Source organism: Ruegeria sp. HKCCSA071 (assembly GCF_017872555.1).
GTDB lineage: Bacteria > Pseudomonadota > Alphaproteobacteria > Rhodobacterales > Rhodobacteraceae > Ruegeria.
In genome coordinates this window covers 1,528,412-1,584,619 of record NZ_JAEDOX010000001.1, presented here as the reverse complement: position 1 = coordinate 1,584,619, position 56,208 = coordinate 1,528,412, and the positions used below count along the sequence as shown (strand labels likewise).

Genomic DNA, 56,208 nt, shown 5'->3' with positions numbered 1-56,208 from the left:
GGTCAGCCCTTGCAAGCTCAAAAGTGGAATGGTCACGCGCTCAGGTCCTTCTTCAATTCGTTTTGCAGGGCCGGGCGCAGCAATTGTGCAGCGACGCCCACGGCGATCATATGAGGATGCTTCCCCATCGAGGGGTCACCGATCGGGCAGGTGATCCGGCTTATCCGTTCAGGCGGATGTCCAAGGGCGGCCAACCGCGACCGGAATCGCGCCCATTTCGTAGCCGAGCCGATCAGCCCCGCAAAGTCAAAATCGTGCAAAAGCAGTCTGTTGCACAGTTCAAAGTCAAGACTATGCGAGTATGTCAGCACAAGATGTTCGGCAGCACATGGGGCGTGGCGGACCAGTTCGGCCGGTTTTGCCGCCGGAACAATTGTCACGCCCGCTGGCACAGCGGCCGGAAAGCGCTGACGGCTGGTGTCCACCCAGGTGATCGCAAGATCGGGAAGCGGGGACAGCACATCCACCAGTGCCCGGCCGACATGGCCCGCGCCCCAGATCCACAGATTGCGCGTGGGCTTGTGAACGGGTTCAACCATCCAGCCGTCGATCAGCTGCGGTTCAGGCGCAATCCCCTGTCCGCGCGCCGTCGCCAGCATTCGCTTGACCGACAGGGGCATCGCGCCATCCTTGGTCGGGCGCGCGATGACCGCATCGTCCAGATCATTGACGGTTTTTGCGTGGTAGACTTCGCTCAGCAGCGACACGGCACCGCCGCAGCATTGCCCCAACTCGGGTCCAAGCGCATGATGCGTCAGGCGGGTTGGCGTGGTTTGCAACCGCGCGGCATGTGCCGCCTGGTATTCCAGTGTTCCGCCGCCAATTGTGCCGCTTTGCCCGCCGTCCCAGACCAGCATGGCGGCACCAACTTCACGTGGAGACGACCCTTTGATCCCGGCGATGACCACCCGGACCACTTTGCCGTGGGTTTTGACCGCCTCCCTCAAAGCCTCAAGGTCAAATCCCATCAGATGCCTCCCTTCATCCTCTGGACGCCGCGCCATACCTCTTCGGCGGTGGCGGGCGCGTTGAGTGCCGGATAAGTATCCCCGCAGGCCGCCACAGCATTCGAAAGCGCCAGCCAGGCTGATATTCCCAGCATGAACGGGGGTTCCCCCACGGCTTTCGAGCGATAGATGGTGTCCTCTCGGTTCTCGCCATCCCAAAGTGCGACGTTGAATATGTCGGGCCGGTCGGAACAGGCCGGGATCTTGTAGGTTGAGGGCGCATGCGTGCGCAGGTTGCCTTTCCCGTCCCAGACCAGTTCCTCGGTCGTCAGCCAGCCCGCACCTTGCACGTAACCGCCTTCGACCTGTCCGACATCCAGCGCCGGGTTCAGCGAAGCGCCCGCGTCATGCAGGATATCTGTGCGCAGAATGCGGTTCTCACCCGTCAACGTGTCCACAGCCACCTCGGTGACCGAAGCACCATAGGCGAAATAGTAAAACGGGCGACCGCGCCCCGCGATCCGGTCCCATTCGATCTTGGGCGTTTTATAAAAGCCGGTGGCCGACAGGCTTATGCGACCCTGATAGGCCAGTGCGGCAGCTTCGGCGAACGTGTACCGTTCTTCACCAACCGAAACGTGGCCATCCGTGAAAGTGACCGCAGAGGGGTCGGCCTGATGCCGTTCAGCCAGATAATCGGCCATCCGGTCGCGGATCGTATCGCAAGCCGCTTTCACGGCCATGCCGTTCAGATCGCTGCCCGAAGACGCCGCCGTGGCTGACGTATTCGGCACTTTGGCTGTATCCGTGGCGGTGATCTTGACCATCTCAAGCGGGATGCCAAAACGCGACGCGGCCACTTGTGCGACCTTCTGGAACAGGCCCTGACCCATCTCGGTGCCACCATGATTCAGGTGCACCGAACCATCCTGATACACATGCACCAGCGCACCGGCCTGGTTCAGATGGGTCAGCGTGAAGGAAATTCCGAACTTGACCGGAGAAAAGGCGATGCCCTTCTTGATCACGCTGTTTTCGGCGTTCCATTTCGCGATGGCTGCCTTGCGCGCGGCATAGTCGCTGGACTTCATCAGCGCTTCGGTCATGCCATGCAGTTCGAAGTCGCTGACCTCCATGCCGTAGGGTGTCGTGTTGCCGCCAGCGGGCAGGGGGCGGACCGGGGCCGTCCCTGTTTCCACTGCGCCACGGCTGGTCAGGTCTTCGTGCGGGTCGGGATGACCCAGCGGTTTCTCGTGGGGTTGGACTTCGGCAACCTTATGCGCGGGCTCGTAATAGTTGCGGCGGCGCAATTCCACCGGGTCCAGCCTAAGTTCATGCGCGGCGTGGTCCATCACACGTTCGATGGCAACCATCCCCTGCGGGCCACCAAAACCGCGATAGGCGGTGGCTGACTGCGTGTTGGTCTTCAGCCGGTGGCTTTCAATCCGGGCATTGGGCAGCAGGTAGGCATTGTCAGAATGCAGCATCGCACGGTCGGCGACGGGCAGGGACAGGTCCTGTGCCCAGCCGCAAATCGCGTATTGCAGAAAGGACACGCCCTGAATGTGACCCTGTTCGTCAAACCCCGCGCGATAGGAAATCCGGAAGGCGTGGCGTTTGCCGGTGATGATCATGTCATCATCGCGGTCATAGCGCATCTTGCAGGCTTTGCCGGTTGCCCGCGCAGCCACCGCGCAGGCAACGGCCAGCGCGTTCCCCTGGCTTTCCTTGCCACCGAATCCGCCACCCATGCGCCGGGTTTCGACGCGGATCGCATGCATGGGCACGCCCAGAGCGTCCGCCACCTTGTGCTGTATCTCGGTCGGGTGCTGGGTCGAGCTGTGGACCAGCATGTCGCCGCCTTCATTCGGCACGGCAAGCGCAGCCTGACCTTCCAGATAGAAATGCTCCTGACCGCCGATCTCGAACGTTCCGTCGATGACGTGGGCGGCGCTTTCAATCGCGGCGTCCGCATCGCCCTTGGCATAGATGCGGGGCCCGTCTTCAAAGCGGCTGTCTGCGGCCAAAGCCTCTTCCACCGTCAGGATCGGTGTTTCCTCGGCATAGTCGATCTTGCCCAGCCGAACCGCCTTGCGGGCGGCCAGATGGCTGGTGGCAACCACAAGGAAAACAGGTTGGCCGATATAGTGAACCGTCCCGTCGGACAGCAAAGGCTCGTCATGGATCGAGGGCGAAACATCGTTGGCAAAGGGCAGGTCTTGTACCGTCATGACCCTGACGACCCCGGGTGCCGCTTTCACGGCAGACAGGTCCATCGCGGTAATCGTGCCCTTGGCGATCGGGCTCAGGCCAAAGGCCAGATGCAATGTGCCCTTTGGCGTCGGGATGTCGTCCACATACCGGGCGGAACCGGATACGTGCAGCGGTGCCGCGTCATGGGGAAGGGGTTTGGTTACGCTCATGCCGATACCTCCAGCACGTTGGTCACTTGGCCCTGATCCTCAAGGAAGTACCGTTCCAGCATCGCTTTGGCGGTCTCAAGCCTGTACGTGGCCGAGGCGCGCATATCCGTAAGCGGTGAATAATCGTTGGCAAAAGCGGGCAGCGCAGCGTCAATCGTCTCGCGCACCCACGGCTGGCCGATCAACGCGGCCTCGACATGGGTTGCCCGTTTCGGAATGCCGGCCATACCGCCAAACGCGATGCGCGCATCCGCCACCTGTCCGTCCGAAATGGTAACGTTGAAACATCCGCACACGGCCGAGATATCCTGATCGAACCGTTTGCTCAGCTTGTAGCATTTCAGCCGGTCCGCCTGACGCGGGAAGCTGACGGCTTCGACAAACTCACCCGGTGCGCGGTCCTGTTTTCCGTAATCGATGAAGAAGTCTTCCAGCAGCACCGACCGGCGCTCATCACCTTTGCGCAGGTGCAGCGTCGCACCCAATGCGATCAGCGCGGGCGGGTTGTCTCCGATTGGCGAGCCATTGGCGATGTTGCCGCCCACAGTGGCCGCGTGACGGACCTGAACACTGGCATAGCGCCGGATCATTTCGGCATAGGATGGGTGAATGTCCGCCAAGGCGTCGCCCATACGGTTCATATCGACCATGGCACCGAAACGAATTTCTTCGTCGGTGATCGTGATCTCTTTAAGATCGTCACAGCGGTTCAGGAAGATCACCGGATCAAGATCGCGCAGTTGCTTGGTCACCCAAAGCCCAACATCTGTTGCGCCCGCAACCAAAGTGGCATTCGGGTTCTTGGCATACACAGCAGCCAGCGCGTCGGACGAACCCGGCAGCATGGGTGAGGTGGTGGGCGTCGCGACAGGCTTGTCCTTGACCCAAACAGGCACGGGCTGTTTCTCGGCCGCTTCGGCTGCGCGAATAATGGGAGCGTAACCCGTGCAGCGGCACAGATTACCGGCAAGCTGTGTGTCGTGATCCGTCGCGCCGTTGGTGTGACCGGCCACTATCGACATGACAAAACCGGGCGTGCAAAAGCCGCATTGCGAACCGTGCAGGTCAACCATAGCCTGCTGAACCGGATGGACCTCACCATCGGGGCCGCTGGCGCCTTCGACGGTTCGAATCGCCTTGCCATGCAACTGCGGCAGGAACAGGATGCACGAGTTCAGGGCCTTTGCACCACCCGCATCCGTCACCATGACAGTGCAGGCACCGCAATCGCCTTCGTTGCAGCCTTCCTTGGTGCCGGTCAGGCCACGATCTTCACGTAGCCAATCCAGCAGAGTGGCTGTCGGATCGATGTCCGTCAGCTCCACTGTCTCTCCGTTCAGAAGAAACGTGATGTCCATTCGAGAAACCCGTCGCCTTACCCGGTTGCGCCCTGGTGGTGCCCTCCTTCGATGCGACGTAGAAAGAGTGGCGGGCGGATAGCTTGCCAATGGATGTTAGAAACAGCATGCGTGATCTGGCAAGAAAAACTGCCTGTATGATGCATCATTACAGCCAATCGGCGTGGAATTGTGCACCCTGTGTAAATATCAGTTACTTGAAACTAAAGCGTTTTTTTGTCAGTGAAGATGCCGCTTTCCGAAGCACCTTCTGGAAAATCCGAATAATCGAAAGTGATTATTTTGCCAAACAACGGCGCAGGTTCCGGCTTTTGCATGCCTCGCGGCTAGGGTAGCCTGCCATTCATGAGCAGTACCCCCCGATTCATTCACCTACGTGTTCACACCGAATATTCCCTTCTGGAAGGCGCTGTGCGGCTGAAAAAACTGCCCGCCCTGTGCGAGAAGATGGGGATGCCTGCCGTTGCAGTGACTGACACGAATTCCATGTTTTCGGCGCTGGAATTTTCGGTGACAGCCAGTCAGGCCGGTGTCCAGCCGATCATGGGATGTCAGGTTGATCTGACTTATGTGCATTCGCAACCGGGGGAAAAGCCGAAAACGCCCGCGCCGCTTGTTCTGCTGGCACAGTCCGAGGCGGGGTACGAGAACCTGATGAAGCTGAGCACGTGCCTTTACGTGGACAAGGGCGGGCAGTTGCCGCAGGTCACGCTGGACGAGCTTGCGGATCGCTCCGACGGGCTGATCTGCCTGTCCGGAGGGCCCGATGGGCCGGTGGGCCGCCTGTTGCAACAGGGGCAACGTCCGGCGGCCGAGACGCTGGTGGATCGGCTGGCCGCGATCTTTCCGGATCGTCTGTATATCGAACTCCAGCGTCATCCGGGCGAAGACGGCCAACCCGAGGCCGAACGCCAGACCGAGCGCGGCCATATCGAAATGGCCTATGCCAAGAACCTGCCACTGGTTGCCACCAATGACGTCTATTTTCCAACCTCGGATATGTACGAGGCCCATGATGCGCTGATCTGTATTGCCGAAGGGGCCTATGTCGACCAGCAGGAAGGCCGCCGCCGCCTGACCGCGCAGCACTATTTCAAGTCGCAGCAAGAGATGGCGACGCTGTTCGCCGATTTGCCCGAGGCCATCGAGAACACCGTCGAGATTGCCAGACGCTGCGCTTTCATGGCCTATCGACGTGATCCGATCCTGCCGAAATTCGCCGATGACGAGGTCGCTGAACTGCGCCGCATCGCCAACGAAGGTTTACAGAAACGTCTGGCTGTGATCCCTCATGCGGTGAAGGCCGAGGAATATCAGGAACGTTTGGATTTTGAGCTTGGTATCATCGAAGGCATGGGGTTCCCCGGCTACTTTCTGATCGTTGCCGACTTTATCCAATGGGCTAAGGATCACGATATTCCGGTTGGGCCGGGGCGGGGGTCGGGTGCGGGCTCGCTGGTGGCTTATGCGCTGACAATCACCGACCTCGACCCGCTGCGTTACAGCCTGCTGTTTGAACGGTTCCTGAATCCCGAACGGGTTTCGATGCCCGACTTCGATATCGACTTCTGCATGGATCGCCGAGAAGAGGTGATCCGTTACGTGCAGCAGAAATACGGGCGCGACAAGGTGGGGCAGATCATCACTTTTGGTGCCTTGCTGTCAAAGGCCGCCGTGCGCGACATCGGGCGGGTGCTGCAAATGCCGTACGGGCAGGTGGACCGTCTGTCCAAGATGATCCCCGTGGAAGGCGTCAAACCGGTTTCCATCGAAAAAGCCCTGAAGGACGAGCCGCGCCTGCGGGAAGAAGCGCGCAACGAAGAGGTGGTGGATCGTCTGCTGACATACGGCCAGCAGGTCGAAGGGCTGCTGCGCAACGCCTCGACCCACGCGGCTGGGGTTGTGATTGGCGACCGGCCTCTGGACGCGCTGGTGCCGATCTATCAGGACCCGCGATCCGACATGCCTGCGACCCAGTTCAACATGAAATGGGTGGAACAGGCCGGGCTGGTAAAGTTCGACTTTCTGGGTCTGAAAACCCTGACCGTGATCCAGAACGCGATGGACTTGATCTTCAAGTCCGGACGGAAGCTGCATATCGCCGCCGATGGCACTGAGCTTTACGAACCTGCCGAGGGGGCCGAGAACCAGATCAACGCCATCCCGCTGGATGACGAGGCGACTTATAAGCTCTATTCAGCGGCCAAGACGGTCGCGGTGTTCCAGGTGGAAAGCTCGGGCATGATGGACGCGCTCAAGCGCATGAAACCCACCTGCATCGAGGATATCGTGGCCCTTGTGGCGCTCTACCGCCCCGGCCCGATGGAAAACATCCCGACCTATTGCGAGGTCAAGAACGGGCTGCGCGAGATCACATCTGTTCATCCGCTGATCGACCACATTCTTGAGGAAACTCAAGGCATTATCGTCTATCAGGAACAGGTGATGCAGATTGCGCAGGTCATGGCCGGGTATTCCCTTGGCGGCGCGGACCTGCTGCGCCGCGCGATGGGTAAAAAGATCAAAGAGGCGATGGATGCCGAACGCCCCAAGTTCGAAAAAGGCGCGGCAGAAAACGGGGTGGATGCCAAGAAAGCCAGCGAAGTCTTCGACCTTCTCGAGAAATTCGCCAATTACGGCTTCAACAAATCCCACGCCGCCGCCTATGCGGTGGTCAGCTATCAAACCGGTTGGTTGAAGGCGAACCATCCGGTCGAGTTCATGGCGGGTGTCATGAATTGCGATATTCATCTGACCGACAAGCTGGCGATCTATTTCGAAGAGGTCCGAAAAGGGCTGGAACTGCCGTATATCCCACCGTGTGTGAACCGCTCTCAGTCCACGTTCGATGTTGATAACGGGCATCTGGTCTATGCGCTGGGCGCACTCAAGAATGTGGGTGTCGAGGCAATGAACCTGATCGTTGCGGGACGCGCGGACAAGCCGTTTGTCAACCTGTTCGATTTCGCCCGCCGCGTTGATCTGAAGAAAGTGGGCAAACGCCCGCTTGAGATGCTGGCCCGCGCCGGGGCCTTTGATGAGCTGGACCGGAACCGCCGCCGCGTGTTTGAAAGCCTAGATGCGCTGGTGCAGTATTCGGCCGCTATCCAAGAACAGAAGAATTCGAACCAGGTGTCGCTGTTTGGCGAGGCCGGGGATGACCTGCCAGAACCGCGCCTGTCACCGACCCCAGACTGGTTGCCGGCTGAACGTCTGAGCGAAGAGTTCAAGGCCATTGGCTTCTACCTCTCTGGTCATCCGCTGGATGACTACATGCCGGCACTTAAACGCGGTGGCGTATTGACATTGGAGGAAGTGACAGAACGCTTGCAGCAAGAGCGTTTGAAAATTGTGAAGATGGCCGGTGTTGTTGCAGGGCGGCAAGAGCGTAAGTCGGCTAAAGGTAACCGTTTTGCGTTCGTTCAACTTTCCGATCCAACCGGGGCATATGAAGTCACTTTATTCTCGGAGACACTTGAGAACTCTCGTCAGTTTCTAGAGAGCGGATCGCAAGTAGTGTTGAATGCAAAGGCAGAGATGGAAGCCGACCAGCTTAAACTGCTAGTTAATTCCGTGGGTCCGGTGGATTCTGTAGTGGCCGAAGCAGGGGCGACGGGACTGCGCATCTTTGTCGACGAAGCGCGGGCGGTGCCAACGATTGCAACGGTTCTTGAAGAAGCCGCAACCGCCGCCAAGGGTGCGGCCCGCGGCCCGATCCAACTGCTGTTGCTGGACCCCGGCCTGCCCGGCGACGTCGAAATCGACTTGGGGCGTGTGTTCCCGATCAATCCCCAGATCAAGGGCGCGATCAAATCGCTGGAAGGCGTGATGACCGTCGAAGAGATCTGACACCGCTTTGTTGCCAGACAGTTAGCGCACCGCTAGGCTGACCTTGCAAATATGTCTTCTGATCATGCCACGGGAGGGCGTTGATATGACGATTGCAGGTCTCAATTTCAGAACGATTGCATTGGGGGCGGCGGCATCGCTGGCTTTGGTTTCGGCGACAGCCACGCTTGCGGACGACAAGAAGAAAGAGAACACGATCAAAGGTGCTGTGATCGGGGCCGGGGTGGGGGCCTTGATCGGCGACGGCAAAGGCGCCGCCGCTGGGGCAATTGTTGGGGCGCTGATTGGCGCGAACTCGAAATAAGCGGGGGCGGGATGATGCGTTTGAACGCGATAAAAGTGATCACAACCGCCGCGCTGCTTACAGGGCCCGGTTTTGCCCTTGCGGACGAGGAAGCCGAACAGATGGTGCAAGCGGCGCTGCCGCTCATGTATCACACATGCGCGTCGGTCATCGAAGAGGCTGACGGGAATGAAGAATACATTGTGGACGTGGTCGGCAAGATGACGGCGTTGTCCCTTTATAACCGTCAGATCGACCTCGAAGCTCATGCCGGTTCGGACGAGGAAAAGGCCGCGCTGCGCGAAACATTTGTGGCGGCTCTTAAAGACGGCTGCGCCGGGGATGAAAACGCCCTGCTGGGTGGCGTCGTCGATAACGCGGTGAAATCAACGCTGGGGCTGTAAGCCGTCAGTAATGTGGTGGACGTTCGTCACCGAGGACAACGCCGCCTGACCCTTCCTGTGCGCGCTCGGCCTCACGGTGCAGCAGCATCTCGACACGGCGGGTCAGCCGGTCAATCTCGGCCTGTTGCCGGGTGACAACCGCGTTCAGATCGTCAACCGTGCGGGTCAGATGGGCAATCTGTTCTTCCAGTTGCTGCATGGGATGCTCCTGTCTTTCAGGCTGCACATAGCGACCCTGTGACGCCTTGGCCAGAGAAAGCGCGCCTTGCCCAGATGCGGGCCATGGGATAGACCGCGCGCGGAACAGGTACACTCCCAAGGACGCCCCACATGGCCAAGCCCAAGAAACAGCCCCGCCCCAAGGCCGAAACGCCGAAAGGGTTCCGTGACTATTTCGGCGAGGAAGTCACGCAGCGCACCGAGATGCTGCGGACGATTGCGGGCGTCTATCATCGGTACGGGTTTGACGCGCTTGAGAGCAGTGCGGTCGAAACCGTCGAGGCGCTGGGCAAGTTCCTGCCCGACGTGGACCGCCCGAACGAAGGCGTCTTTGCGTGGCAGGAGTTTGACGAGGGCGGAAATGGCGACTGGATGGCCCTGCGCTATGACCTGACCGCGCCTCTGGCCCGGGTTTACGCCCAGCACCGCAACGACCTGCCGACGCCTTATCGCCGCTATGCGATGGGTCCGGTCTGGCGCAACGAAAAGCCGGGGCCGGGGCGGTATCGGCAGTTCTATCAATGCGATGCAGATACGGTCGGAACCGCCTCAATGGCCGCTGATGCCGAGATCTGTGCAATGCTGGCCGACACTCTGGAAGAGGTTGGCATCCCGCGCGGTGACTACATCATCCGGGTGAACAACCGCAAGGTTTTGAACGGTGTGTTGGAAGTCGCCGGGCTTGCGGGGGATGATCAAGAGGCCGAACGTGGTATCGTTTTACGCGCCATAGACAAACTCGATCGGCTGGGAGCCAACGGAGTGCGAGCTCTCTTGGGAACTGGGCGCAAAGACGAAAGCGGCGATTTCACGAAAGGCGCAGGGCTCAACGAGGTCCAAGTTGAAACCGTCATGAAGTTTGTCTCGGCAAACCAACTGATCGACGAGCGTTTGAAACAGCAAAGTCAAATAGCGAAAGACGTATCCGAAGACTACTCGAGGCAGTTGGACTATGCGTGGATGAGTGGTGACCGAGATTACCGTTACCTTCTCTCTCTAGAGGAAACTGACGGACCAAGAATCAGGAACAGCAATACGCTAGTTTACTTGGCCGAGCTCATAAAAGGGTCCAAAGTTGGCCGTGAAGGTGTCTACGAGTTGAGGCAGATAGCGGATCTGCTTGCCGCTGCTGGATATGGCCCTGACCGTATCGTGATTGACCCCTCCGTCGTGCGCGGCCTCGGCTATTACACCGGTCCGGTCTACGAGGCCGAACTGACGTTCGAAATCTTCGACGAGAAAGGCCGCAAGCGGCAATTCGGCTCGGTTGCGGGTGGCGGGCGCTATGACGATCTGGTCAAGCGTTTCACCGGGCAGGAAGTGCCCGCGACCGGGGTGTCCATCGGCGTCGATCGGCTGCTGGCGGCGCTGCGCGAAAAGGGCCGGATCAGCGCCCAGGCCAAAGGCCCCGTGGTCGTCACCGTCATGGATCGCGACAGGATGGCCGATTATCAGGCGATGGTGGCCGAACTGCGCAATGCGGGCATCCGGGCCGAGGTGTATCTGGGCAATCCCAAGAACTTTGGCAATCAGTTGAAATACGCGGACAAGCGCAACTCTCCGGTTGCGGTGATCGAAGGCGGGGACGAAAAGGCAAAAGGCATCGTGCAGATCAAGGACCTGATCCTTGGAGCCAAGATCGCCGAAAGCGCCACGCTGGAGGAATGGAAAGAACGCCCCAGCCAGTTCGAAGTATCGCGCGCTGATCTGGTCGCGAAAGTGCGTGAAATTCTGAACAGTCAGGACTGACCAATGCCCAACCGTTCCCAGATACAGGCCCGTGCCGCGATGATGCGTGTCCGGTTCGAGGCTGCGGGCGCGCAGGTGGTGGATACGCCCCTGTTGCAACCCGCTGAAATGTTGCTGGACCTCTATGGCGAGGATATCCGCGCCCGTGCCTACGTCACCTCGGACGCGCTGCGGGGCGAGCAGATGCTGCGCCCGGATTTCACCCTGCCTGTTGTTCAGATGCACATGCGGGACGGGGCCGAGCCCGCGCGTTATACCTATTCAGGTGAGGTGTTCCGCCGTCAGGAACACGACCCGGACCGTTCGAACGAATATATTCAGGTGGGGTACGAGGTTTTTGACCGCGATGATCCCGCTGGTGCCGATGCCGAAGTGTTTTCGCTGATGGCACTGCAACTGCGAGGGCTGCCTCTGCGCGCAGCGACCGGGGATATCGGTATCCTAACCGCGGCTGTCGAAGGGCTTCGGACCACAGACCGCCGCAAGGCCGCGCTGATGCGGCACCTGTGGCGGCCGCGCCGGTTTCGTGCGCTGCTGGACCGGTTTGCAGGGCGTAAACCGGGCCCCGAAGGCCGTGACGCGCTTTTGGACGCGGACGACCCGATGGCGATTGATGTTCCGATGATCGGCAAGCGTCGCGCGCCCGAGATTGCCGACCGGATCAAAGCCCTGCGCGAAGATCGCGCTGCGCCGCCGATCTCTGACAATGAGCTGGCCGGGTTGGAAACGCTGCTGAATGTGCGTGAAACCATGCCTTTCGCGTTGGAACAGCTGAGGGATGTGGCAGTGGATCTGCCGCAGATCACCCCGGCGCTGGACCGATTGGAGGCGCGGATCGCGGCCCTGCAGGCGCGTGGTGTCGATGTCGCACGGCTGGATTTCGAAGCGTCTTATGGCCGGACATCAATGGAATATTATGACGGGTTTGTCTTTGGGTTCTACGCCGAAGGCCGTCCCGACCTGCCGCCCGTCGCCACCGGTGGGCGCTATGATGCGCTGACGCGCCGCTTGGGGGATGGGGCCGAAATCCCCGCAATCGGTGGCGTGATCCGCCCGGACCTGATGCTTGAAATCGAGGAGGCCGCGCTATGAGTGTGAAACTGGGCGTGCCCTCGAAGGGCCGGTTGATGGAAAAGACCGTCTCATGGTTCGAAAAACATGGCATCATGCTGTCCCGCAACGGCTCGGACCGGGAATATGCGGGTCGGGTCGACGGGATCGAAGGCGTCTCACTGATCCTTTTGTCGGCGGGTGAAATTCCGCGCGAACTTGCGTCGGGCCGTATTCATCTGGGCGTCACCGGCATCGATCTGGTGCAAGAAAAACTTCCGCGCTGGGAACAGCAGGTCGAGGAGATCGCGCAGCTGGGCTTTGGCAAAGCCGATCTGATCATCGCCACACCCGCCTGCTGGGTCGATGTGGACACGCTGGACGATCTCGACGCGGCGGCAGCAGCATTTCGCAACACTCACGGCCACCGGCTGCGGATCGCCACCAAATATCACCGACTGGTGCGTGAGTTCCTGACCGACGCAGGCGTGGCCGATTACACTCTGGTCGACAGCCAGGGGGCGACCGAAGGTACGGTCATGAACGAAACAGCCGAGGCAATTGCCGATATCACTTCGTCCGGTGAAACCCTGCGGGCGAACCACCTCAAGGTCCTGTCGGACGGCTTGATCCTGCAATCGCAAGCCACGTTGTGGCGCAGCCGGGTTGCAGAGGTCGACGCGGCGGACAAGGCGGTTCTGACGGAATTGCTGGATCGGTTGCAGTAATTACAACACACCGATATCCGCAAGGGCACGGTTCAGATCATCGGGCAGGGCGTCGTCCTGCGCGCGCCCTTTCGGCAGGTCGGCTGGTGTATCTTCGGGTTTCAGATACCGCCAACCCTGAAACGGGCGTTTCAAGGCGTTCTGTGTCCGATGTACCTTTGGGTCGAGCACGATGGCGCAGCGGCGGATACCGTCCTCGCCGATCACCTCATCCAGGCGCAGAATGCGCTGACGGCACTGTACGACACCCTTGATGACCCAATAGATTGATCCGCCATTCAGAATCTCGGCATAACGTTTGGGCCACATGCGGGTTACGTGGCGCGGATATCCGTCCTCATAAAGCGACATTCGGCTGTCCTGCCAAGCGATCAGAGAGTCCACGCTTTCCGAACCAACTGAAAGTTTGATGAGGTTCACGTACTTATCCACAGCTTTCCCACAGAGTCGTCCCTTGGCTATCTATCCATTGTAGCTCAGGATTGGCTTTCATCAAGGTGTAGTGGGTGTTAGTCTGGATACCTCTTTTCTGAACAGGGAATCACCAATGAGCCGCTTTGCCGCCCCCATCGCCGAGCAGATCTGGGACATGAAATACCGCTTTAAACAGGCGGATGGCACGCCCATCGATCAGACGGTTGAAGACAGCTGGCGACGCATCGCCCGTGACCTCGCGCGGGTCGAGGACAACCCGGATCATTGGGAAGAAAGGTTCTACGAGGCACTGGAAGATTTCAAATATCTGCCCGCCGGGCGCATCACAGCTGGCGCAGGTACCGCGCGGCAGGTGACGCTGTTCAACTGCTTCGTCATGGGCACCATCCCCGACAGCATGGGCGGTATCTTTGACATGCTGAAAGAGGCCGCGCTGACCATGCAGCAGGGGGGCGGGATCGGCTATGATTTTTCGACCATCCGGCCGCGCGGCGCGGATGTAAAAGGCGTGGCGGCGGATGCCTCGGGCCCGCTCAGCTTTATGGATGTGTGGGACGCAATGTGCCGCACGATCATGTCCGCGGGTTCGCGCCGGGGGGCGATGATGGCCACCATGCGCTGCGATCACCCCGATATCGAACAGTTCATCACCGCCAAGTCCGACCCGGCCCGCCTGCGCATGTTCAACATGTCGGTGCTGGTGACCGATCCCTTCATGGAGGCGGTCAAGGCCGACGGCCCGTGGGAGTTGCAATTCGACGGCAAGATCTATCACACCGTGCAGGCGCGTGATCTGTGGAACAAGATCATGCAGGCCACGTATGATTATGCCGAACCGGGCGTGATCTTCATCGACCGCATCAATCAGGCCAACAACCTGAGCTATGTTGAAACCATCGCCGCGACGAACCCCTGTGGCGAGCAACCTCTGCCACCTTACGGGGCGTGCCTGCTGGGCTCGATCAATCTGGCGCGGCTGGTGGCCGAACCGTTTGGGGATGCCGCGCACCTGGATGAACCGGCGTTGCAGGAACTGGTCGCGACAGCCGTGCGCATGATGGATAACGTCGTGGACGCCTCGAAATTCCCGTTGGCCGAGCAAGAGGCGGAAGCGCAGGACAAGCGCCGCATCGGGCTGGGCGTGACGGGTCTTGCGGATGCGCTGCTGATGCTGGGCCTGCGCTATGGGTCCGACGAGGCGGCGCGTCAGACGGAACGCTGGTTGCACGCAATCGCCCGCGCCGCATATCTGGCCTCGGTCGATCTGGCTAAGGAGAAAGGCGCGTTCCCCCTGTTCGACGCCGAGAAATACCTGGCCAGCGGCACAATGCAGCAAATGGATGACGACGTCCGCGATGCGATCCGCGAACATGGTATCCGCAACGCTCTGCTGACCTCGATCGCACCCACGGGCACGATTTCGCTTTATGCCGGGAACGTGTCGTCGGGGATTGAACCGGTCTTTGCCTATGCCTACACCCGCAAGGTTCTGCAAAAAGACGGCTCGCGCACCGAAGAAGAGGTCGTGGATTACGCCGTTCAGATGTGGCGAGACAAGTTCGGTGACGCAGCGCTGCCGGACTACTTCGTCAATGCCCAGACTCTGACACCGTCGGATCACGTCAAGATGCAGGCGGCAGCGCAGAAATGGATCGACAGCTCGATCTCCAAGACCATCAACTGCCCCGAGGATATCAGCTTTGACGCCTTCAAGGACGTCTACATGCAGGCCTGGGATCAGGGCTGCAAAGGGTGCACGACCTATCGCCCCAACGATGTGACCGGCTCGGTTCTGACCGTTTCGGAAAGCGACGATAAGGCGCCGGGGGAAAGCGCGAATGCGCCTCATGAAATTGAAGGCGGCGACGTCATTTACATGTCCGAACCGCTGGATCGCCCGCAATCGCTGGAGGGGTCGACTTACAAGTTGAAATGGCCCGATAGCGAGCACGCGATTTATCTGACCATCAACGACATCATCATCTCGGGCCGCCGCCGCCCGTTCGAAGTGTTCATCAACTCCAAGAACATGGAGCATTACGCCTGGACACTGGCGCTGACGCGGATGATCTCGGCCGTGTTCCGCCGGGGCGGAGACGTGTCCTTTGTGGTCGAAGAGCTGAAAGCCGTTTTCGACCCGCGCGGCGGGGCGTGGGTGAAAGGCAAGTATATCCCATCGATCCTGGCCGCGATCGGGGGCGTGATCGAACAGCACATGGTCGCCATCGGCTTTCTGGAAGGCGAGGGGATGGGGCTGAAATCCGACCCCCAGGCGCAGGTGGTGAACCTGGACGCGCCACGCGGCAAAGCCTGCCCGTCCTGCGGTCAGTATGACATGGTCATGATCGAAGGCTGCATGACCTGCCGCAGCTGCGGTCATTCCAAATGCGGGTAGATATGAGGCTCTGCACGAAAGTCAGCACTCATCAATTTGACCCGACAGATTGAGAGCCTGGCCACGCAAGTGTGGCTATCGCCCTTCTGGGTGGTGGTTTCAAATTCGAATCATGATCAATCGCAGCCGGTTGTTGTTCGGACGACCAACAACGAACACGGCACCGGGATTGCTCGTAGGCGGGTATTGATTTCAGCTCGAACACGTATTTTTGATTCACTTCTGCAACATTCTTGTGAATGCTGCATTCCCGTCTCTTTTCCGCCGGATTTTGTGTTGATAAGCAATGATTGAATATCGGGATGTTAAATAGTGCGAGTGGGCAGATGAGAGCCGGAGTTAACGGTCAGGTAGCCATTTCATGGGATCAAACTGAAATTGACGGACTCGAGGACGCGCCTCTGGCGTGTCTGGCAGTCGGTGCGGCTTGGTCATGGCGCGGACAGGCAATAGTGCTGAGCGCAGAGGCCGAGAGCAGCGTCGAACAGATTGGATATGCGCGGGGTGCTGCAACCCGTTTGCAGAACCGCTTTCCGATTGTCCGGGAAATTTCCGGCTACGTGACCGGAGCTTTGACACTTACCAATGGGTCGCAGCGGTTTTCAGCCAACCTTGTTGCCGACACCAATGATGCAGCGCCGACCATCGTTTTCGATGGCGCTTGCCCGCCACGGGATGAAGAATTCTGGATCGTCGACGTGACCGAGGTTGTGATGGTGCACAAGGCGGGTGCTGAAGGCGGCGGGAACGTCGTTGCATTTCCAGCCTGAACGCGACCTGCATTTTTCTTGATGAAAGCGGTGTGACGGCAACCGTCGCAATGCGCGCAGGGGCCTGTGCTGCCTGCGGCGAACATATCTTTGCAGATATTCGAAACTGTGTTGAATGCCGTGTTGACTCTGCCGGCTTTGCGGATATAAGCGCGGCTTCATTGGTGTTGGTGGCCCCCGCAAGGGGAAGCCTGTCATGAGGGAAACCTCAAGAGGACAACGCCCTTCATAGTTGCCCGTTTGGGCATCGACCTAACGAAGGAGATCAGCCGTGACCAAACGCACGTCTGCCAAGTACAAAATCGACCGCCGGATGGGCGAAAACATCTGGGGTCGTCCGAAATCCCCGGTCAACCGTCGTGAATACGGCCCCGGCCAGCACGGCCAGCGCCGCAAAGGCAAACTGTCAGACTTCGGTCTGCAGCTGCGTGCCAAGCAGAAGCTGAAAGGCTACTACGGCGACCTGACCGAAAAGCAGTTCCGCCGCATCTATGCCGAAGCCGAGCGTGTAAAAGGCGACACCGGTGAAAACCTGATCGGCCTGCTGGAGCGCCGTCTGGACGCCGTCGTCTATCGCGCCAAGTTCGTACCGACCGTCTTCGCTGCGCGTCAGTTCGTGAACCACGGCCACGTCAAAGTGAACGGCAAGCGGGTGAACATCCCCAGCTACCGCGTCAAAGAAGGCGACGTCATCGAAGTGCGTGACAAGTCCAAGCAACTGGCTGTTGTTCTGGAAGCTGTTGCCCTGGCCGAGCGTGATGTTCCTGACTACATCGATGCCGACCACTCGAAAATGACTGCAACGTTCGTTCGCGCACCGGGCCTGAGCGATGTGCCGTACCCGGTCATGATGGAGCCGAACCTAGTCGTCGAATTCTACGCGAAGAACTGATCTTCGCATTCCGACCTGGAATTCAGAGCCGCACCTTTGGGTGCGGCTCTTTTCATTTTCAGCCCAGCAGAACGATATCTGACGCGCCTGCGCTGCGACGCAGCTCGTGAATGTCTTTTAGTTCCGGGTCGTAGATCCATCCCAGTGCAGCGTCCCGGTTGGGAAAGGAAAGCAGGGCTGCAACGTCAGGCAAGTCCGGTGTGCCGTCCAGCGCGGTTGTTACAGCAGTCGCGTGTTCGACCTTTCCGCCATGGCGGGCCAGTGCAGGCCCGGCCTGCTCGCGATAAGCGGCCAGAGCGTCGGGATTCTTTACGGTGAGTTTTGCGTAGGCATAGATCATGGCTTTGCTCCTTGATGTGTGGGCAAAAGCTAGGGTGTGATCTGCTTTGCGAAAACGCGTGTATTTGCATCACTGGTGTGCGAATTTGCATGTATGGATATTCATTGGGATGATTACCGGGCCGTACTCGCCGTGGTCCGCAGGCGTACCCTGTCCGCCGCGGCACAAGAGCTTGGCGTCAACTACACAACTGTCGCGCGCCGTATAGCGCGCGCCGAAGCGGCGACAGGCGAAGTGCTGTTCGAAAGGCTAACCGACGGGTATCGGCCGACAGAAGCAGCGCATCTTGTCGCTGCATATGCTGCCCGGATGGAAAGCGCAGAACATGCGATGCTGCGTGGTTTGTCAGGGCGGGATGCCCGGTTGGAAGGGCAACTGACCTTAACTGCGCCGCAACTCTTAATTGCCCATGTGCTGGCTCCGGCGCTAGGTGATTTTGCTCAAAGGCACCCTGCTGTGTCTTTGCAGGTGCGTGCAGCAAACGAGATTCTGGATCTTAATCGGCGCGAAGCCGACATAGCGATCCGGATCAGCCGCAACCCCGGCGATACGTTGAAAGGTCTGCGCCTGACGCAACAGCACAGCGCTTGTTTTGCCACGCCTGAATGGGCCACGCGAATGCAGCAAGATCCGAACGCGCCCGTGGATTGGTTGCTTTATGAAAAGCAGCCGAACCTGCCGGACGGTGTCGACAATATCTATCCGAACTCGCGCATACATATGCGTTTTGATGACATGGTTGCGATGGCGGGTGCCGCACAATCAGGGTTGGGCGTTGTGCGCATGCCGGTGTTTCTGGGCCGCTCACTTCGGGGCTTGGTGCAGGTTCCGGTTCTTTCACCGCAACCCTACGCAGATATCTGGATCGTGGCGCACTCGGATGTTTGGCCTTCGGCAAGACTGGTCGCGTTCCGCGATATCATGGTGCCCTTTTTCAAACAAAAACGCCCGCTGTTTACGGCGTAATCAAATCGGCAAGGGCCGACCTTCGGCGATTGCTTCCATCGCGAAATAAGACGTGACGCTGTCCAGCTCGACCTTTTCGATCAGCCGTTGATACACCTTGTCGTAAGACGCCATATCCTGTGTGACGACTTTCAGCTGATAATCGTAGTCACCGCCGATACGATGAAAATCCACGACCTCGGGGATCGTCAGAACGTGGCTGCGAAAGGCCTGTAGCCACTCGGCCGAATGATGCCGCGTGCGCAGCATGACAAAGACCACAAGGCTCAGCCCCAATTTCTCGCGTGCGATGCGGGCGGTTGAGCCGATCAGGACGCCATCTTCGTTCAAAGCCTTCAGGCGGCGCCAGCAGGCGTTCTGCGAAAGCCCCACACGATCCGCCAATTCTCGTTGCGACAGGGTGGCGTCCTTTTGCAGCTCTTTCAAAAGGCGTGTGTCAATTTGATCTAATTTTTGTGCCATGTTTGATCATATGACACAAAGTTTTTAAAATCTACGCAATAATAGGTGAAGTTTTCACGCGATTAATAAATCACATTAGTTGGACAGTTAGGAGCCAATGCAATGTCCCTGTCCAAGTTTCGTGCGGAACTCTGTTCCACCGCTCACAATTCAAACCTGCGCGATGGGCTGATCGGAGAGAATGTTCTGATCCCGGGTCTGCATGGAGACGTGCCGCTTGTCTATGCGGATTACGTCGCTTCGGGTCGCGCCTTGCGGCAGGTCGAAGACTTTGTGGCGCAACATGTGTTGCCGTTTTACGCGAACAGCCACACCGAGGCCTCTTACTGCGGATCTTACATGACACATCTGCGCCGCGAGGCGCGGGCGGAAATAGCCCGCATTGTTGGTGCCCAGGAAGAGGATGCGGTGATCTTCACCGGGTCTGGCGCCACTGCGGGGCTCAACCGGTTGGTCAGCCTGCTCGGGGTGGCAGAGGCCGACCAACCGGTTGTCTTGATTGGTCCGTACGAGCATCACTCGAACATCCTGCCTTGGCGGGAAAGCAAGGCACTTGTGGTTGAAATCCCCGAGGCCGAAGGTGGCGGGATTGACCTGGGGGCGCTGGAAAGCGCGCTGTTGACCCATTCAGGCGCAGATCTTCTGATCGGTTCCTTTTCGGCGGCGTCCAATGTAACCGGAATTGTCACAGACCCTGATCCGGTGACACGGTTGCTCAAGGCGCACGGCGCTGTGGCGATTTGGGATTACGCCGGGGGCGGGCCTTACCTGCCGATGGATATGGGGCCGGTGGACGCGCGCAAGGATGCGATCGTCGTTTCCCCGCACAAGTTCCCGGGCGGTCCGGGGGCGTCGGGTGTTCTGATCGTAAACCGGGCCGCGGCCAAACGGAACTGCCCCAGCTGGCCGGGTGGCGGCACCGTCAGTTTCGTATCACCGTGGCGGCATGACTACAGCGCGGACCTGTCTGCGCGGGAAGAGGCGGGAACGCCCAACGTGATTGGCGACATCCGCGCGGCGCTGGCCTTTATCGTCAAAGATGTCGTCGGCACGGAAGAAATTGCAAGGCGCGAGGCGCAGTACAACCAGATGGCGCTGGACGGGTGGAAGGATAATCCGAAACTGACCTTGCTTGGGGTCAATCACCCGCATCGCCTGCCGATCTTCTCTTTCCTCGTGCGCGACAACGCGGGACAGCCTGTGCATCAGCAGCTGTTTACCCGGATGCTCAGCGACGTCTACGGCATTCAGGCACGAGGCGGCTGTGCCTGCGCAGGGCCTTATGCCCACCGCCTTCTGGGGATTGATCGCGCCGCGTCCGAGGCATTGCACGCGGCCTTGTCTGCGGGGGAAGAGATGAAAAAACCCGGCTGGGTACGCCTGAATTTCTCGTACCTGATGAGCGAGGAAACGGTCCAGTTCATCATCGACAGTGTCAATGACCTGTCGCGCCGCACCGAGGAATTCGTGCCTTATTACAACGCCGACCCGGTGACTGCGCGCTTCAAGGCCGCATGATGGAATTGCCGCTTTTCTCAATCCGTTGAGACAGGTATGAGGGGCCCATTCAACGGAGCCTCTCATGACCAAGATCACCCCGCAACCCGGCATTATGGACATCGCGCTTTATCAGGGCGGCCAGTCGCATGTGGCGGGTGTTGAGCATGTGATCAAGCTGAGCTCGAACGAGAATCCGTTCGGCCCCAGCCCCAAGGCGATTGAGGCGGTGCGCGACAGCGCGGCCACTTTGCATCGGTACCCCAACACCGACCACGCCAGTTTGCGCGCGGCCATCGGCGCACGTCACGGGCTGGACCCTGCGCAGATCATCTGCGGTGTCGGCAGCGACGAGGTGCTGCAATTCATCGCTCAGGCCTATGCGGGGCCGGGGGATGAGGTGATCTATACCGAGCACGGGTTCTCCATGTACCCGATCATCGCCCGCATGGCAGGTGCCGCACCGGTCATGGTGGCCGAGCGCGACCGCAAAGTCGATGTGGATGCCATTCTGGCCGCCGTAACCAGCCAGACGCGGATCGTGTTTGTCACCAACCCCGGTAACCCGACCTCGACCATGATCTCGAACGACGAACTGGACCGTCTGGCGCAGGGTCTGCCTGATACCTGCCTGATGGTTCTGGACGGTGCCTATGCCGAGTTCGTTGACGATTTCGATGGTGGCGCGTCTTTGGTGGATGCGTATGAGAACGTGATCATGACCCGCACATTCTCGAAAGTGTACGGGCTGGGCGGGATGCGGGTCGGCTGGGGATATGCGCACCAATCGATTATCGATGTACTGAACCGGGTGCGTCAGCCCTTTAACCTGTCTTTGACAGCCCTGGCCGCGGCCGAAGCTGCGATCAGCGACATCGAATTCCTGACGTTCTGCCAATCCGAAAATGCGCGCCTTCGGGTGTGGCTGGCCGAGGAGCTGGACAAGATCGGCGTGCCCTCGGACCCGTCCTGCACCAACTTCATCCTCGCGCGTTTTGGCGATAGGGCCGAGGCCGAGGCCTGTGACGACTATCTGAAGACGCAGGGTTTGATTGTCCGCCGGGTTGCAGGCTACAACCTGCCGAATGCCCTGCGGATCACCGTGGGCGATGAGGAAGCCTGCCGCCGCGTTGTTTCGGCGATTACAGCATTCAAAGAGGGTGCAGCATGAGCCAGATATACGACCGGGTTGCGCTGATCGGGCTGGGCCTGATTGCCTCCTCCATGTTCTGGGCGATCAAGCGTGGGGGCCTGGCTGGGGAAGTGACCGGCTATGCCCGGTCCGAAGCGACACGTGACACGGCGCGCAGAATCGGGCTATGCGACCGCGTCTGTGACACGGCGCGCGAAGCGGTCGAAGGTGCGGATCTTGTCGTTCTTTGCGTGCCTGTGGGGGCAATGGGGGCCGTCGCAGAAGACATCGCACCCGTGCTCAAGCCCGGCGCGACCCTGTCGGATGTGGGGTCGGTCAAACAGCATGTCATTCAGGCAGTTCAGCCGCATGTCCCCGAAGGTGTGCATTTCATTCCCGCGCATCCTTTGGCTGGGACGGAGCATTCCGGTCCGGAATCGGGTTTTGCCAAATTGTTCGATAATCGCTGGTGCCTGCTGGTGCCTGTCGAAGGGACTGACCCGGATGCAATCGCCCGCCTTCGGGCGCTGTGGGAAGGTATGGGGTCCTATGTCGATGAGATGGACGCGGATCATCACGATCTGGTTCTGGCCGTGACCTCTCATGCGCCGCACCTGATTGCCTATACGATGGTTGGTGTGGCCGACGATCTGCGCCGGGTGACCGATAGTGAAGTGATCAAATACTCGGCCGCGGGTTTTCGGGATTTCACCCGCATCGCGGCATCGGACCCGACCATGTGGCGTGATGTGTTCCTGTCCAATAAAGACGCGACACTGGAAATCCTGGGCCGGTTCACGGAAGAGCTGTTTGCGCTGCAACGTGCCATCCGCACCGGGGACGGGGAACATTTGTTTGACTACTTCACCCATACCCGTGCTATTCGTCGCGGCATCATCGATGCGGGGCAGGACACCGACGCACCGGATTTCGGGCGGGGAAAGGCAAGTTCATGAGGTTTTACCGGGGGCAATTTCTGATCGGGATCATGGCGTTGTGCGCCTTGGCGACACAGGCAGCACCTCTGGAACGATCTCTGGTTCCTCCTGCACGTCCGATTCTGGACCAGCACAACGTTCAGGTTGTGTCCGCTGTTGCCCCGGTGTCCGTCGCGGCCATAACCGATCTGCGCCCCATCTCACGTCCGGTTTCACCGCAGGTCACTGCTGCACTGGCGCGACCTTCGGAATTGCCACTGCTGGGGCCCGATACGTCGTTGATGCCTTACATGAGACCTGAATCGCTTGAACAGCAGGTGCTTTTCAAAAAGCGCAAGCTGCGCAAAGGGTCTGTTTGCGGAGATATCGCAATTCAGGGCAAGCCCGTCGGCAGGGTCGGCAGCAACAACTCGGCCTGTGGCGTAAAAGATGCGGTGCAGATCACCTCTGTTTCCGGTGTGGCACTCAGCCGTCCGGCGACAATGGATTGCGGCACCGCCGTTGCGCTGAACAAATGGGTCGACAAGACAGTCAAACCCACCTTCAAACGCCGCGGCCCCGTGGTCGAGTTGCAGGTGGCGGCTCATTATGCCTGCCGAACCCGCAACAACCGCAAAGGCGCGCGGATTTCCGAGCACGGCAAAGGACGGGCTATCGATATTTCAGCCTTCAAAATGGCCGATGGTGAGGTGGTGACCGTCCTCGCAGGATGGCGCAAGAACCCGTCAAAGAAGCAATTGCAGAAGATCTGGCGCGGCGCGTGTGGCCCGTTCGGCACTGTATTGGGGCCGAACTCGGACAGCTACCATCGGGATCATTTCCATCTTGATACGGCACGCTACCGCAGCGGAACGTATTGCCGTTAACGCAAGATCAGCCGCGGGGCAGGGCCCAGCGGCACCGGCCCCAGAGCGACAAAACCGTCCCGGAAGTTTAGCCGAAGGTCCAGTGCGTTGGGGTTGCCGCCCAGCCCTGCCAGAAAGTTCAGTGCACGGGTGACAGGATCAACCGCCTGATCGGGCAGGGCGCCTGCCGCGTTTGCCATGTCGATCATATCACGCCAGTTCTCGGCTTTGACGGCGATCTCACCACTGGGAACACCCTGCGCGTCTAAATCCAGTTTCCCAGCCGCAAACAAACGCAATCCACCCCATTTGATCTCGGCCAGTCGCAGGTCGATGGCCACGGGCTGCGGTCTGCTGTCCTCCAGCGCCGATCTGTCCCAGACTTTGCTGAACGTGGTGACCATGTCCAGTTCCAGCGTTTCGAAGGACTGCGGCAGCGACGCGGCCGAATTCATAAGGGCCCGCAACCGGTCACCGGGTGTGAACCCATCCGCGCGGGCGGTAATGGCATAGGCTTCGGGCAGGGATGTTTGCGCCATGATCAGGCTCAGGGTGTCCCCGGCGGCCAGTGCAGTGGTGTTCTCGGTCACCGACCACGCCCCTGCCGTCAGCGCCAGTTTTTCAAGCACAAGCGAAACGCCGGGTTGCAACTGTAGTTCCGCAATCAATTCATCGGCGACAATCGTTGAAGTTTGATCGTAGTAAGACAGTCGTTGCGGCGTTTCGGCGAACCGCAGCACCTGCCGGCCTGGCCAGATCGCGGGGCTTTCGAATTCGATCCAGTCCGCGCGCCAGGCTGTGCCATTCACCGGATCTGCAAGGGCCGGGTTGTTCAGTCGGGTCACGTGATGGGTCGGATACCCTGCCGTTGCCACGTCCGAGAAATCAGCCAGCCAGCCGCGCGTCTGTTGTTGATCAAACCAGCCAGTGATTGCCGCGCGCAGACCATATCCGGCGACAAACCAATAGGCGCTCCAAAGGATGCCGATAAAAATGATCACTCGTATGACACGGCGCATGAGCTTTGGCCCTTTTTCCTGCCTCGGAATTGATGTTTATAGGCCCAAACGGGCAAGGACCAGTGCAATGACGATGTGGGTTTTCGGTTATGGATCGCTGCTGTGGAATCCGGGCTTTCCGGTCGCGCGCAGCGAACGCGCGACACTGCATGGCTATGCCCGGTCCTTCTGCATGAGCTCGATCCACCACCGGGGGACCGAGGAAGAGCCGGGGCTGGTGCTGGCGCTGGACGAGCAGGCGAACGCCAGTTGCACCGGTTTGGCCCTTGCGGTTGAAACCGGTCACGAAGACCGCACTCTGCACGAACTGCGCGAGCGCGAGCTGATCTCGTCGGCCTATGTCGAACGTATGCTGGATGTGCATCTGGAAAATGGCGACATTGTCAACGCCGTGACCTATGTGATCGATGCCGACCATGTGCAGTATTGCGGCGGGATGCCGTTGGAGGATCAGGCCCGGATCATCGCCCATGCGGTTGGCGGGCGCGGCCCGAATGACGAATACCTGTACAATACCGCCGAACATCTGGCCGAGATCGGCCTGCGCGACGCCGATCTTGAGTGGTTGGCGCAACGGGTGCGCAGTATTACCGCATAAACTCTTGGCGTCACCAGTGGAATTTCGCTAGTTTCGACGCAGAGCAGGCAAATACCGGGAACCACGCGCATGGCGCAGGCACATCAGGGCGCGAGACCCCATTTCTCGCATCCAACACGGCAGATTCTGTTGATGTTGATGGCGATCGGCCTGTCCGGGCTGGGTGTGTTTCTGGCGCTGCCCTATGTGTTGCCGGTGTTCTTCGCCAACCCGTATCTGAACGGCTTTATCCTGATGGTGTTTCTGATCGGCGTTCTCGCCTGTTTCTATCAGGTGACACAACTGATCGGATCCGTGCGCTGGATCGAGGCTTTTGTTGGCGGTGTAGTGCGCGAAGACGCCCGCACGCCGCAATTGCTGGCTCCTTTGGCCTCATTGCTGCGCGAACGGGGCGCGCGGTCGCAGATCAGCTCCACTTCAACCCGCTCGATTCTGGATTCCGTGGCCGAACGGGTCGAGGAAGAGCGGGAGATCACCCGCTATATCACCAACGTGCTGATCTATCTGGGTCTTTTGGGCACATTCTTCGGTTTGGCGACAACCGTACCTGCCATCGTCGATACGATCCGCAGCCTTAATCCGCAAGAGGGCGAAGAAGGGCTGGCCGTGTTCAACCGCCTGATGACCGGGCTGGAAGCGCAGTTGCAGGGGATGGGCGTTGCGTTCGGATCGTCTCTGCTGGGTCTGGCCGGCTCGCTGATCGTCGGTCTGCTCGAAGTTTTCGCAGGGCACGGCCAGAACCGTTTCTATCGCGAGCTTGAAGAATGGCTGTCTTCGATCACCCGTGTAGGTTTCGCGGGTGGAGAAGAAGGCGGTGCCGAAATTGCCGTGCTCACACCGGTGCTGGACGCCATGTCAGAACAGATGGATGCGTTGCAGGATCTGTTTTCAGCGCAGGAAAGCGAGCGCGCCGAGGTTTCCGCCAAGTTGGGTTTGCTGGTCGATGTGATCGGTGAGATGAACAACCGTCAGGCCAATACCGAAGGCGTCACCTCGGCTTTGGAACGCGTGGCCCTAGGTCAGGAAGCCTTGCTGGATCACATGCGCGATCACGGCGCGGGTGAAGGCATCGACGCCGAAAGCCGGATGCGCCTGCGCTCGATGGATGTGCAGCTGCTGCGCATTCTTGAAGAGATTTCGGCGGGCCGTCAGGAAAGCATGAACGAGTTCCGAAAGGATATAGAACTGCTGGTCAAGGCGCTGACCTTGCCGCGCGGTGCGGTGCGTACCACGCCGGAAGGAGAATAACCCATGGCGCTGTCCCGCCGCACCGGTCAACGGTTCCAGGGCTCGGTCTGGCCCGGTTTCGTCGACGCGATGACGGGGCTGTTGATGGTGCTGACATTTGTGCTGACCATCTTCATGGTGATCCAGTTTGTGCTGCGCGAAACCATCTCGGGTCAGGAAGACGAACTGACCACATTGGCCGACGAAATCGCGGCGCTGGCGGGTGCGCTGGGGCTGGAAGAACGCGAAAACAGCCGGTTGCAGGCGCGGCTTGGGGCGTTGAATACCACCCTGTCTCAGGCCGAAGACGATCTGGCGCAAGCCCAGTCACTGATCGCGTCACTGACCACCGAGCGCGACCGTCAGGCTGCCGCATTGGATCAGGCACAGACCCGGATCACCAACTTCGAAGCGCAAGTTGCCGCCCTGCTGGCCGAACAGGAACGGGCACTGGGCGATATTGCAGCGCTTGAAACGCAGCGCGCGCAACTGTTGACCGAGCAAGAGGCGCTGAACGTGGCGCTTGCCCAAAGCCGCGAGGAAATCGACGCACAGACCGAAGCCGCCCGTCTGGCCGCTGCCCGCCGGGAAGCACTGGAAGCGCTGGTGGCGGATCTGGAGCAAGGCAGCGCCGACCGGGACGCCCAGATCACCACCCTTGAACAGCAGCTCAGCGATGAAGAGGCCGCCCGCCTGGCCGAAGCTGCCGCCGCCGAGGCACTGCGTAACCGCCTTCAGGATGCCGATGCCGAGCTGACGGCCATGACACTTGCGCTGGAAGCGCAACGCAAAGAGGCCGAAGACACACTCACCCTGTTGGCCGCAGCACAGGCGGCGCGTGCCGCGTTGGAGCGTCAGTTTGGTGACGTGAACCCGGATGAACTGCGGGCCCAGCTTGAAGCCGCTTTGCAGGCGCAGACGCAGGCGCAGGCGGATGCCGACGCACAACGCTCTCTGGCCGAGCAGCGGCTGGCCTTGCTGGACCTCGCCAATGCGACGCTTTCGGATGAAAAAGAAATCTCTGCCGAGGCGCAGCGAGAAGCCGCTCTGCTGAACCAGCAGATCGCCGCCCTGCGCGGGCAACTTGGCTCCTTGCAGGCTTTGCTTGACGATTTCGAAGAACGCAACGCTGCCGCCGAGGTGCAGATTCAGACGTTAGGACAGGACCTGAACGCAGCGCTGGCCCGTGCCGCATCCGAAGAACGCAGGCGCCGTCTGCTGGAAGAAGCGGAACGCCTGCGTCTTGAGGCCGAGGCCGAGGCACTGGCCGGGCAGAACCAGGAATTGGCGGCACAGGCCGAGGACCTGCAACGCTATCGCTCGGAATTCTTCGGTCGCCTGCGGGACGTTCTGGGCGGTCAGGAGGGGGTGCGCATCGAAGGTGACCGGTTTGTATTCTCGTCCGAGGTTCTGTTCCCGACCGGGTCCGCCGTACTGTCCGCAGAAGGGCAGCAGGAGGTCGCCAAGGTGGCTAACATCCTACGTAGTGTTGCCGCTGAAATCCCGCCGGGTCTGAACTGGGTGATCCGGGTCGACGGCCACACCGACAACGTTCCTCTGGCAGGGTCGGGCCGGTATCGCGACAACTGGGAGCTCAGCCAGGGTCGCGCGCTGTCGGTCGTGCGCTTTATGGTTGACGCGCTGGGCATTCCACCCAACCGCCTTGCGGCTAACGGGTTTGGAGAATTCCAGCCCGTCAATCCGGCTGACACGCCCGAGGCACACGCGCAAAACCGCCGGATCGAGTTGAAACTGACCGAAAGGTAAGGCCACTGGCCCTTGGTAGCCACGAAAACAAGCCGCCGATCCGCAACCGGTTATTGGCGATACGGGCCACAGTGACCCGTGCCGTAAGAAAATCATGGCTGCGCATGTCCGCCAGACGTTTCACGCGCAGCCTAACCGAGACGCCATTGCGACCCTGGGGTAGGCGGGTGAGTCCTTGTCTGTGCTGGGCAAAACAAAAAACCCGCCTTGTTTGGCGGGTTTTCTGTTTGATGCGTCAGGCAATCAATCCGCCGTCAGAAGCGGGGGCTTGTCACCCGAAATACGCGGTTGATCCGGGCCAAGGATCTCAAGATTCAGATCACCCTTCTTGACCGAGACACGGACCACACCACCTTTTGCCAGCTTACCAAACAGCAGTTCTTCGGCCAGCGGTTTCTTGATGTGTTCCTGAATGACACGGCCCAGCGGGCGCGCACCCATCTTGTCGTCATACCCTTTATCCGCCAGCCATTCGGCGGCTTTGGGTGTCAGATCGATTGTCACACCACGATCCAGCAACTGCGCTTCCAGTTGCAGGACGAATTTCTCGACCACCTGCAAAATGACCTCTTTCGGCAGCGGTGCGAACGAGATGACGGCATCCAGACGGTTGCGGAATTCCGGCGTGAACATGCGTTCAATCGCGGCAGTGTCTTCGCCCTCGCGACGGTCACGACCGAACCCGATGGCGGCCTTGGCCTGCTCTTGCGCCCCCGCATTCGAGGTCATGATCAGTACCACGTTGCGGAAGTTCACCGTACGGCCGTTATGGTCGGTCAGTTCCCCATGGTCCATCACCTGCAACAGGATGTTGAACACATCCGGGTGCGCCTTTTCAATCTCGTCCAGCAGCAACACACAATGTGGATGCTGGTCGACACCGTCGGTCAGCAGGCCCCCCTGATCGAACCCGACATAGCCCGGAGGTGCGCCGATCAGACGGCTGACCGCGTGTTTCTCCATGTATTCCGACATGTCGAAACGCAGCAGTTCAACGCCCAGCGTATCCGCCAGCTGTTTCGCCACCTCGGTCTTGCCCACACCGGTCGGGCCGGCAAACAGATAGTTGCCGATGGGCTTTTCGGGCTCTCGCAGGCCGGCGCGGGCCAGCTTGATTGCGCTGGCCAGCGCCTCGATCGCCAGATTCTGACCAAACACCACCCGTTTCAGCGAGGCTTCGAGGTCTTTCAGCACCTCGGCATCGTCCTTGGTGACGTTCTTGGGCGGGATGCGGGCGATCTTGGCGACAACCGCCTCGATCTCTTTGACACCAATGGTTTTGCGCCGCTTGCTTTCCGCGACCAGATGCTGCGCCGCGCCAGCCTCGTCGATCACATCGATGGCCTTGTCGGGCAGCTTACGGTCGTTGATGTAACGCGCCGACAGCTCGACCGCGGTTTTGATCGCATCAGCGGTGTATTTGATGTCGTGATGTTTTTCGAAGTATGGCTTCAGACCGCGCAGGATCTTGACACTGTCTTCAACCGAAGGCTCGTTCACATCGATCTTCTGGAACCGGCGCGACAGGGCTCGGTCCTTCTCGAAATGCTGGCGAAACTCTTTGTAGGTGGTAGACCCCATGGTGCGCAGCTTGCCGCCCTGCAATGCTGGCTTCAACAGGTTCGAGGCATCCATCGCCCCGCCCGAGGTTGCACCGGCACCGATCACGGTGTGAATTTCGTCGATGAAAAGCACCGCGTCGGGGTGCTCTTCCAGTTCGGTTACAACCGCTTTCAGGCGTTCCTCGAAATCGCCGCGATAGCGGGTTCCGGCCAACAGCGCGCCCATGTCCAAGGAATAGATCGTGGTATTGGCCAGCACATCGGGCGCCTCTCCGGCGACGATCTTGTGCGCCAGACCTTCGGCGATGGCGGTTTTGCCCACGCCCGGATCGCCCACCAGCAGCGGGTTGTTCTTGCGGCGGCGGCACAGCACCTGGATACAGCGTTCCACCTCATCCGCCCGCCCTATCAGCGGATCGACATCACCCGCACGCGATTTCGCGTTCAGGTCAATGCAGTATTTCCCAAGCGCACTTTCCTTTTGCTCCGTTTCGCCGGAACCTGACTGAGCTTCTTCTTCCACCTGATCCGCTCCGGACACCGACCGGCTTTCGCCATACGCAGGGTCTTTGGCCACGCCATGGGCGATGAAATTGACCGCGTCGTACCGGGTCATGTCCTGTTCTTGCAGGAAATAGGCGGCATTGCTTTCGCGTTCGGCGAAAATGGCGACCAGCACATTGGCGCCGGTCACTTCGGTCCGGCCCGAGCTTTGCACATGGATAGCGGCGCGTTGAATGACGCGCTGGAACGCTGCCGTTGGTACGGCTTCGGACCCGTCGATATCCGTGACCAGATTCGATAGGTCCTCGTCGATGAACTCAACCAGAGTGCTGCGCAACTCGTCCAGATCAACGCTGCACGCTTTCATGACGCGCACCGCATCGGGTTCTTCCAGAAGCGCCAGCAGCAAATGCTCCAGCGTTGCAAATTCGTGTCGCCGTTCATTCGCAGCCGCAAGGGCCGCGTGGATGGCTTGTTCCAGTGTGCTCGAGAATGAAGGCACGCGGGTGCTCCTCTGTCTTGGGTCAGAAGGGGGCGGGCTTTCGGCCGGAACCCCATCCCAACCATGTCCTCATACTATTAGAGTTTGGTTGATCGTGGCCCGGCTTCAAGGGTTTTCTTTCACTTGACAGTCACATTTGTTGTGACCGTGGCCGTGAAGAGGGGCAAATAAGCATCAGAACCTGTCTTTTCTACCCCGGATTTCGGCGAAAACCTCCACAGGATCGGCGTTTGCCAAACCAAGATGGGCCTGAATCGCCGGATCAGTCACCCTCAGGAACGGGTTGGTGGCTTTCTCAAGCGCCAAAATCGACGGAACAGTGGCTTCGCCAGCGGCGCGGGCGCGGTCGATATCGGCAATTCGCTGTTTCAACGCGGTGTTCTCGGGATCGACGGTAATGGCGAATTTTGCGTTGGATTGTGTATATTCATGCCCCGAACAGACCAGAGTGTCATCCGGCAAAGCGGCCAGTTTGCTCAGCGACGCCCACATCTGCGCCGGGCTGCCTTCGAACAGACGCCCACAACCCAACGCCATCAGGCTGTCAGCGGTAAAGACGACCGCGCTTTGCGGAAGATAAAACGCGACATGACCAACCGTGTGCCCCGAAACGTCCAGCACCTCGACCGGTTCGCCACCGACCTCAAAGCTGTCGCCTTCGGCAACCTGCTGGTCCAGTGGGGGCAGGCGGTGCGCGTCGGCGGCCGCACCGATGACCCTTGCGGGGTGCTGGGTCAGAATTTCGGCCAGCCCTTCAACGTGATCCCAGTGGTGATGGGTCAGCAGCACATGTGACAACGTCCATCCCCGATCTTCCAGCGCTGCAAGAATCGGCGCGGCTTCGGGCGCGTCAATCAGCGCAGTCTGGCCATTGCCGCTGTCATGGGCCAGAAAGGCGTAATTGTCGCTGAGGCACGGGATTGTAACGATTTCAAGAGGCATGGCCTTTTGCCCTTTCATTGCTAGACTGCGCCCAGCTAAGCCGATTGACCGGATGTCCGCAATGCATCTTGATGTGCAGGATCTGAGGAACTTCTACTACCGCAGCACCCTTGGGCGCGCGGCGCAAGCGGCTATTCGCGGGCGACTGATACAGCTTTGGCCCGAAGCCAAAGGTCAGACCGTTGCCGGTTTTGGCTTTGCCGTGCCGCTGTTGCGCCCTTATCTGGCCGATGCGCGCCGGGTCATTGGGCTGATGCCCGGCCCGCAGGGTGTGATGCCCTGGCCTGCGGGGATGCCCAATGTCTCGGTCCTGACGGAAGAGACCCGGTGGCCCATTGAAACCGGTCACGTGGACAAGCTGGTGGTGATGCACGGGCTGGAAACGTCCGAGCGGCCAAACCAGCTGCTCGAGGAATGCTGGCGTGTTTTGGGCCCCGGTGGCAGGGCCGTGTTCATTGTTCCGAACCGGGCGGGTCTGTGGTCACGTACGGACAAAACGCCATTTGGCTTTGGTCGTCCCTATTCCGCCACTCAGCTGGAAAATCAGCTCAGATCACACTACTTCCTGCCCGAGGCGCATTGCTCGGCTCTTTACATGCCGCCATCCTTCCGGCGCTTTTGGTTGAAATCGGGCAGTCTGATCGAAAAAACCGGGCAGCGCATTCCAACTGTGATGGCGGGCGGGGTGTTGATGGTCGAGGTCACAAAGAACATTCACCCGCCTCGGGGTAATGTCACCAAAGATGCCATCAGGAAGCCGATCAAGGCGCTGGACGGTCTGCTAAAGCCTGCATGACAACCGCGTGCATCCCAAAGTGACAAATTCGCGAGAAAAAAGTCACAGGAATCGCAAAAACCTGCATATTCGTAACATTTTTCAACTGCCGCGACCGGTCCAAACGGTCGCACTTGATGTAAGTGTATGAAAATTAACATTTTGTGGATAAATCTGTTACCGCTATAGCGTATTGCTTGGTTGGTTCACCTCTGCTACATCCCCGGTGATTTTGATCCCCGACCGTCTGGCCGGGGTTTCCTCACGCCCCAAGGTAGCGGTCGCTGCCCAAAATCGGGGCCTCAAATATCGGAAGGGTGGACGTGTCCGAACCAGCTTCGATTTCCACAGGCATCGCCGAGCGCTATGCCACCGCGATCTTCGAGATCGCAAAAGAGAATAATGACCTTGCGGGTCTGGAATCCGGCATCAATGATCTGGCAGCAGCACTGGGCGACAGTGCCGATCTGCGTGACCTGATCGCATCGCCGCTGGTTTCACGCGCCGAGCAGGAAGCTGCAATTACCGCGATTGCTGACAAGATGGGCCTGAACGCCATCCTGCGCAACACGCTGGGTCTGATGGCGCAGAAACGCCGCCTGTTTGTTGTGCCGCAACTGGTGCAGGTGCTGCGCGACATGTTGGCTGACGAGCGTGGCGAAGTGACCGCCGATGTCGCCTCGGCCAAGGCGCTGACCAAGACACAACTGGAAAAACTGTCCAAGACGCTGTCCGAGCGTGTGGGCAAGACCGTAACTATCAATGCGACCGTTGATGAAAGCCTCATCGGCGGTCTTGTCGTCAAAGTGGGCTCGAAAATGATCGACAGTTCGATCCGTTCGAAGCTGAACTCCCTACAGAATGCAATGAAAGAGGTCGGATAAATGGGAATCCAAGCTGCAGAGATTTCTGCAATCCTGAAGGACCAGATCAAGAATTTTGGTCAGGAAGCCGAAGTGGCCGAGATCGGTCGCGTGCTGAGCGTCGGTGACGGGATTGCCCGTGTATATGGCCTGGACAACGTTCAAGCCGGTGAGATGGTCGAATTTCCCGGCGGCATCATGGGTATGGCGCTGAACCTGGAAAGCGACAACGTCGGTGTCGTTATCTTCGGTTCTGACCGTGACATCAAAGAAGGTGACACCGTCAAGCGCACCAACTCGATCGTGGACGTTCCGATCGGTGATGAACTGCTGGGCCGTGTTGTTGACGGTCTGGGCAACCCGCTGGACGGCAAAGGTCCGATCAATGCCACCAAGCGCGGCGTTGCGGACGTCAAGGCACCAGGCATCATCCCGCGTAAGTCGGTTCACGAACCGATGGCAACCGGCCTGAAATCGGTTGACGCGATGATCCCGATTGGCCGTGGCCAGCGCGAGCTGATTATTGGTGACCGCCAGACCGGTAAAACCGCCGTTGCTCTGGACACCATCCTGAACCAGAAGGTCTATAACGAAGCCGCAGGCGATGACGAGTCGAAGAAACTGTACTGCGTTTACGTTGCGATCGGTCAGAAGCGTTCGACCGTTGCCCAGCTGGTGAAGAAACTGGAAGAATCCGGTGCGATTGAATATTCGATCGTTGTCGCCGCAACCGCGTCCGACCCGGCACCGATGCAGTTCCTGGCACCCTATGCCGCAACCGCGATGGCGGAATATTTCCGTGACAATGGCCGTCACGCGCTGATCATCTATGATGACCTGTCGAAACAGGCCGTGTCCTATCGTCAGATGTCGCTGCTGCTGCGCCGCCCGCCGGGCCGCGAAGCCTATCCGGGTGACGTTTTCTACCTCCACTCCCGTCTGCTGGAACGTTCGGCGAAGCTAAACGAAGACTTCGGCGCAGGTTCGCTGACCGCTCTGCCGGTTATCGAAACCCAGGGTGGTGACGTTTCGGCCTTTATTCCGACCAACGTGATCTCGATCACCGACGGTCAGATCTTCTTGGAAACCGAACTGTTCTATCAGGGCATCCGTCCTGCCGTGAACACCGGTCTGTCGGTTTCGCGTGTGGGCTCGTCGGCTCAGACCGACGCGATGAAATCGGTTGCCGGTCCGGTCAAGCTGGAACTGGCTCAGTATCGCGAAATGGCGGCCTTTGCGCAGTTTGGGTCCGACCTCGACGCCGCAACCCAGCAGCTGCTGAACCGCGGTGCGCGCCTGACCGAGCTGATGAAGCAGCCGCAGTATTCGCCGCTGACCAACGCGGAAATCGTCTGCGTCATCTTCGCGGGCACCAACGGTTACCTCGACAAGATCGACGTGTCGGATGTTGGCCGCTACGAGGCTGGCCTGCTGGCGCATCTGCGCGGCAAGCACGCTGACCTGCTGAAATGGATCACCGACGAAGATCCGAAGATTAAAGGTGACGCGTCCGACAAACTCAAAGCAGCGATCGACGAATACGCCGCGACCTTCGCTTGATAGGAGGTTCCGATGCCTAGTCTGAAGGACCTTAAAAACAGGATCGAGTCGGTCAAATCGACCCGCAAGATCACCAAGGCCATGCAGATGGTCGCGGCCGCAAAACTGCGCCGCGCCCAGGAATCTGCCGAAGCCTCACGCCCTTATGCCGAGCGGTTCAATGCCGTAATGGCGGGGCTGGCGGCGTCGGTAGGGGGCAGCGACAGCGCCCCCAAGCTGCTCCGGGGTACGGGCAGCGATGATGTCCATCTGCTGGTCGTTATGACAGCTGAACGCGGCCTGTGTGGCGGCTTCAACTCGAACATCGCCAAGCTGGCCCGCCAAAAGGCGGAAGAGCTGCGCGGCAAGGGCAAGACGGTCAAGATCCTGACCGTCGGCAAGAAAGGCCGCGACGCGCTCAAGCGTGATTTTGGCGATCTGTTCGTTGGGCATGTGGACCTGAGCGAGGTCAAGCGTCTGGGTTATTCCAACGCGCAGGACATCGCAAAGGACATCCTGTCCCGCTTCGACGGGGGCGAGTTCGACGTTGCTACGATCTTCTACGCGAAGTTCGTAAACGTTGTGACCCAGATCCCGACGGCACAGCAGGTCATCCCCGCCTCGTTCGAGGAATCGGAAGGTGACGACAGCGGTGCCATCTTCGACTACGAGCCCAGCGAAGAAGCCATTCTGGCCGACCTGCTGCCCAAGGGGGTTGCGACCGCGATCTTCTCGGCTCTGCTCGAAAACGGAGCGTCTGAACAGGGCGCGCGGATGTCCGCAATGGACAACGCGACACGCAACGCGGGTGAGATGATCGACAAGCTGACGATCCAGTTCAACCGCTCGCGTCAGGCCGTGATCACCAACGAGCTGATTGAAATTATTTCCGGCGCCGAGGCGCTGTAGAGACAAACCGGAGACGAAACATGGCGAATGCAAAAGGCAAAGTCACACAGATCATCGGGGCCGTCGTCGACGTGCACTTCGAAGATCAGCTGCCTGAAATTCTGAACGCGCTGGAAACCACCAACAACGGCAAGCGCCTGGTGTTGGAAGTTGCTCAGCATCTGGGTGAAAACACTGTCCGCACCATCGCGATGGACGCGACCGAAGGTCTGGTCCGTGGTGAAGTGGTCACCGACACCGGCGCACCGATCTCGGTGCCGGTCGGCAATGCTACTCTGGGCCGCATCCTGAACGTGGTCGGCGAGCCGATCGACGAAAAAGGTCCGGTTGAGGCGACCGAAGCGCGCGCGATCCACCAGCCCGCACCGACCTTTGCCGAACAGTCGACCGAGTCCGAAGTACTGGTTACCGGCATCAAGGTGGTTGACCTGCTGGCCCCTTATGCCAAAGGCGGTAAGATCGGCCTGTTCGGCGGCGCGGGCGTTGGCAAAACCGTTCTGATCATGGAACTGATCAACAACATCGCAAAAGTGCACTCGGGCTTCTCGGTGTTTGCGGGTGTTGGTGAACGGACCCGTGAAGGTAACGACCTCTACCACGAGATGATCGAATCGAACGTGATCAAGCCGGACAACCTGTCGGAAAGCCAGGTGGCCCTGGTTTACGGTCAGATGAACGAGCCTCCGGGTGCGCGTGCGCGTGTTGCTCTGACCGGTCTGACCCTGGCCGAGCAGTTCCGCGACCAGTCCGGTACCGACGTTCTGTTCTTCGTCGACAACATCTTCCGCTTCACGCAGGCGGGTTCCGAGGTTTCGGCTCTGCTGGGTCGTATCCCGTCCGCTGTGGGCTACCAGCCGACACTGGCCACCGACATGGGCGCCCTGCAGGAACGCATCACCTCGACAAAGGCCGGATCGATCACTTCGGTGCAGGCGATCTACGTGCCTGCGGACGACTTGACCGACCCCGCGCCGGCAACCTCGTTTGCGCACCTCGACGCGACCACCGTTCTCAACCGTGCGATCTCGGAAAAGGGTATCTACCCTGCGGTTGACCCGCTCGACTCGACCTCGCGCCTGCTCGACCCGGCCATCGTCGGCGAAGAACATTACAAGGTTGCGACCGACGTTCAGCAGATCCTCCAGCGCTACAAGTCGCTGCAGGACATCATCGCCATCCTCGGCATGGACGAACTGTCGGAAGAGGACAAGCTGACCGTGGCCCGTGCCCGTAAGATCGAACGCTTCCTGTCGCAGCCGTTCGACGTGGCCGAGGTCTTCACCGGCTCGCCGGGTGTTCAGGTTCCTCTGGATGTCACCATCTCGTCGTTCAAGGCCGTTGTGGCTGGCGAATACGATCACCTGCCCGAGGCAGCCTTCCTGATGGTTGGCGGCATCGACGAAGTGATCGCCAAAGCCGAGAAAATGGCAGCAGCAGCCGCCTAAGGAGTATCCCTGATGGCAAACACGATGCATTTCGACCTCGTCAGCCCCGAGCGGAGCCTTGCTTCGCTCGAGGTCACCGCGGTTCAGATTCCCGGCGCGGACGGGGACATGACGGCGATGCCCGATCATGCCCCCACCATCACAACGCTGCGCCCCGGTCTTCTGAAGGTTGAGGCACCCGAAGGGTCCAGCGAATACCTGGTCACCGGCGGGTTTGCCCAGATCAACGGCGACAGCCTGTCGGTTCTGGCCGAAAAGGCGGTTCCGGTTTCGGAAATCACCCGTTCGCATATGGACGAGCTGATTGCCGAGGCGCGCGCCTCGCACGAAGCGGCAAAAGGCGGCGACGATATGTCGATCGTCGACGAAGCCGCCAAGCTGCTGGCCGACATGGAAGCGCTTGGGACGCATATGAGCCTGTAATTGGCTTAACACTGAAAAACTGGAACGGCCTCGCGATCGCGGGGCCGTTTTTTTGTCGTGCTTTTGCCAAAAAGCCGGGGTAAGTTGCGGAAATTCAAGTATAATGATGAAAACATGAAAAAATTTCTGACCCATCCCATTGGCATCGATCAGGGTGAAAGTGTTCTGTTTTCGGAATTTGCCGAAGGCGGGGACATGTGGACTGGTGAAGGCCCCCGAGAACGTCGGAAACCCATCCAATTCAAGGACACGTTTCTTAGCCCGCCCATGGTCCAGATCGGGATTTCCCTTTGGGATGTCGACACATCATCAGCCCTGCGCGCCGAGGTTCAGGCAGAAAACATCACCTCGGAAGGGTTTGAAGCGGTGTTTCGGACATGGTCCGACACGCGGATTGCCCGCATCCGGATCAGCTGGACTGCGTTTGGAGAGGTGGCACACCCGGACGACTGGAACATTTCCTGATCCGGGGCTTACAGGACAGGCACAGGGCTCAGTCGTCCTGCGCTTCGATCATATCGACCCGTGTGGCGTGGCGGCCACCTTCGAATTCGGCACCCAGAAAAGCATCCACAATATCCAGCGCCTGACCTTCGCCGACAACGCGCGCGCCAATCGACAGCATGTTGGCATTGTTGTGCTGGCGGATCATTCGTGCAGAAAACGCATCCGAACAGACGCCGCAGCGAATGCCGGGCACCTTGTTTGCGGCCATCATGATGCCCTGACCCGTGCCGCAGAGGATAATGCCCAATCCGCAATCCCCCGAAGCCACGGCCAGTGCCGCGGCCTTGCCGTGTTTGGGGTAATGGGTGCTTTCAGGGGTCGTCGGGCCGATATCGACCACGTCCCAGCCTTGCTGCGTGATGTGGTTGGCCACAGCCTGACGCAGCTCGATTGCCGCGTGGTCGCTGGAAAGAACAATGCGTTTGTTGCCAGTCATGGAGATCGGTCCACTTGTATCGCTGATTGCGCACATGGGTCGGGCTTGTGCGCAATCGGTGGTGCAAAAAGAAAGGGACGACACATCCTGTCGCCCCGTCCAAACTCAATCCATCTGGTACATGGATTCGTAGATCGGTGTCAGCGTCTTGTCTTCGAACAGGGATGACACGCTGGTTCCGTTCCAGATGTTCAGGATCGCCTGCGTAAAGATAGGCGCGGTCGGAACAATGCGGATGTTCTTGGCGCCCAAAATCTCTTTGGTCGGCTGGATGGTGTCGGTCAGCACCAGCGACTTCATTACTGAATTTGTCACCCGTTCCACCGCAGGGCCGCTCATGACGCCGTGCGTGATGTAGGAATGAACCTCTTTCGCACCGTTATCCAGCAGCACCTGCGCCGCCTTGCACAGCGTTCCGGCGGTGTCGCACATGTCGTCCACGATCAGACAGATCTTGTCCTTCACATCCCCGATCACGGTCATCTCGGCCACTTCGCCAGCTTTCTCGCGGCGCTTGTCCACGATCGACAGAGGGGCGTTGATCCGCTTGGCCAGTTCACGCGCGCGGGCCACGCCGCCCACGTCGGGTGAAACGACCATGATTTCATCCAGATTTCCCTTGAACTGATGCTTCACATCCAGCGCAAAGATGGGCGAGGCATAAAGGTTGTCCACGGGCATGTCGAAAAAGCCCTGAATCTGGGCCGCGTGCAGGTCCATTGTCAGGATCCGTTCGATCCCGGCCCCGGTCAGCATGTTGGCGACCAGCTTGGCGCTGATGGGCGTGCGGGCCTTGGTTCGACGGTCCTGACGGGCGTACCCGAAATACGGGATCACGGCAGTGATCCGCTGCGCGGAAGACCGGCGCAGGGCATCTGCGATGATCAGCAGCTCCATCAGGTTGTCATTGGCCGGGTTCGAGGTTGGCTGGATAATGAACATATCCTCGCCGCGCACATTCTCGAACACTTCGACGAAGATCTCACCGTCGTTGAACCGCTCGACACGCGCATCGACCAGACCCTGATCAACGCCTCGGTACAGGCTCATGCGGCGTGCGATGGCTTGGGCAAGCGGAAGGTTGGCGTTCCCAGCGATAAGCTTGGGTTCGTGAAGTGTCGGCATCGGCTGAGGTCCCCGGGCAGCAATGGCAATGTGACAGAATCGTGATGTTGACACCGCTTAGCATGGCCTTACCGTCCCGCAAAGGTAACGCAGCGGAGAAAGTGCACATGACCCAGATTGACTACTTTTTTGCGACACTCTCACCCTATTCCTATCTGGCGGGGATGCGGCTGGAAGAAATCGCGGCGAAACACGGCGCGACGATCAACTATAAACCGCTAGACATTATCGCCCTGTTCGCGCGCACCGGGGGAACCCCTCCGAAAGACCGGCATATCTCTCGTATCGAATACCGCGCACAGGAGTTGCTGCGCCAATCGAAGAATCTGGGGATGGAGTTCAATCTGAAACCGGCGCACTGGCCGACCAACATGGCCCCGTCATCTTATGCGGTTATTGCCGCGATCAAGGACGGTTCGGGCGATGTGGGTAAGCTGTGTCATTCCTTCCTTCGCGCCTGCTGGGCCGAGGAAAAGGATATCGCACAGGACGATGTCATCCGCGAATGTCTGACGCAAGCCGGGTTTGATCCCGGTCTGGCAGACAGCGGCTTGCTGGTTGGGGCAGAAACCTATGCCGCCAACCTCGAGGAAGCCGTGGACCGGGGTGTCTTCGGCGCACCGTTCTATATCACACCCGACGACCAGCGGTTCTGGGGTCAGGACAGGCTGGATGATCTGGACCAGCATCTGGCCGAGATGAACGGGTGACGGTCAGGGCCGCGATGCAATCGGTTTTCGTCAGGCACTTGGGCGAGGGGGAGCGGAAACTGCTCGCCCTCCATTGCACGATCGCACATTCCGGTGCCTGGTCCGGTTTGGCCAGTGCGCTGGATGGCTGTGCGTCCTTTATTGCCCCGGATATGATGTCGCATGGGCGCAGCCCGGATTGGGACGGGCAGGGTGATTTCTTTGACGCAGTGACCAAACCCGCCTTGGCTGAATTGACCGAACCCATGGATGTAATCGGGCATTCCTTTGGGGCCATGATCGCGCTTAGGCTGGCGATCGAACATCCCGACCGCGTGCGCAGCCTGATCCTGATCGAACCCGTGTTTTTTGCAGTTGCAAAACAGGATGCGCCGCTGTTGTTCGAACAGCACGAACGGGACTCCGAGCCGGTCAACGCGGCCTTCGGGTCTGGTGACAAGGTTTTGGCCGCGCGCCTGTTCAACAGGGCGTGGAGCACGAAGATCAGCCCCAAATGGCCTGATCTGCCCGAACGCACGCGGGCAAATATGGTGCGTGGGGTCGACGCGGTTCCGGCTGTGCAGCCTGTGCTCTATGACGATCAGGCAGGTTTGCTTGACCCGGATCGGCTCCGGCGTGCATCGATGCCGACCCTGCTGCTGAGCGGGTCTGAGACGCCGCCGGTGATCCACGCGATTTGCGCAGGGCTGCAACGGCGCCTGTCTGATGCGCGCCATGAACGCATCAACGGCGCAGGGCACATGCTGCCGATTTCACACCCTGATGAAACCGGCGCTTTGCTGCGGGCGTTCTGGCAGGCCAACGCCCCGATAGGCGTTAAAGCAGATTGAGAAACTGATCGACCTCCGCCGCTCCGATGGACCAGTCGCAAACCAGCCTGCACGCGAGGTTTTCGTTTTCATCCTCGCCGTCCAGCTCTGCCCCCCAAAGGTGATAAACCGCGCCGGCCTCATGCAGTTGCTTGTGCTTCGCGCGTGGGAATGAGGCAAAGATCATATTGGCCTGCGGTTCGTGCAAAAATGCGGCCCCCTTGGCGCGCAACCCCTCGGCCAAGCGGGCGCAATTGTCATTGGCCTGACGTGCCATCTTCAGCCACAGGTCGTCTTCCAGATAGGCGGCCATCTGAGCGGACAGATAGCGGTGCTTGGAAAACAGATGCGCCCCGCGTTTGCGCCGCAACTCAAACTCCCAGGCTTTGCTTTCATCAAAGAACACCACCGTCTCGACACCCATCAGACCATTCTTGGTGCCGCCAAAACTGACAGCATCCACACCTGCTTTCCACGTCATATCCGCCGGGGAACAGTTCAGCACAACCAACGCGTTGGTAAAGCGCGCACCGTCCAGATGCACGGGCAGGCCGTACGTCTTGGCGACCCCGCACAGGGCCTGCAACTCTGCCAGCGAATAAACCGATCCGCGCTCGGTTACTTGTGTGATCGACACGGGACCGCGCTGCGGCCCATGTACGCCGCGTGTTTCTTCGCCCAGAATTGACCCGCGCAGCGCCTCAGGGGTCATCTTGTCTCCGCCCGGAACCAGGGTCAGCTTGGCGCCGCTGTAAAATTCCGGCGCGTTGCATTCATCCTCGTGGATATGTGCGACAGGGGAACAGAAGACCGTTTCCCAGGGCTTTGACAATGTTGCAAGGGCCAGCGAATTCGCTGCTGTCCCCGTCGCCACCAGATAGACCGCAGCACCCGGAGCCTCGAATATGCTGCGGATACGGTCGCGCACCTCGTTCATCAGCGTATCCGCGCCATAGGCCATCTGATAGCCCTGATTGACCTGGGCCAGCCTGGCCATGACCTGCGGATGAACCGGCCCGGAATTGTCAGACGCGAAATGCATCAGCTTGGCTCCTCGATTATGTAATCTTCCCACTCTTCCATGGGCGTTTCGAATTCAGACACCGTGCGTCCCTGAACCGAGACCCCGGCAGCGTGCACACTGTCCGCTGTACCAGATATCAACGGGTGCCAGTCGTAAAGCGGTTTGCCTTCCCACAACAACCGATACGCGCAGGTTTGTGGCAACCAATAGGCATGTTCGTCGATATTGTCGGGGGTCATGACGATGCATTCCGGCACGAATTGATGCCGGATGTCGTATTGTACGCAGCGGCAGCTTTCATCATCCAACAAGCGGCACGCGACGCAGGTCAGGGCAACCTCGCCCGTGTCTTCATCTTCCAGCTTGTTTAGGCAGCATTTGCCGCAGCCATCACACAACGCCTCCCACTCGCGCTGGTTCATTTGGCGCAGGGGCTTGCGTTCCCAAAACCGGGCAGGCAGGCCCGTGCGTTCAATCGGATCAACACTCATAGGGCGGTCAGAACACCGCGGGCCTGTTCGCAGTCGGCATCCATCTGCGTGATCAGACTCTCCAGCCCGTCAAATGTCATCTCGGGGCGCAGAAAGTCGATCAGACCCACCGATAGGGTCGCCCCGTACAGATCGCCCGAAAAGTCGAACAGGAAGGTCTCGATATTGGGCACCTGACCGTTAAACATCGGACGCACCCCGATCGAGGCCGCACCGTGATAGCTGCCTTTATGCGGCCCATCCAACACATCCACCAATACGGCGTAGACACCGAACTTTGGCGGGTGCAGCCCTTCGATGGACATGTTCGCGGTGGGAAAGCCCAACTCGCGCCCGCGCTGTTCGCCCCCGATCACTTCGCCTTCGATCCGGTGCCAGTGTCCCAGCATCGCGGCTGCGTCCCGTGGTCGGCCGTCGCTCAGCGCGGTGCGAATGGCGGTTGAGGACACCACGTTTTCCGACCGTTCCATCAAAGGCGCAATCGTCACGTCGAACCCCATGTCCCGCCCGAACTTCACCAGATCCTGCGCTGTGCCGCTGCGGCCCTTGCCAAAGCAGAAATCGGCACCCACGACGACATGCGACAGGCCCAGCCCGTCACAGATCACGTTGCGCGCAAACTCCATTGGCGAAAGACCGGCCAGCGCCGCGTTGAACGGCAGTTCATACAGCTTCTCTACGCCCAGCTTTTCCAGCCGGTGCGCCCGCGCATTACCCCGCATCAGGCGGAACGGAGGCGTGTCCGGCGCAAAATACTCCCGCGGATGCGGCTCGAAGGTCAACACACCCAGCGGCGCCTCCGGCGCAGCCTTTCGGGCCAGTTCAATGACCGACTGATGCCCCAAATGAACGCCGTCGAAATTCCCGATTGCCACGCTGGCGCCGCGATCTTCTGGCTGGACGAACTGGATATCCCGGATGATGTGCATAGACGATTGCGTAGCGGCGCGAGTCAATTTGTTCAAGCGGCAGTTTGAATTCAAAGAATGCGATCCTGTGATTGAGCTCTGAACATTTCAGTTGGCCGGGAAATGGACGAGGCCAATCCAAGTATTTCAGACCAGGCGTCTCCAACCGCTTGATTCAAAAAAAATTCCGGGTTTAGACTGAAAATCCGGTTCTCTGGATTTACAGCGAGCCGGATCAAAGCCCGGCCAGGTTCGAACGAACCCAGCACAGGAGGCAGACCCATGTACCGAATGCGACTGTTCGCGATTCGTCATGCCCGCACTTTCGAGTGGATCTATAAATGTGTCGAACGCGGCATGGTCGCGATGGACCCGCTATTTGCAAAGATCGGATATAACCGCGTCGAACGCCCCATTGCACTGGTTGAGAAGGGCGTTAAAACCCTGTTGTTCGATTGCAAGATGTGCGGGCAATGCGTGTTGTCATCCACCGGAATGTCCTGCCCGATGAACTGCCCAAAGCAATTGCGCAATGGCCCATGTGGCGGCGTACGTCCCGGCGAGTTCTGTGAGGTGAAGCCGGATATGAAATGCGTCTGGGCCCTGGCCTGGAACGGAGCCAGCCGTATGCGGGACGGAGCCGACAAGATAAAAGAAGTTCTTCCGCCGGTGGAGCACACGTTGAAAGGCTCGTCATCCTGGTTGCGGGTCAGTCGCGAAATTGCTGCACACGAGCGCGAGACCCGGGATGCTGCCCGATTGGCGCTGGCCGAGGCATTCCCCGAAGCGCGCGAGAATGAACCCTCTGCGGCACCACTGGCCGCCGAACCACTCAACGCGATCAACCGGGAACTGAAGAAATGAGTGATACCCATCGCAACGAGGTGGAGCCGATTGGCTATGTTCCGGTTCCTCAAGGATATGTGTCGCACAGCCGGTTGGAAAAGGTACTCCGTTCAGGCCGTTTCGCAGTCACTGCCGAGTTGAACCCACCCGACAGTGCCGACCCAGAGGATGTTTTTCAGGCGGCCCAACCGCTTGGCGAAGTGGCTGACGCGATCAATGCAACCGATGCTTCGGGCGCGAACTGCCATATGTCCTCGATTGGGATTTGTGCCTTGCTGACGCGCGCGGGCTATTCTCCGGTCTATCAGATTTCCTGCCGCGACCGGAACCGGATTGCCATTCAGGGCGATGTTCTTGGGGCCGCGGCGTTGGGCGTCAGTAACGTGCTGTGCCTGACCGGCGACGGCGTCGGCGTCGGGGATCAGCCAGGGGCAAAACCGGTATTCGATTTCGATTCCCTGACTCTGTTGCGGACGATCCGTACGATGCGCGATCAGGGAATGTTCCTTTCTGGTCGTAAGATCACGCGCCCGCCGCAACTGTTCCTTGGTGCTGCCGAAAACCCCTGCATACCGCCTTATGACTGGCGACCTGACCGTCTGGCAAAGAAGGTTGAGGCCGGGGCCGAGTATATTCAGACCAATTACATCTACGACATTCCGCTGTTCGAGAAATTCATGGCGCGGGTGCGGGATGCGGGACTGGACAAGAAAGTGTTCATCATCGCGGGTGTTGGCCCCATCGCGTCAGCGCGTGCGGCACGCTGGATGCGCAGCAATGTTCCCGGCATTCACATCCCCGATCAGGTCATCGAGCGAATGGAGAAAGCCGAAAAGCCAGCTGACGAGGGCAAGAAGATCTGTATCGAACTGATCCAGCAGATCCGCGATATCGCGGGGGTGTCCGGTGTTCATGTGATGGCTTACAGGCGCGAACACGTGGTGTCAGAGATCATTCTGGAATCCGGTGCGTTGAAAGGGCGAAAACGCGCCCGCTCTTCCTGAAAATCACAGGCAAAAAAAATAGCGTCCAAACAAAAAAGGCGCCGGTCGGGCGCCTTTTGCATGGATGTGTTCGCCGATCAGTCGAACTTGCGCGACGGGGCCAGTACCATGGCTTCGCCGATCAGAACCTTCTTACCCTCGACAGAGCAATGACAATCCAGTTTGACGCGGCGCTTGGAAAAGTCGATGTCGATGACTTTGACCTCGGCATAAACCATGTCACCGGGGCGCACGGGGGCCAGGAACTTCAGTGACTGCCCCATATAGACCGTGCCATGGCCCGGCAGTTGTTCGCCAATTACCGCCGAGATCAGCCCAGCTGTCAGCATTCCGTGTGCGATGCGCCCTTCGAAGATTGTATCGCGGGCATAATCATCATCCAGATGCACCGGGTTCCGGTCTGTCGAGACCTGCGCGAACATCTCGATATCTTCGTCCGTCACCACTTTACGCAGGTGGCGGGACATGCCCATTTCGATGTCTTCGATACAGATCGTTCCGCGTGGAAGATTGTCCAACATGTTGCCCTCACTCGAAATCGACCGAGAAAGAAAAAACCACTATCCGGCCTAGGTTGGCAACTTTATTACTTCGCAGTTGCAGAAAATCAAGTCTTTTCTTGCTATCTCAATCGACCGATTGTGTAGGTCGGGTTGATCTTTTCCCTTTCGATATAAGCCGTTAGGGATTCGTGATCCGGATGGTGCGACGTTTTTGTCTCAGCCGCCGCCAGCCCGCCCGAAATGAACAGGGAATCAATGCCTTCACCCATGCCCCCCAGAATGTCCGTATGGGGGCCGTCGCCGATCACCAGAATGTCGCTGTCCGGGATATCATGTCCCAGTTCCTGCAACCTGCGGCGCGCCAGATCGTAGATCGGCGGGTGCGGCTTGCCGAAATACAGGCTCTCGCCGCCCATCTCGGTATAGAGCTTGGCCAAAGCGCCGGCACACCATTCGCGCACCTCGCCGCGATCGACAACAATATCGGGGTTTGCGCATAGCAGCTTCATGCCCATCTGCTTGGCATAGAGGAAATCGGGGCGGTTCACGTCCGGGTCAGCCATCGGATCAAAGGGACCACAGCAGACGATCCCCTCGGCCTCTCTCAGCGGGACGCGTTCGATATGGATCGGGTGGTGCAGCAGTTTCAGTGGCTCGAAAAAGCCTGCATCGCGCTGCCATTCTCCCATGAAGTAAACCTTGTGCCCGACAGCGCCACGGAACATCGCCGACCGCGCGGAATCGCCGCTGGTGGCAATGGTGTCATAGGCATCTGCGGGAACATTGAACTGCATCAGTTGCTCGGCCACACCCGCGCGGGGTTTGGGCGAGTTCGTGACTAGCACGACAAGCCCCCCGTCCGCGCGATAGGCTTGAAGGGCTGCGACAGCTTCGGGATAGGCCGTGATCCCGTTGTGAACGCACCCCCACAGATCGACAAACAACGCTTTGTAGCGGGCAGAGATTTCGGACAGCGCGTGAACGATCTGGGTCATATGTGGCCTCAAGCTGAAACTGCACGAGCCTTATGACCGATTGGCAAGGGATTGGCCACCAATCGATCGGTGGCCAGCCTGTATTTCGTCTGTCGGGTATAGGTCTGCTTAAGCGCAATGCCGAAGGCGCAGTTTGAAGACCAGGAACTCGAGGCCCGTTTTGTTCAGAACGACAGACCCCGCGTGTTTCTTCAGACCTTCAGGTTCGGAATGATCTGCTTTTTACGGCTCATGATGCCCGGCAGAACCACAGCGTCGCCATCGACGGATGCGCCAAAGCTTTTCTCGGCAACGGTTTTGACCAGATCGTTGGGCACAAGCAGGGTGGCTTCCTCGTTCAGGATATCGACGACGAACAGCAGCACCTGATCGACACCGTCTTCCTTGGCGACATCCACCATCGAACCGGCCAGACTTGCCTTGCGGTCCAGAATGACGCCCGGCGCAGTGGTTTCCAGAACCGAGACGCGGAATTTGGTGCCATCGACCTCGTATTCCTTACTGTCCATGCGGATCAGTTCGGCATCCGAGAAGGACGAGACATCCGATTTCGCCGCAAACATATCTGCCGCGTAAGCCGAGATATCCAACTCCAGCTCGGCCGCCAGCCGCTCAGCGACCTCGCGGTCATGGGGCGTTGTGGTGGGCGAGCGGAATTCCAGTGTGTCCGACAGGATGCAGGTCAGTGCCGCGCCTTTGATGGCGTCGGGCATCTTGGCGGCATCGTCGCCTATCAGGTCGACCATGATGGTGGCCGTGCAGGCCAGCGGGCGCACGGTGATGTCGATCGGGCCTTTGGTTTCCAGACCACCGACCAGCTTGTGGTGGTCGATGATGGCGCGAATGTCCGCGTCATTGACATTGGCGGGCAGTTCGGCGGGGTTGTTGGTGTCGACGATGACCACCGGAGTGTCCGCGGCCAGATCGTTCAGGATACGTGGCTTGGGCAGATCCCAGTTGTCCAGCATAAACGCCGCTTCGGTGTTGGGCTCGCCCAACAGCACGGGCTCGGCCTGCACGCCTTTGATTTCGTTGAGGTACCACGACCACAGGATCGGCGAGCCTGTGGAATCGGTGTCGGGGGATTTGTGACCAAATACGAGCGTTGTCATGTCAGCGTCCTGCGGAATGGAAATTTGCGCGCCTTATAGGGCGGACAAACGCCCTTGTCACGCCACAGCAGCCCGTCTGCGACGCTTGGTCTGAAAACCGCTGAACCGGGCTAGAATGCGGCGCGTGTCAGCGAGTATCCGGCCTGCTCCAGCTGGTTCAGCAAACCGTGATCGTCACTCAGATGACCTGCGCCGACCGCGATCACCGCCGTCTGATCCGTGATGGCCAGAATATGCTCCATCCACAAGGCATTCCGCTGGACCAGCATCTGCTGCTCGAACCCGTTCCATTCCTCATCGAAGACGTCCCGGCTCAGCCCGGATTCCTCGAACCCCTGCAGGCGGGCGAATTGTATGATCTCGGCGTGCTTTTCTTCCAGATAGCCGTTGGCCATGGTGGCAAGTTGATCGTTGCTTCCCATCATCGCCCCGGACAGGCGCACCAGTGACTCGACCTGCTGTTCCAGCGGGTGGCTGTCGAACATGGCGATCAGGTCGTCGATACGTTCCAGCGAGTATTGCGGAATGCCGTTTTCTGCGGCCAGATCATTCAGGCGGGCGTCCATACCGTAGGTCCCGTTCGGATCTTCCATCATGCAGGGCGGGATGCTCAGCATCATGGTCAAGAACCACGGTCGCATTTTGGCTGCCATCCAGCCGGGAATGCCGCGCTGGTTCAACGCGGTCGAGAATGCGGCCCAGTCTTCATCTCCCATCAGGTCAATCAGGGTCGGCCCGGATGTGATCATTATGGCGCTGAGATTATTGGCCAGATTCTTTTCGAAAGCATCCATGTCAGTCTGGGTGACTTCGAAATAGAATGCGTCAGCCTTGCTCAGGTCCGGAGACAGGCGTTCAACCACCTTTTCCATGCGTTCGTCATACGTGTGCAGGGTGCCAATGATGTGCAGAACCGTATCATCCTTGCGCGCAATCCAGTGGTTGCCTTCCGGAAAGGGGATGTCCGCCACGGCGCGTTGCAACTCGGCTCGCGCGTCATCTGACAGCAGTGGGCGCAGGTCCTGACCATCGCACGCAGCAGCAGCCGTGATCGGGGCCAGTAGAAAAGCAAGAAATGTCAGCAGGCGCATGAACCCATCCGGTGTTGTGTCATCAAGGTGTTCCAGACATAGCCATGCCTGCGACCTATGTTCAAGCAACCCGTCTGGTATTCCTCAACAATCTGCGTAGCATAAGCCCATGAACCGCGAGCAGGACCTCTATCCCCCGATCAAGGCGCTTTTGGAGCGTCAGGGATACACCGTCAAAGGAGAAGTGGGCGCAGCCGATATCGTCGCCATGCGCGAAGACGAGCCGCCTGTGATTGTCGAGCTCAAGCTCAGGTTCACGCTGTCCCTGTTCCATCAGGCGATTACCCGCCTGAAACTCACGGATCAGGTCTATATCGGGGTCAGCAAACCCACCGGGCGCACGGCCCGGCGGGCGCTCAGGGACAATCTGGCGCTGTGCCGCAGGCTTGGTCTGGGTCTGATCACCGTACGCGCCGATGGCACGGTCGAGGTGCAATGCGATCCGGGCCCCTATGCGCCGCGCAAGGACAAGGCCAGGGCAGCGCGGCTGCTGCGCGAGTTCGATCGGCTGGAGGGCGACCCCAATTCCGGGGGCGCAACACGCCATGGGATCGTGACGGCCTACCGTCAGGATGCGCTGAAATGCGCCGCCTTTCTGGCCGAACACGGCCCGGCCAAAGGGGCCGAAGTCGCCAGATCGGTGGGTGTCCCGGTTGCCACCCGGTTGATGCGGGAAAATCACTATGGGTGGTTCGAGAAGGTTGAAAAAGGTGTCTACGCTCTTACGTCTGACGGAACAGATGGCTTGAAACACTGGGCCTACAGCTGGGAACAGTCCGACTAGGCCGTTCTCAAAAAAATCCCAAACACCTTGTTGACTCGGCGTTTTAGACTCCCTAGCTATGCGTCGTTATCACTCACACACACCGAGTGCTAACGCCTCGTCAAACGGCGAGGGGAGGATAAACAAAACTTTGAGCCCAAGGAGCTGCAAAGATGGCATTGAAACCGCTTCATGACCGTGTGCTGGTTCGCCGTACCGAAAGCGATGAAAAAACCGCAGGCGGACTGATCATTCCTGACAGCGCAAAAGAAAAGCCCAGCGAAGGCCAAGTCGTCGCAACCGGCGAAGGCGCGCGCAAGGACAGCGGCGAGCTGATCGCAATGGCGGTCAAGGCTGGCGACAAGATCCTGTTCGGCAAATGGTCGGGCACCGAGGTCCAGGTCGACGGCGAAGAGCTGCTGATGATGAAAGAAAGCGACATCATGGGGATCATCGAGTAAGCCCGCGCTTTCTCTGATCTTCCACTCAACACATTTTCTCAAGGAGAAACGACATGGCTGCAAAGGACGTCAAGTTCGACACCGATGCCCGCAACAAGATGCTGAAAGGCGTCAACATTCTGGCGGATGCTGTCAAAGTGACCCTGGGCCCCAAAGGCCGCAACGTGGTGCTGGACAAATCCTTCGGCGCACCGCGCATCACCAAAGACGGTGTTTCGGTTGCCAAGGAAATCGAACTGGAAGACAAGTTCGAAAACATGGGCGCGCAGATGGTGAAAGAAGTCGCCAGCCGCACCAATGACGAAGCCGGTGATGGCACCACCACCGCGACCGTTCTGGCGCAGGCCATCGTAAAAGAAGGCCTGAAGCAGGTTGCAGCGGGCCTGAACCCGATGGACCTGAAGCGCGGCATCGACCTGGCAACAGCCAAAGTCGTCGAAGGCATCCGTGCTGCTTCGCGTGAAGTCAAAGACTCGGCAGAAGTTGCTCAGGTTGGCACCATCTCGGCCAATGGTGAAGCTGAAATCGGCCAGCAAATCGCAGACGCGATGCAGAAGGTTGGCAACGAAGGCGTCATCACCGTCGAAGAAAACAAAGGTCTGGAAACCGAGACCGATGTTGTTGAAGGTATGCAGTTCGACCGCGGCTACCTGTCGCCTTACTTCGTCACCAACGCAGACAAGATGGTGGCCGAGCTCGACGACTGCATGATCCTGCTGCACGAAAAGAAACTGTCCTCGCTGCAGCCGATGGTTCCGCTGCTCGAGCAGGTGATCCAGTCGCAAAAGCCGCTGCTGATCATTGCAGAAGACGTTGAAGGCGAAGCGCTGGCAACTCTGGTTGTCAACAAACTGCGCGGCGGCCTGAAAATTGCTGCTGTCAAGGCACCGGGCTTCGGCGACCGCCGCAAAGCCATGCTGCAAGACATCGCAATCCTGACCGGTGGTCAGGTGATCAGCGAAGATCTGGGCATGAAGCTTGAGAATGTCACCATGGACATGCTGGGCACCGCCAAGAAAATCGAAATCACCAAAGACGAAACCACTATCGTCGACGGTGCTGGCGAGAAAGCCGAGATCGAAGCACGTGTTGCTCAGATCCGCACCCAGATCGAAGAAACCTCGTCGGATTACGACCGTGAAAAACTGCAGGAACGCGTTGCCAAACTGGCAGGCGGTGTTGCTGTTATCCGCGTCGGCGGCATGACCGAAGTTGAAGTGAAAGAGCGTAAGGACCGTGTGGACGATGCTCTGAACGCAACACGCGCAGCCGTTCAGGAAGGCGTCGTAGTAGGCGGTGGTGTTGCTCTGGTTCAGGCCGGTAAAGCACTGGAATCGCTGAAAGGCGCAAACGCTGATCAGGACGCAGGCATCAACATCGTGCGTAAAGCCATCGAAGCGCCGCTGCGCCAGATCGCTGAAAACGCAGGCGTTGACGGTGCGGTTGTTGCAGGCAAAGTGCGCGAATCTTCGGATCCGTCCTTTGGTTTCAACGCTCAGACCGAAGAATATGGCGACATGTTCTCGTTCGGCGTGATCGACCCGGCCAAAGTTGTCCGTACTGCTCTGGAAGACGCGGCATCTGTTGCCGGCCTGCTGGTCACCACCGAAGCGATGGTTGCAGACAAGCCGCAAAAAGATGCGCCTGCTGGTGGCGGCATGCCCGACATGGGCGGCATGGGCGGCATGATGTAAGCACGTCAAATTCGCCTAAGCGAATTCTGACGACCCCTGACAGGCGTTTGGCTGCAAGGTCAAGCTGTCGAGAGGGGAAACCAAAGTGCTCATGGACGGGGTCGCCTTTTGGCGGCCTCGTTTCGTTCCTGATAGCCGCAATACGGCCATGCCTCCGGCGGGAGTATTTTGGAAAAGGTGAAGGCTGGGCCGCGTGTGCCCGAATTGTGAGTGTCCAACCCGCCGCCAAGTCGGTATGTGGTTGAAATGCGACTGTTCCTTCTGACCGCCCTGACCATGTGCGCCTTTGCGGCGAACTCCATTTTGAACCGGCTGGCTATCGACAGCGGGTCCAGTGATCCCGCGGGGTTTGCCATTATCCGGGTTCTGACGGGGGCGCTGGTTCTGGCCGCACTGGTGCTGCTGCGCAGTGGACATTTGCCCCTGCGCAACCGCAGGCGGTTTATCGGGGCCGGGTCGCTTTCCCTGTATATGATCGGGTTTTCCATTGCCTATCTGACGTTGGATGCGGGGCTGGGCGCGCTTATCCTGTTTGCCGTTGTGCAGATCACCATGTTCGCCGCCACCGCCCTTACCGGAGCCAAACCCACCCGGCGACAGTTGGCCGGGGCAGCGATTGCACTGGGTGGTCTGGCCTGTGTCCTGTGGCCCACAGGAACAGTGCGGGCCGATCCGACCGGAACCGTTTTGATGATTGCAGCCGGGATCGGCTGGGCAGCCTATTCACTGGCCGGGCGGTCCGAGCCTGACGCATTGCAAGGCACGGCAGCGAATTTCATCGTCGCGCTGCCGGTAACCGCGCTGGCCCTGATGGCCACAGGGGCAGAGTGGCACATGACCGGAATGGGCTATCTCCTCGCGGTCCTTTCGGGTGGCGTAACATCTGGTCTGGGATACGCCTTGTGGTATCGCGTCCTGCCCCGGCTGGCACCTTCGACGGCGGCAGTCGTTCAGCTCAGCGTGCCGGTGATCGCGATTGCGGGCGGCGTGGTGCTGTTGGGGGAAAGCGCGGGTGTGCGGCTGCTTGTTGGTGCGGCACTGGTTTTGGGCGGTATCGCGCTGGCTGTCCTGCGACGTCAACGCGGGAAGGGCTTTTAACGCAGGTGCACAGGCTTTATCTGGCGGGTATGAGAATTCTGATCGCCCTGCTTTGTTGTCTATTTCCCGCCGTGGCCAACGCGAAATGCGTTGTCCTGCTGCACGGTCTTGCCCGGACCGAGGCGTCGTTCAGCGTGATGGAACAACTGTTCAAAGCGAATGGCTATTCCGTGGTGCGCCCCGGTTACCCTTCGACCGAAATCGGTATCCCCGAACTGGCCGAACAAACCATCCCGCAAGCGTTTGCAGCCTGCGGCACTGATACCGTCAATGTTGTCGCGCATTCCATGGGCGGCATCCTGTTGCGATACTGGTTGCAGGACCACAGCCCTGAAAACATGGGCCGTGTCGTCATGCTGGGGCCACCCAATCAGGGTAGCCAGCTGGTCGATGAACTCAGCGCATGGGAGGTGTTCGGATACCTGAACGGCCCGGCCGGACTGCAACTGGGCACGGGCCCGGATGGAATTCCCAGCCGCCTGCCGCCTGTGGATTTCGAACTGGGTGTTATCGCAGGTGACCAGTCCCTGAACCTTGTGTTTTCGTCTCTGATCGACGGTCCTGACGATGGCAAGGTGTCGGTCGAGTCCACCAAGGTCGAAGGCATGGCCGATCATCTTGTCTTGCCGGTGACACACACCTTCATGATGAACAACCCGCAGGTCATGGCGCAGGTGCTGCACTTCATTGAGTTTGGCCGGTTTGATCCGCAGATCACTTGGCTGGACGGTGTGATGGACGTAATAGACGAGATCTGTATCGGGCAAAACTGCTCGGAACCGGGGGCGGAGCCATCAGAATGACCGCATTGGAACTGACATTGACCGGTGCAGAGGTTCTGTTGCCGGGTGAAGGACTGTTACACGCAGACCTCTCTATTGCGGATGGGGTGGTTCAGAACAACGTGGCCGGGCGGCGGATTGATCTGACCGGGTATCTTGTTCTTCCTGGCATTGTCGATTTGCACGGCGATGGGTTCGAACGCCATATCGCCCCACGTCGCGGCGCGATGAAGCAGATGAACGAGGGCATTCTGTCGGTCGAGGCTGAACTGGCTGCCAACGGCATTACCACAGCCGTGCTGGCACAGTTTTACAGCTGGGAAGGCGGCGTGCGCGGCCCGGACTTTGCCGCGCAGGTGTTTACGGCCATCGCAGCGGTCAAGGGCAGCACGGTCACCGATCTGATCCCGCAATTGCGGTTCGAGACCAATATGATCGCGGATTACGACGGGCTGGCCCGTCGCATCGCCGACTGGCAGGTGCCATACGTGGTCTTCAATGATCACCTGCCGCATGATCGTTTGGCGCAGGGCAAGAAACCACCGCGCCTGACCGGGCAGGCATTGAAGGCCGGGCGCAACCCTGAGGCGCATTTTGCGATGCTGCTCGACATGCACGCCCGCAAGGCTGAGGTTCCGGCGGCGCTAGAAGCGCTCTGTTCGGACCTTGCGGACATGGGCGTGCGTCTGGGCAGCCACGATGACGCAACTGCCGAGGCGCGCGCTTGGTGGCGTCGCCAAGGGGTGCGCATTGCCGAGTTCCCCGAAACGCTTGAAGCCGCCGAGGCGGCGCGCGCTGCCGGGGATTACGTCATTCTCGGTTCGCCCAATGTGGTCCGCGGTGGCTCGCATAAGGGCAACGCCAGCGCGGTAGAGCTGATCGCCATGGGGCTCTGTGATGCCCTGGCCTCGGATTACCATTATCCCAGTCCACGCCGCGCGGCGCTGATGCTGGCCAAAACCGGGCTGCTGGATCTGGCCGGTGCCTGGGAGCTGATCTCGTCCGGCCCCGCGCGGGTGCTGGACTTGCCGGACCGGGGCACGCTTGCCGCGGGCAAACGCGCCGATCTGGTAATCCTTGAAGCAACTACTCACCGGGTCGCCGCGACATTGGCGGGCGGGCGCGTCAGCTATATGTCTGGGGATATCGCAACCCGCTTTGTGGGTTAAAACCAGGCCAGCTTCACCTTTTTCCAAATACTCTCGCCGAAGGCATCGCGCCGTAGCGCGATATTCTACCGCTTGATCCGGTTGAAATGTCCCATCTTGCGACCGGCCTTGACCTCGGCCTTGCCGTAAAGATGCAGCGCGATGTCCCGTTCGCGCGCCAGCTCAGGCACGCGGTCCATATCGTCGCCGATCAGGTTCTCCATCACCACATCCGAGTGGCGCTGCCCGTCGCCCAACGGCCAACCCGCCACCGCGCGGATGTGCTGTTCGAACTGATCCACGGCGCAGCCGTTCTGCGTCCAGTGGCCCGAGTTATGCACGCGCGGCGCGATCTCGTTCACGATCAGTCCGCCGGGTGTCACGAACAGCTCAACCCCCATGACACCGACATATTCCAGAGCGTTCAGGATATTGGCCGCCAGCAGGATGGCATCGGTGCGCTGGGCGGGGGACAGTCGGGCAGGGATGGTGGTGGTGTGCAGGATACCGTCGCGGTGTACATTCTCACCCGGATCGAAACAGGCCACCTGACCGTCCAGCGCGCGCGCTGCAATGATCGAAACTTCGTGCGAGAAATCAACGAACCCCTCCAGAAGAGCAGGCGCACCAGCCATATCGGCCAGCGCGGCCTCGGTATCCCCGGGGTTGCGCAATCTGGCCTGCCCTTTGCCGTCATAACCAAAGCGGCGGGTCTTCAGGATCGCAGGCGTGCCGATTTCTTCGATGGCCGCAGTCAGGCTATCCAGATCGGTGATATCTGCAAACGGGGCCGTTTTCAGGCCAAGCCCCTGCAAAAACGTCTTCTCGGTCAGACGGTCCTGACTGACCCTCAGTGCCTCACGCCCGGGACGAATGGGGCGATGGGCTTCCAGAATATCCAGCGCCTCGGTCGGGATGTTCTCGAACTCATAGGTGATGACGTC

General features: G+C 59.5%; 55 protein-coding genes (2 of these 55 only partly in view). 34 read left to right on the top strand and 21 right to left on the bottom strand.

The window, feature by feature from the left end:
* The 4 genes in view from I9188_RS07835 to xdhA are tightly spaced (each overlapping or abutting the next) and all read right to left on the bottom strand, a layout consistent with a single transcriptional unit that may run on beyond the window.
* A protein-coding gene (locus tag I9188_RS07835) for an ABC transporter ATP-binding protein (protein ID WP_209504833.1) crosses the window boundary here: on the bottom strand, window positions 1–36 show its 5' end (the start). It extends 1,482 nt beyond the left edge of the window; 36 of the gene's 1,518 nt are visible here — the first part of the coding sequence; the start codon lies at window positions 34–36; its stop codon lies beyond the left edge, outside the window.
* Window positions 33–968, bottom strand: a complete 936-nt coding sequence (gene xdhC, locus I9188_RS07830) for a xanthine dehydrogenase accessory protein XdhC (RefSeq protein ID WP_209504832.1) — start codon at window positions 966–968, stop codon at window positions 33–35. Before xdhC ends, I9188_RS07835 begins: the two co-directional genes overlap by 4 nt.
* Complete coding sequence (xdhB, locus tag I9188_RS07825) at window positions 968–3,370, bottom strand: xanthine dehydrogenase molybdopterin binding subunit (RefSeq protein ID WP_209504831.1); 2,403 nt, start codon at window positions 3,368–3,370, stop codon at window positions 968–970. Before xdhB ends, xdhC begins: the two co-directional genes overlap by 1 nt.
* Window positions 3,367–4,728 (bottom strand): xanthine dehydrogenase small subunit, encoded by a 1,362-nt coding sequence (xdhA, locus tag I9188_RS07820; protein WP_209504830.1) that lies wholly within the window; start codon window positions 4,726–4,728, stop codon window positions 3,367–3,369. The genes xdhB and xdhA overlap by 4 nt, the downstream gene beginning before the upstream one ends.
* 345 nt (window positions 4,729–5,073) lie before the next feature.
* Between xdhA and dnaE the strand changes: the two genes are divergently transcribed.
* The 3 genes from dnaE (at window position 5,074) to I9188_RS07805 (ending at window position 9,264) form a co-directional block, all read left to right on the top strand.
* The gene (gene dnaE / locus I9188_RS07815; RefSeq protein ID WP_209599583.1) at window positions 5,074–8,577 is read left to right on the top strand and encodes a DNA polymerase III subunit alpha; all 3,504 of its coding nucleotides are present in this window, start codon (window positions 5,074–5,076) and stop codon (window positions 8,575–8,577) included.
* 85 nt (window positions 8,578–8,662) lie between these two features.
* Window positions 8,663–8,881 (top strand): hypothetical protein, encoded by a 219-nt coding sequence (locus I9188_RS07810; protein WP_209504828.1) that lies wholly within the window; start codon window positions 8,663–8,665, stop codon window positions 8,879–8,881.
* 11 nt (window positions 8,882–8,892) lie between these two features.
* Window positions 8,893–9,264, top strand: coding sequence for a hypothetical protein (locus I9188_RS07805; protein WP_209504827.1), 372 nt, complete (start codon window positions 8,893–8,895; stop codon window positions 9,262–9,264).
* A 4-nt stretch (window positions 9,265–9,268) separates the two neighbouring features.
* Here I9188_RS07805 and I9188_RS07800 read toward each other — a convergent pair whose 3' ends face one another.
* Window positions 9,269–9,463 (bottom strand): SlyX family protein, encoded by a 195-nt coding sequence (locus tag I9188_RS07800; protein ID WP_209504826.1) that lies wholly within the window; start codon window positions 9,461–9,463, stop codon window positions 9,269–9,271.
* Window positions 9,464–9,594: 131 nt separating this feature from the next.
* On the opposite strand from I9188_RS07800, the gene hisS reads away from it, so the two are divergent.
* Genes hisS through hisG form a run of 3 tightly spaced genes read left to right on the top strand, consistent with a single transcriptional unit; the run spans window position 9,595 to window position 13,010 of the window.
* On the top strand, window positions 9,595–11,232 hold the full coding sequence (gene hisS / locus I9188_RS07795; RefSeq protein ID WP_209504825.1) for a histidine--tRNA ligase: 1,638 nt from the start codon (window positions 9,595–9,597) through the stop codon (window positions 11,230–11,232).
* A 3-nt stretch (window positions 11,233–11,235) separates the two neighbouring features.
* Window positions 11,236–12,324 carry an ATP phosphoribosyltransferase regulatory subunit gene (locus I9188_RS07790; RefSeq protein WP_209504824.1) on the top strand — a complete coding sequence of 363 codons (1,089 nt, stop codon included), beginning with the start codon at window positions 11,236–11,238 and terminating at the stop codon, window positions 12,322–12,324.
* Window positions 12,321–13,010, top strand: a complete 690-nt coding sequence (gene hisG, locus I9188_RS07785) for an ATP phosphoribosyltransferase (protein ID WP_209504823.1) — start codon at window positions 12,321–12,323, stop codon at window positions 13,008–13,010. The genes I9188_RS07790 and hisG overlap by 4 nt, the downstream gene beginning before the upstream one ends.
* Here the strand turns inward: hisG and I9188_RS07780 are convergent, their stop codons facing one another.
* Complete coding sequence (locus I9188_RS07780; protein WP_209504822.1) at window positions 13,011–13,442, bottom strand: DUF1489 domain-containing protein; 432 nt, start codon at window positions 13,440–13,442, stop codon at window positions 13,011–13,013. It lies immediately after the preceding gene.
* A gap of 115 nt (window positions 13,443–13,557) precedes the next feature.
* Here I9188_RS07780 and I9188_RS07775 point away from each other — a divergent pair, with 115 nt between their 5' ends.
* The 3 genes from I9188_RS07775 (at window position 13,558) to rpsD (ending at window position 17,502) form a co-directional block, all read left to right on the top strand.
* Complete coding sequence (locus I9188_RS07775) at window positions 13,558–15,840, top strand: adenosylcobalamin-dependent ribonucleoside-diphosphate reductase (RefSeq protein WP_209504821.1); 2,283 nt, start codon at window positions 13,558–13,560, stop codon at window positions 15,838–15,840.
* Window positions 15,841–16,166: 326 nt separating this feature from the next.
* Complete coding sequence (locus I9188_RS07770) at window positions 16,167–16,610, top strand: hypothetical protein (RefSeq protein WP_209504820.1); 444 nt, start codon at window positions 16,167–16,169, stop codon at window positions 16,608–16,610.
* A 271-nt stretch (window positions 16,611–16,881) separates the two neighbouring features.
* Window positions 16,882–17,502, top strand: coding sequence for a 30S ribosomal protein S4 (gene rpsD, locus I9188_RS07765; RefSeq protein WP_170374584.1), 621 nt, complete (start codon window positions 16,882–16,884; stop codon window positions 17,500–17,502).
* Window positions 17,503–17,560: 58 nt separating this feature from the next.
* Here the strand turns inward: rpsD and I9188_RS07760 are convergent, their stop codons facing one another.
* A complete protein-coding gene (locus tag I9188_RS07760; protein WP_209504819.1) occupies window positions 17,561–17,842 on the bottom strand; it encodes a DUF1330 domain-containing protein in 282 nt (93 codons plus the stop codon).
* A 93-nt stretch (window positions 17,843–17,935) separates the two neighbouring features.
* On the opposite strand from I9188_RS07760, the gene I9188_RS07755 reads away from it, so the two are divergent.
* Window positions 17,936–18,808: a LysR family transcriptional regulator gene (locus I9188_RS07755; RefSeq protein WP_209504818.1), complete on the top strand. Its 873-nt coding sequence runs from the start codon at window positions 17,936–17,938 to the stop codon at window positions 18,806–18,808.
* Here the strand turns inward: I9188_RS07755 and I9188_RS07750 are convergent, their stop codons facing one another.
* Complete coding sequence (locus I9188_RS07750) at window positions 18,809–19,270, bottom strand: Lrp/AsnC family transcriptional regulator (protein WP_209504817.1); 462 nt, start codon at window positions 19,268–19,270, stop codon at window positions 18,809–18,811. It abuts the gene before it with no gap.
* 102 nt (window positions 19,271–19,372) lie between these two features.
* Here I9188_RS07750 and I9188_RS07745 point away from each other — a divergent pair, with 102 nt between their 5' ends.
* The 4 genes from I9188_RS07745 to I9188_RS07730 all read left to right on the top strand — a co-directional run bounded on the left by I9188_RS07745 (window position 19,373) and on the right by I9188_RS07730 (window position 23,703).
* A complete protein-coding gene (locus tag I9188_RS07745; protein ID WP_209504816.1) occupies window positions 19,373–20,788 on the top strand; it encodes an aminotransferase class V-fold PLP-dependent enzyme in 1,416 nt (471 codons plus the stop codon).
* 64 nt (window positions 20,789–20,852) lie between these two features.
* Window positions 20,853–21,938: a histidinol-phosphate transaminase gene (gene hisC / locus I9188_RS07740; protein WP_209504815.1), complete on the top strand. Its 1,086-nt coding sequence runs from the start codon at window positions 20,853–20,855 to the stop codon at window positions 21,936–21,938.
* Window positions 21,935–22,855, top strand: coding sequence for a prephenate/arogenate dehydrogenase family protein (locus I9188_RS07735; RefSeq protein WP_209504814.1), 921 nt, complete (start codon window positions 21,935–21,937; stop codon window positions 22,853–22,855). The genes hisC and I9188_RS07735 overlap by 4 nt, the downstream gene beginning before the upstream one ends.
* The gene (locus I9188_RS07730) at window positions 22,852–23,703 is read left to right on the top strand and encodes an extensin family protein (protein ID WP_209599582.1); all 852 of its coding nucleotides are present in this window, start codon (window positions 22,852–22,854) and stop codon (window positions 23,701–23,703) included. Before I9188_RS07735 ends, I9188_RS07730 begins: the two co-directional genes overlap by 4 nt.
* Here I9188_RS07730 and I9188_RS07725 read toward each other — a convergent pair.
* Window positions 23,700–24,701, bottom strand: a complete 1,002-nt coding sequence (locus tag I9188_RS07725) for a DUF2125 domain-containing protein (RefSeq protein WP_209504812.1) — start codon at window positions 24,699–24,701, stop codon at window positions 23,700–23,702. The two genes, I9188_RS07730 and I9188_RS07725, sit on opposite strands and share 4 nt — an antisense overlap.
* Before the next feature lie 67 nt (window positions 24,702–24,768).
* Here I9188_RS07725 and I9188_RS07720 point away from each other — a divergent pair, with 67 nt between their 5' ends.
* The 3 genes from I9188_RS07720 (at window position 24,769) to I9188_RS07710 (ending at window position 28,293) form a co-directional block, all read left to right on the top strand.
* The gene (locus I9188_RS07720; protein ID WP_209504811.1) at window positions 24,769–25,299 is read left to right on the top strand and encodes a gamma-glutamylcyclotransferase; all 531 of its coding nucleotides are present in this window, start codon (window positions 24,769–24,771) and stop codon (window positions 25,297–25,299) included.
* Window positions 25,300–25,368: 69 nt separating this feature from the next.
* Complete coding sequence (locus I9188_RS07715) at window positions 25,369–26,547, top strand: biopolymer transporter ExbB (protein ID WP_209504810.1); 1,179 nt, start codon at window positions 25,369–25,371, stop codon at window positions 26,545–26,547.
* 3 nt (window positions 26,548–26,550) lie between these two features.
* The gene (locus I9188_RS07710; protein ID WP_209504809.1) at window positions 26,551–28,293 is read left to right on the top strand and encodes a peptidoglycan -binding protein; all 1,743 of its coding nucleotides are present in this window, start codon (window positions 26,551–26,553) and stop codon (window positions 28,291–28,293) included.
* A 243-nt stretch (window positions 28,294–28,536) separates the two neighbouring features.
* On the opposite strand, the gene clpA is transcribed toward I9188_RS07710, so the two are convergent.
* Together clpA and gloB are read right to left on the bottom strand one after the other, a co-directional pair.
* Window positions 28,537–30,861, bottom strand: a complete 2,325-nt coding sequence (gene clpA / locus I9188_RS07705; RefSeq protein WP_209504808.1) for an ATP-dependent Clp protease ATP-binding subunit ClpA — start codon at window positions 30,859–30,861, stop codon at window positions 28,537–28,539.
* 174 nt (window positions 30,862–31,035) lie between these two features.
* Window positions 31,036–31,803, bottom strand: coding sequence for a hydroxyacylglutathione hydrolase (gene gloB, locus I9188_RS07700; RefSeq protein ID WP_209504807.1), 768 nt, complete (start codon window positions 31,801–31,803; stop codon window positions 31,036–31,038).
* Between the two features lie 61 nt (window positions 31,804–31,864).
* Between gloB and I9188_RS07695 the strand changes: the two genes are divergently transcribed.
* The 7 genes from I9188_RS07695 (at window position 31,865) to I9188_RS07665 (ending at window position 38,222) form a co-directional block, all read left to right on the top strand.
* The gene (locus I9188_RS07695) at window positions 31,865–32,599 is read left to right on the top strand and encodes a class I SAM-dependent methyltransferase (RefSeq protein WP_209504806.1); all 735 of its coding nucleotides are present in this window, start codon (window positions 31,865–31,867) and stop codon (window positions 32,597–32,599) included.
* Window positions 32,600–32,901: 302 nt separating this feature from the next.
* A complete protein-coding gene (locus I9188_RS07690; RefSeq protein ID WP_209504805.1) occupies window positions 32,902–33,462 on the top strand; it encodes a F0F1 ATP synthase subunit delta in 561 nt (186 codons plus the stop codon).
* Window positions 33,463–35,001, top strand: a complete 1,539-nt coding sequence (gene atpA / locus I9188_RS07685) for a F0F1 ATP synthase subunit alpha (protein WP_209504804.1) — start codon at window positions 33,463–33,465, stop codon at window positions 34,999–35,001.
* Between the two features lie 12 nt (window positions 35,002–35,013).
* Window positions 35,014–35,889, top strand: a complete 876-nt coding sequence (locus tag I9188_RS07680) for a F0F1 ATP synthase subunit gamma (RefSeq protein WP_209504803.1) — start codon at window positions 35,014–35,016, stop codon at window positions 35,887–35,889.
* Between the two features lie 20 nt (window positions 35,890–35,909).
* Window positions 35,910–37,334 carry a F0F1 ATP synthase subunit beta gene (atpD, locus tag I9188_RS07675; protein ID WP_209504802.1) on the top strand — a complete coding sequence of 475 codons (1,425 nt, stop codon included), beginning with the start codon at window positions 35,910–35,912 and terminating at the stop codon, window positions 37,332–37,334.
* 12 nt (window positions 37,335–37,346) lie between these two features.
* The gene (locus I9188_RS07670) at window positions 37,347–37,757 is read left to right on the top strand and encodes a F0F1 ATP synthase subunit epsilon (RefSeq protein WP_209504801.1); all 411 of its coding nucleotides are present in this window, start codon (window positions 37,347–37,349) and stop codon (window positions 37,755–37,757) included.
* A gap of 114 nt (window positions 37,758–37,871) precedes the next feature.
* The gene (locus I9188_RS07665) at window positions 37,872–38,222 is read left to right on the top strand and encodes an H-type lectin domain-containing protein (protein WP_209504800.1); all 351 of its coding nucleotides are present in this window, start codon (window positions 37,872–37,874) and stop codon (window positions 38,220–38,222) included.
* 28 nt (window positions 38,223–38,250) lie between these two features.
* Here I9188_RS07665 and rpiB read toward each other — a convergent pair whose 3' ends face one another.
* Together rpiB and I9188_RS07655 are read right to left on the bottom strand one after the other, a co-directional pair.
* Window positions 38,251–38,700 (bottom strand): ribose 5-phosphate isomerase B, encoded by a 450-nt coding sequence (gene rpiB / locus I9188_RS07660; protein WP_209504799.1) that lies wholly within the window; start codon window positions 38,698–38,700, stop codon window positions 38,251–38,253.
* A gap of 105 nt (window positions 38,701–38,805) precedes the next feature.
* Window positions 38,806–39,825 carry a ribose-phosphate pyrophosphokinase gene (locus I9188_RS07655; protein ID WP_209504798.1) on the bottom strand — a complete coding sequence of 340 codons (1,020 nt, stop codon included), beginning with the start codon at window positions 39,823–39,825 and terminating at the stop codon, window positions 38,806–38,808.
* Between the two features lie 107 nt (window positions 39,826–39,932).
* Between I9188_RS07655 and I9188_RS07650 the strand changes: the two genes are divergently transcribed.
* Window positions 39,933–40,535 (top strand): 2-hydroxychromene-2-carboxylate isomerase, encoded by a 603-nt coding sequence (locus tag I9188_RS07650; protein ID WP_209504797.1) that lies wholly within the window; start codon window positions 39,933–39,935, stop codon window positions 40,533–40,535.
* A 14-nt stretch (window positions 40,536–40,549) separates the two neighbouring features.
* Window positions 40,550–41,365, top strand: coding sequence for an alpha/beta hydrolase (locus tag I9188_RS07645; protein WP_209504935.1), 816 nt, complete (start codon window positions 40,550–40,552; stop codon window positions 41,363–41,365).
* On the opposite strand, the gene I9188_RS07640 is transcribed toward I9188_RS07645, so the two are convergent.
* The 3 genes from I9188_RS07640 to I9188_RS07630 are packed head-to-tail and all read right to left on the bottom strand — an operon-like array spanning window position 41,352 to window position 43,788.
* Entirely contained in the window at window positions 41,352–42,386 is a 1,035-nt protein-coding gene (locus tag I9188_RS07640; protein WP_209504796.1) for a beta-eliminating lyase-related protein, read from the bottom strand. The two genes, I9188_RS07645 and I9188_RS07640, sit on opposite strands and share 14 nt — an antisense overlap.
* The gene (locus I9188_RS07635; protein ID WP_209504795.1) at window positions 42,386–42,859 is read right to left on the bottom strand and encodes a YcgN family cysteine cluster protein; all 474 of its coding nucleotides are present in this window, start codon (window positions 42,857–42,859) and stop codon (window positions 42,386–42,388) included. The genes I9188_RS07640 and I9188_RS07635 overlap by 1 nt, the downstream gene beginning before the upstream one ends.
* Window positions 42,856–43,788: a bifunctional riboflavin kinase/FAD synthetase gene (locus tag I9188_RS07630; protein WP_209504794.1), complete on the bottom strand. Its 933-nt coding sequence runs from the start codon at window positions 43,786–43,788 to the stop codon at window positions 42,856–42,858. The genes I9188_RS07635 and I9188_RS07630 overlap by 4 nt, the downstream gene beginning before the upstream one ends.
* Window positions 43,789–44,049: 261 nt before the next feature.
* On the opposite strand from I9188_RS07630, the gene I9188_RS07625 reads away from it, so the two are divergent.
* Window positions 44,050–44,631 (top strand): methylenetetrahydrofolate reductase C-terminal domain-containing protein, encoded by a 582-nt coding sequence (locus tag I9188_RS07625; protein WP_209504793.1) that lies wholly within the window; start codon window positions 44,050–44,052, stop codon window positions 44,629–44,631.
* Window positions 44,628–45,617, top strand: coding sequence for a methylenetetrahydrofolate reductase (locus I9188_RS07620; RefSeq protein ID WP_209504792.1), 990 nt, complete (start codon window positions 44,628–44,630; stop codon window positions 45,615–45,617). Before I9188_RS07625 ends, I9188_RS07620 begins: the two co-directional genes overlap by 4 nt.
* A gap of 77 nt (window positions 45,618–45,694) precedes the next feature.
* On the opposite strand, the gene I9188_RS07615 is transcribed toward I9188_RS07620, so the two are convergent.
* From I9188_RS07615 to I9188_RS07600, 4 genes are all read right to left on the bottom strand, one after another.
* Entirely contained in the window at window positions 45,695–46,138 is a 444-nt protein-coding gene (locus I9188_RS07615) for a MaoC family dehydratase (protein ID WP_209504791.1), read from the bottom strand.
* 101 nt (window positions 46,139–46,239) lie between these two features.
* Window positions 46,240–47,115, bottom strand: coding sequence for a TIGR01459 family HAD-type hydrolase (locus I9188_RS07610; RefSeq protein ID WP_209504790.1), 876 nt, complete (start codon window positions 47,113–47,115; stop codon window positions 46,240–46,242).
* A gap of 191 nt (window positions 47,116–47,306) precedes the next feature.
* A complete protein-coding gene (locus tag I9188_RS07605; RefSeq protein ID WP_209504789.1) occupies window positions 47,307–48,227 on the bottom strand; it encodes a manganese-dependent inorganic pyrophosphatase in 921 nt (306 codons plus the stop codon).
* Window positions 48,228–48,337: 110 nt separating this feature from the next.
* Complete coding sequence (locus I9188_RS07600) at window positions 48,338–49,318, bottom strand: TraB/GumN family protein (protein WP_209504788.1); 981 nt, start codon at window positions 49,316–49,318, stop codon at window positions 48,338–48,340.
* A 109-nt stretch (window positions 49,319–49,427) separates the two neighbouring features.
* On the opposite strand from I9188_RS07600, the gene I9188_RS07595 reads away from it, so the two are divergent.
* The 6 genes from I9188_RS07595 to I9188_RS07570 all read left to right on the top strand — a co-directional run bounded on the left by I9188_RS07595 (window position 49,428) and on the right by I9188_RS07570 (window position 55,285).
* Complete coding sequence (locus I9188_RS07595) at window positions 49,428–50,102, top strand: DUF2161 family putative PD-(D/E)XK-type phosphodiesterase (protein WP_209504787.1); 675 nt, start codon at window positions 49,428–49,430, stop codon at window positions 50,100–50,102.
* A gap of 152 nt (window positions 50,103–50,254) precedes the next feature.
* Entirely contained in the window at window positions 50,255–50,542 is a 288-nt protein-coding gene (groES, locus tag I9188_RS07590) for a co-chaperone GroES (RefSeq protein WP_209504786.1), read from the top strand.
* Between the two features lie 53 nt (window positions 50,543–50,595).
* Window positions 50,596–52,236 (top strand): chaperonin GroEL, encoded by a 1,641-nt coding sequence (gene groL / locus I9188_RS07585; protein WP_209504785.1) that lies wholly within the window; start codon window positions 50,596–50,598, stop codon window positions 52,234–52,236.
* A gap of 246 nt (window positions 52,237–52,482) precedes the next feature.
* Window positions 52,483–53,334, top strand: a complete 852-nt coding sequence (locus tag I9188_RS07580; protein WP_209504784.1) for a DMT family transporter — start codon at window positions 52,483–52,485, stop codon at window positions 53,332–53,334.
* A gap of 29 nt (window positions 53,335–53,363) precedes the next feature.
* A complete protein-coding gene (locus I9188_RS07575) occupies window positions 53,364–54,137 on the top strand; it encodes an alpha/beta fold hydrolase (RefSeq protein WP_209504783.1) in 774 nt (257 codons plus the stop codon).
* Window positions 54,134–55,285 (top strand): alpha-D-ribose 1-methylphosphonate 5-triphosphate diphosphatase, encoded by a 1,152-nt coding sequence (locus I9188_RS07570; RefSeq protein WP_209504782.1) that lies wholly within the window; start codon window positions 54,134–54,136, stop codon window positions 55,283–55,285. Before I9188_RS07575 ends, I9188_RS07570 begins: the two co-directional genes overlap by 4 nt.
* Window positions 55,286–55,350: 65 nt before the next feature.
* Here the strand turns inward: I9188_RS07570 and I9188_RS07565 are convergent, their stop codons facing one another.
* Window positions 55,351–56,208, bottom strand: partial view of a 5-(carboxyamino)imidazole ribonucleotide synthase gene (locus tag I9188_RS07565; RefSeq protein WP_209504781.1) — the 3' portion only. Its footprint extends 210 nt past the window's final position; only the last 858 of its 1,068 coding nucleotides appear in the window; the start codon falls outside the window, past its right edge; its stop codon occupies window positions 55,351–55,353.

Excerpts from the sequence above, each read along its gene's own strand:
- xdhC (WP_209504832.1), bottom strand. The coding sequence starts at position 968 with ATGGGATTTGACCTTGAGGCTTTGAGGGAGGCGGTCAAAACCCACGGC.
- xdhB (WP_209504831.1), bottom strand. The coding sequence starts at position 3,370 with ATGAGCGTAACCAAACCCCTTCCCCATGACGCGGCACCGCTGCACGTA.
- xdhA (WP_209504830.1), bottom strand. The coding sequence starts at position 4,728 with ATGGACATCACGTTTCTTCTGAACGGAGAGACAGTGGAGCTGACGGAC.
- dnaE (WP_209599583.1), top strand. The coding sequence starts at position 5,074 with ATGAGCAGTACCCCCCGATTCATTCACCTACGTGTTCACACCGAATAT.
- I9188_RS07810 (WP_209504828.1), top strand. The coding sequence starts at position 8,663 with ATGACGATTGCAGGTCTCAATTTCAGAACGATTGCATTGGGGGCGGCG.
- I9188_RS07805 (WP_209504827.1), top strand. The coding sequence starts at position 8,893 with ATGATGCGTTTGAACGCGATAAAAGTGATCACAACCGCCGCGCTGCTT.
- I9188_RS07800 (WP_209504826.1), bottom strand. The coding sequence starts at position 9,463 with ATGCAGCAACTGGAAGAACAGATTGCCCATCTGACCCGCACGGTTGAC.
- hisS (WP_209504825.1), top strand. The coding sequence starts at position 9,595 with ATGGCCAAGCCCAAGAAACAGCCCCGCCCCAAGGCCGAAACGCCGAAA.
- I9188_RS07790 (WP_209504824.1), top strand. The coding sequence starts at position 11,236 with ATGCCCAACCGTTCCCAGATACAGGCCCGTGCCGCGATGATGCGTGTC.
- hisG (WP_209504823.1), top strand. The coding sequence starts at position 12,321 with ATGAGTGTGAAACTGGGCGTGCCCTCGAAGGGCCGGTTGATGGAAAAG.
- I9188_RS07775 (WP_209504821.1), top strand. The coding sequence starts at position 13,558 with ATGAGCCGCTTTGCCGCCCCCATCGCCGAGCAGATCTGGGACATGAAA.
- I9188_RS07770 (WP_209504820.1), top strand. The coding sequence starts at position 16,167 with ATGAGAGCCGGAGTTAACGGTCAGGTAGCCATTTCATGGGATCAAACT.
- I9188_RS07760 (WP_209504819.1), bottom strand. The coding sequence starts at position 17,842 with ATGATCTATGCCTACGCAAAACTCACCGTAAAGAATCCCGACGCTCTG.
- I9188_RS07755 (WP_209504818.1), top strand. The coding sequence starts at position 17,936 with ATGGATATTCATTGGGATGATTACCGGGCCGTACTCGCCGTGGTCCGC.
- I9188_RS07750 (WP_209504817.1), bottom strand. The coding sequence starts at position 19,270 with ATGGCACAAAAATTAGATCAAATTGACACACGCCTTTTGAAAGAGCTG.
- I9188_RS07745 (WP_209504816.1), top strand. The coding sequence starts at position 19,373 with ATGTCCCTGTCCAAGTTTCGTGCGGAACTCTGTTCCACCGCTCACAAT.
- hisC (WP_209504815.1), top strand. The coding sequence starts at position 20,853 with ATGACCAAGATCACCCCGCAACCCGGCATTATGGACATCGCGCTTTAT.
- I9188_RS07735 (WP_209504814.1), top strand. The coding sequence starts at position 21,935 with ATGAGCCAGATATACGACCGGGTTGCGCTGATCGGGCTGGGCCTGATT.
- I9188_RS07730 (WP_209599582.1), top strand. The coding sequence starts at position 22,852 with ATGAGGTTTTACCGGGGGCAATTTCTGATCGGGATCATGGCGTTGTGC.
- I9188_RS07725 (WP_209504812.1), bottom strand. The coding sequence starts at position 24,701 with ATGCGCCGTGTCATACGAGTGATCATTTTTATCGGCATCCTTTGGAGC.
- I9188_RS07720 (WP_209504811.1), top strand. The coding sequence starts at position 24,769 with ATGACGATGTGGGTTTTCGGTTATGGATCGCTGCTGTGGAATCCGGGC.
- I9188_RS07715 (WP_209504810.1), top strand. The coding sequence starts at position 25,369 with ATGGCGCAGGCACATCAGGGCGCGAGACCCCATTTCTCGCATCCAACA.
- I9188_RS07710 (WP_209504809.1), top strand. The coding sequence starts at position 26,551 with ATGGCGCTGTCCCGCCGCACCGGTCAACGGTTCCAGGGCTCGGTCTGG.
- gloB (WP_209504807.1), bottom strand. The coding sequence starts at position 31,803 with ATGCCTCTTGAAATCGTTACAATCCCGTGCCTCAGCGACAATTACGCC.
- I9188_RS07695 (WP_209504806.1), top strand. The coding sequence starts at position 31,865 with ATGCATCTTGATGTGCAGGATCTGAGGAACTTCTACTACCGCAGCACC.
- atpA (WP_209504804.1), top strand. The coding sequence starts at position 33,463 with ATGGGAATCCAAGCTGCAGAGATTTCTGCAATCCTGAAGGACCAGATC.
- I9188_RS07680 (WP_209504803.1), top strand. The coding sequence starts at position 35,014 with ATGCCTAGTCTGAAGGACCTTAAAAACAGGATCGAGTCGGTCAAATCG.
- atpD (WP_209504802.1), top strand. The coding sequence starts at position 35,910 with ATGGCGAATGCAAAAGGCAAAGTCACACAGATCATCGGGGCCGTCGTC.
- I9188_RS07670 (WP_209504801.1), top strand. The coding sequence starts at position 37,347 with ATGGCAAACACGATGCATTTCGACCTCGTCAGCCCCGAGCGGAGCCTT.
- I9188_RS07665 (WP_209504800.1), top strand. The coding sequence starts at position 37,872 with ATGAAAAAATTTCTGACCCATCCCATTGGCATCGATCAGGGTGAAAGT.
- rpiB (WP_209504799.1), bottom strand. The coding sequence starts at position 38,700 with ATGACTGGCAACAAACGCATTGTTCTTTCCAGCGACCACGCGGCAATC.
- I9188_RS07655 (WP_209504798.1), bottom strand. The coding sequence starts at position 39,825 with ATGCCGACACTTCACGAACCCAAGCTTATCGCTGGGAACGCCAACCTT.
- I9188_RS07650 (WP_209504797.1), top strand. The coding sequence starts at position 39,933 with ATGACCCAGATTGACTACTTTTTTGCGACACTCTCACCCTATTCCTAT.
- I9188_RS07645 (WP_209504935.1), top strand. The coding sequence starts at position 40,550 with ATGCAATCGGTTTTCGTCAGGCACTTGGGCGAGGGGGAGCGGAAACTG.
- I9188_RS07640 (WP_209504796.1), bottom strand. The coding sequence starts at position 42,386 with ATGCATTTCGCGTCTGACAATTCCGGGCCGGTTCATCCGCAGGTCATG.
- I9188_RS07635 (WP_209504795.1), bottom strand. The coding sequence starts at position 42,859 with ATGAGTGTTGATCCGATTGAACGCACGGGCCTGCCTGCCCGGTTTTGG.
- I9188_RS07630 (WP_209504794.1), bottom strand. The coding sequence starts at position 43,788 with ATGCACATCATCCGGGATATCCAGTTCGTCCAGCCAGAAGATCGCGGC.
- I9188_RS07625 (WP_209504793.1), top strand. The coding sequence starts at position 44,050 with ATGTACCGAATGCGACTGTTCGCGATTCGTCATGCCCGCACTTTCGAG.
- I9188_RS07620 (WP_209504792.1), top strand. The coding sequence starts at position 44,628 with ATGAGTGATACCCATCGCAACGAGGTGGAGCCGATTGGCTATGTTCCG.
- I9188_RS07615 (WP_209504791.1), bottom strand. The coding sequence starts at position 46,138 with ATGTTGGACAATCTTCCACGCGGAACGATCTGTATCGAAGACATCGAA.
- I9188_RS07610 (WP_209504790.1), bottom strand. The coding sequence starts at position 47,115 with ATGACCCAGATCGTTCACGCGCTGTCCGAAATCTCTGCCCGCTACAAA.
- I9188_RS07605 (WP_209504789.1), bottom strand. The coding sequence starts at position 48,227 with ATGACAACGCTCGTATTTGGTCACAAATCCCCCGACACCGATTCCACA.
- I9188_RS07600 (WP_209504788.1), bottom strand. The coding sequence starts at position 49,318 with ATGCGCCTGCTGACATTTCTTGCTTTTCTACTGGCCCCGATCACGGCT.
- I9188_RS07595 (WP_209504787.1), top strand. The coding sequence starts at position 49,428 with ATGAACCGCGAGCAGGACCTCTATCCCCCGATCAAGGCGCTTTTGGAG.
- groES (WP_209504786.1), top strand. The coding sequence starts at position 50,255 with ATGGCATTGAAACCGCTTCATGACCGTGTGCTGGTTCGCCGTACCGAA.
- groL (WP_209504785.1), top strand. The coding sequence starts at position 50,596 with ATGGCTGCAAAGGACGTCAAGTTCGACACCGATGCCCGCAACAAGATG.
- I9188_RS07580 (WP_209504784.1), top strand. The coding sequence starts at position 52,483 with ATGCGACTGTTCCTTCTGACCGCCCTGACCATGTGCGCCTTTGCGGCG.
- I9188_RS07575 (WP_209504783.1), top strand. The coding sequence starts at position 53,364 with ATGAGAATTCTGATCGCCCTGCTTTGTTGTCTATTTCCCGCCGTGGCC.
- I9188_RS07570 (WP_209504782.1), top strand. The coding sequence starts at position 54,134 with ATGACCGCATTGGAACTGACATTGACCGGTGCAGAGGTTCTGTTGCCG.